This is a genomic window from Halarchaeum rubridurum, assembly GCF_014647115.1.
In the GTDB taxonomy this organism is placed as follows: Archaea; Halobacteriota; Halobacteria; order Halobacteriales; family Halobacteriaceae; genus Halarchaeum; species Halarchaeum rubridurum.
Genome location: NZ_BMOO01000005.1, coordinates 218,527 through 272,122, shown reverse-complemented (window position 1 = coordinate 272,122; position 53,596 = coordinate 218,527). Strand labels below are relative to the sequence as shown.

61 protein-coding genes (1 of these 61 cut by a window edge) are annotated in these 53,596 nt (G+C 69.9%); 27 read left to right on the top strand and 34 right to left on the bottom strand.

The genetic code is table 11. From position 1 onward, the window contains the following. Positions 1-210: the 5' portion of a hypothetical protein gene (locus tag IEX84_RS12210; RefSeq protein WP_188872859.1), read on the bottom strand. It extends 171 nt beyond the left edge of the window; 210 of the gene's 381 nt are visible here — the first part of the coding sequence; it begins with the start codon at positions 208-210; the stop codon falls past the left edge of the window. 228 nt (positions 211-438) lie between these two features. On the opposite strand from IEX84_RS12210, the gene IEX84_RS12205 reads away from it, so the two are divergent. The 6 genes from IEX84_RS12205 to IEX84_RS12180 all read left to right on the top strand — a co-directional run bounded on the left by IEX84_RS12205 (position 439) and on the right by IEX84_RS12180 (position 5,766). Next, positions 439-954 (top strand): transcription factor, encoded by a 516-nt coding sequence (locus IEX84_RS12205; protein ID WP_188872858.1) that lies wholly within the window; start codon positions 439-441, stop codon positions 952-954. Further along, positions 955-1,629, top strand: a complete 675-nt coding sequence (locus IEX84_RS12200; RefSeq protein ID WP_188872857.1) for a DUF2110 family protein — start codon at positions 955-957, stop codon at positions 1,627-1,629. 2 nt (positions 1,630-1,631) lie between these two features. Then, positions 1,632-2,372, top strand: a complete 741-nt coding sequence (locus IEX84_RS12195) for a DUF5803 family protein (protein WP_188872856.1) — start codon at positions 1,632-1,634, stop codon at positions 2,370-2,372. A gap of 102 nt (positions 2,373-2,474) precedes the next feature. After that, the gene (locus tag IEX84_RS12190) at positions 2,475-3,158 is read left to right on the top strand and encodes a competence/damage-inducible protein A (RefSeq protein ID WP_188872855.1); all 684 of its coding nucleotides are present in this window, start codon (positions 2,475-2,477) and stop codon (positions 3,156-3,158) included. A gap of 230 nt (positions 3,159-3,388) precedes the next feature. Next, positions 3,389-4,543: an ATP-NAD kinase family protein gene (locus tag IEX84_RS12185; RefSeq protein ID WP_188872854.1), complete on the top strand. Its 1,155-nt coding sequence runs from the start codon at positions 3,389-3,391 to the stop codon at positions 4,541-4,543. Between the two features lie 194 nt (positions 4,544-4,737). Next, the gene (locus IEX84_RS12180) at positions 4,738-5,766 is read left to right on the top strand and encodes a phosphate signaling complex PhoU family protein (protein ID WP_188872853.1); all 1,029 of its coding nucleotides are present in this window, start codon (positions 4,738-4,740) and stop codon (positions 5,764-5,766) included. 6 nt (positions 5,767-5,772) lie between these two features. Here the strand turns inward: IEX84_RS12180 and IEX84_RS12175 are convergent, their stop codons facing one another. Beyond that, complete coding sequence (locus IEX84_RS12175) at positions 5,773-7,113, bottom strand: LEA type 2 family protein (RefSeq protein ID WP_188872852.1); 1,341 nt, start codon at positions 7,111-7,113, stop codon at positions 5,773-5,775. 88 nt (positions 7,114-7,201) lie between these two features. Between IEX84_RS12175 and IEX84_RS12170 the strand changes: the two genes are divergently transcribed. The 4 genes from IEX84_RS12170 to IEX84_RS12155 are packed head-to-tail and all read left to right on the top strand — an operon-like array spanning position 7,202 to position 8,915. Further along, positions 7,202-7,369 (top strand): DUF7525 family protein, encoded by a 168-nt coding sequence (locus IEX84_RS12170; RefSeq protein WP_188872851.1) that lies wholly within the window; start codon positions 7,202-7,204, stop codon positions 7,367-7,369. A gap of 51 nt (positions 7,370-7,420) precedes the next feature. Next, positions 7,421-7,645, top strand: coding sequence for a DUF7123 family protein (locus IEX84_RS12165; protein ID WP_188872850.1), 225 nt, complete (start codon positions 7,421-7,423; stop codon positions 7,643-7,645). Positions 7,646-7,688: 43 nt separating this feature from the next. Beyond that, complete coding sequence (locus tag IEX84_RS12160; protein ID WP_188872849.1) at positions 7,689-8,099, top strand: SRPBCC family protein; 411 nt, start codon at positions 7,689-7,691, stop codon at positions 8,097-8,099. Positions 8,100-8,105: 6 nt separating this feature from the next. Next, positions 8,106-8,915 carry a nitrilase-related carbon-nitrogen hydrolase gene (locus IEX84_RS12155; protein WP_188872848.1) on the top strand — a complete coding sequence of 270 codons (810 nt, stop codon included), beginning with the start codon at positions 8,106-8,108 and terminating at the stop codon, positions 8,913-8,915. A 214-nt stretch (positions 8,916-9,129) separates the two neighbouring features. On the opposite strand, the gene IEX84_RS12150 is transcribed toward IEX84_RS12155, so the two are convergent. Both IEX84_RS12150 and IEX84_RS12145 read right to left on the bottom strand, forming a co-directional pair. Further along, on the bottom strand, positions 9,130-9,270 hold the full coding sequence (locus IEX84_RS12150) for a hypothetical protein (protein ID WP_188872847.1): 141 nt from the start codon (positions 9,268-9,270) through the stop codon (positions 9,130-9,132). Between the two features lie 76 nt (positions 9,271-9,346). Further along, positions 9,347-10,162 (bottom strand): RIO1 family regulatory kinase/ATPase domain-containing protein, encoded by an 816-nt coding sequence (locus IEX84_RS12145; RefSeq protein ID WP_188872846.1) that lies wholly within the window; start codon positions 10,160-10,162, stop codon positions 9,347-9,349. A gap of 120 nt (positions 10,163-10,282) precedes the next feature. Between IEX84_RS12145 and IEX84_RS12140 the strand changes: the two genes are divergently transcribed. Both IEX84_RS12140 and IEX84_RS12135 read left to right on the top strand, forming a co-directional pair. Further along, positions 10,283-10,474, top strand: a complete 192-nt coding sequence (locus IEX84_RS12140; protein ID WP_188872845.1) for a hypothetical protein — start codon at positions 10,283-10,285, stop codon at positions 10,472-10,474. 45 nt (positions 10,475-10,519) lie between these two features. After that, positions 10,520-10,702, top strand: a complete 183-nt coding sequence (locus IEX84_RS12135) for a hypothetical protein (RefSeq protein WP_188872844.1) — start codon at positions 10,520-10,522, stop codon at positions 10,700-10,702. 315 nt (positions 10,703-11,017) lie between these two features. Here IEX84_RS12135 and IEX84_RS12130 read toward each other — a convergent pair whose 3' ends face one another. From IEX84_RS12130 to IEX84_RS12115, 4 genes are all read right to left on the bottom strand, one after another. Beyond that, positions 11,018-12,277: a Glu/Leu/Phe/Val family dehydrogenase gene (locus tag IEX84_RS12130; RefSeq protein WP_188872843.1), complete on the bottom strand. Its 1,260-nt coding sequence runs from the start codon at positions 12,275-12,277 to the stop codon at positions 11,018-11,020. Positions 12,278-12,322: 45 nt separating this feature from the next. Beyond that, a complete protein-coding gene (locus IEX84_RS12125; protein WP_407647611.1) occupies positions 12,323-13,177 on the bottom strand; it encodes a class 1 fructose-bisphosphatase in 855 nt (284 codons plus the stop codon). 116 nt (positions 13,178-13,293) lie between these two features. Beyond that, the gene (locus IEX84_RS12120) at positions 13,294-15,828 is read right to left on the bottom strand and encodes a heavy metal translocating P-type ATPase (RefSeq protein WP_188872842.1); all 2,535 of its coding nucleotides are present in this window, start codon (positions 15,826-15,828) and stop codon (positions 13,294-13,296) included. Positions 15,829-15,837: 9 nt separating this feature from the next. Further along, positions 15,838-16,623 (bottom strand): sulfite exporter TauE/SafE family protein, encoded by a 786-nt coding sequence (locus IEX84_RS12115; protein ID WP_188872841.1) that lies wholly within the window; start codon positions 16,621-16,623, stop codon positions 15,838-15,840. 159 nt (positions 16,624-16,782) lie between these two features. Here IEX84_RS12115 and IEX84_RS12110 point away from each other — a divergent pair, with 159 nt between their 5' ends. From IEX84_RS12110 to IEX84_RS12095, 4 genes are all read left to right on the top strand, one after another. Continuing rightward, positions 16,783-17,367 carry an LOG family protein gene (locus tag IEX84_RS12110; protein ID WP_188872840.1) on the top strand — a complete coding sequence of 195 codons (585 nt, stop codon included), beginning with the start codon at positions 16,783-16,785 and terminating at the stop codon, positions 17,365-17,367. After that, entirely contained in the window at positions 17,364-17,516 is a 153-nt protein-coding gene (locus IEX84_RS12105; protein WP_188872839.1) for a hypothetical protein, read from the top strand. The genes IEX84_RS12110 and IEX84_RS12105 overlap by 4 nt, the downstream gene beginning before the upstream one ends. Beyond that, positions 17,516-17,800 (top strand): DUF7111 family protein, encoded by a 285-nt coding sequence (locus IEX84_RS12100; RefSeq protein ID WP_188872838.1) that lies wholly within the window; start codon positions 17,516-17,518, stop codon positions 17,798-17,800. Before IEX84_RS12105 ends, IEX84_RS12100 begins: the two co-directional genes overlap by 1 nt. Before the next feature lie 86 nt (positions 17,801-17,886). Continuing rightward, positions 17,887-18,492: a DUF420 domain-containing protein gene (locus tag IEX84_RS12095; protein WP_188872837.1), complete on the top strand. Its 606-nt coding sequence runs from the start codon at positions 17,887-17,889 to the stop codon at positions 18,490-18,492. Positions 18,493-18,495: 3 nt separating this feature from the next. On the opposite strand, the gene IEX84_RS12090 is transcribed toward IEX84_RS12095, so the two are convergent. The 4 genes from IEX84_RS12090 to cyoE form a co-directional block, all read right to left on the bottom strand. Continuing rightward, on the bottom strand, positions 18,496-19,260 hold the full coding sequence (locus IEX84_RS12090) for an ABC transporter permease (RefSeq protein ID WP_188872836.1): 765 nt from the start codon (positions 19,258-19,260) through the stop codon (positions 18,496-18,498). A gap of 226 nt (positions 19,261-19,486) precedes the next feature. Beyond that, complete coding sequence (locus IEX84_RS12085) at positions 19,487-20,407, bottom strand: ABC transporter ATP-binding protein (protein ID WP_188872835.1); 921 nt, start codon at positions 20,405-20,407, stop codon at positions 19,487-19,489. 59 nt (positions 20,408-20,466) lie between these two features. Next, the gene (locus tag IEX84_RS12080; protein WP_188872834.1) at positions 20,467-21,117 is read right to left on the bottom strand and encodes a DUF7546 family protein; all 651 of its coding nucleotides are present in this window, start codon (positions 21,115-21,117) and stop codon (positions 20,467-20,469) included. A 10-nt stretch (positions 21,118-21,127) separates the two neighbouring features. Further along, positions 21,128-22,486: a heme o synthase gene (gene cyoE, locus IEX84_RS12075; protein WP_229732369.1), complete on the bottom strand. Its 1,359-nt coding sequence runs from the start codon at positions 22,484-22,486 to the stop codon at positions 21,128-21,130. A 137-nt stretch (positions 22,487-22,623) separates the two neighbouring features. Here cyoE and coxB point away from each other — a divergent pair, with 137 nt between their 5' ends. The 6 genes from coxB (at position 22,624) to IEX84_RS12045 (ending at position 27,576) form a co-directional block, all read left to right on the top strand. Next, a complete protein-coding gene (coxB, locus tag IEX84_RS12070; protein WP_188872832.1) occupies positions 22,624-23,499 on the top strand; it encodes a cytochrome c oxidase subunit II in 876 nt (291 codons plus the stop codon). A gap of 119 nt (positions 23,500-23,618) precedes the next feature. Next, positions 23,619-24,485, top strand: a complete 867-nt coding sequence (locus IEX84_RS12065; RefSeq protein ID WP_188872831.1) for a cytochrome c oxidase subunit 3 — start codon at positions 23,619-23,621, stop codon at positions 24,483-24,485. Between the two features lie 55 nt (positions 24,486-24,540). Continuing rightward, entirely contained in the window at positions 24,541-24,897 is a 357-nt protein-coding gene (locus tag IEX84_RS12060) for a DUF7541 family protein (RefSeq protein WP_188872830.1), read from the top strand. A 46-nt stretch (positions 24,898-24,943) separates the two neighbouring features. Beyond that, the gene (locus IEX84_RS12055) at positions 24,944-25,192 is read left to right on the top strand and encodes a DUF6684 family protein (protein ID WP_188872829.1); all 249 of its coding nucleotides are present in this window, start codon (positions 24,944-24,946) and stop codon (positions 25,190-25,192) included. A 73-nt stretch (positions 25,193-25,265) separates the two neighbouring features. Then, positions 25,266-27,029: a cbb3-type cytochrome c oxidase subunit I gene (locus IEX84_RS12050; RefSeq protein WP_188872828.1), complete on the top strand. Its 1,764-nt coding sequence runs from the start codon at positions 25,266-25,268 to the stop codon at positions 27,027-27,029. Positions 27,030-27,279: 250 nt separating this feature from the next. Beyond that, positions 27,280-27,576 (top strand): DUF7520 family protein, encoded by a 297-nt coding sequence (locus IEX84_RS12045; protein ID WP_188872827.1) that lies wholly within the window; start codon positions 27,280-27,282, stop codon positions 27,574-27,576. A 6-nt stretch (positions 27,577-27,582) separates the two neighbouring features. Here IEX84_RS12045 and IEX84_RS12040 read toward each other — a convergent pair whose 3' ends face one another. From IEX84_RS12040 to IEX84_RS11950, 19 genes are all read right to left on the bottom strand, one after another. Beyond that, on the bottom strand, positions 27,583-28,245 hold the full coding sequence (locus IEX84_RS12040) for a haloacid dehalogenase type II (protein WP_188872826.1): 663 nt from the start codon (positions 28,243-28,245) through the stop codon (positions 27,583-27,585). A gap of 75 nt (positions 28,246-28,320) precedes the next feature. Beyond that, complete coding sequence (gene acs, locus IEX84_RS12035) at positions 28,321-30,324, bottom strand: acetate--CoA ligase (RefSeq protein ID WP_188872825.1); 2,004 nt, start codon at positions 30,322-30,324, stop codon at positions 28,321-28,323. A gap of 87 nt (positions 30,325-30,411) precedes the next feature. Beyond that, positions 30,412-31,443 (bottom strand): PAS domain-containing sensor histidine kinase, encoded by a 1,032-nt coding sequence (locus IEX84_RS12030; RefSeq protein WP_188872824.1) that lies wholly within the window; start codon positions 31,441-31,443, stop codon positions 30,412-30,414. Between the two features lie 43 nt (positions 31,444-31,486). Then, positions 31,487-32,293 (bottom strand): CBS domain-containing protein, encoded by an 807-nt coding sequence (locus IEX84_RS12025; protein ID WP_188872823.1) that lies wholly within the window; start codon positions 32,291-32,293, stop codon positions 31,487-31,489. Between the two features lie 164 nt (positions 32,294-32,457). Then, positions 32,458-33,912 carry a DHH family phosphoesterase gene (locus IEX84_RS12020; RefSeq protein ID WP_188872822.1) on the bottom strand — a complete coding sequence of 485 codons (1,455 nt, stop codon included), beginning with the start codon at positions 33,910-33,912 and terminating at the stop codon, positions 32,458-32,460. A gap of 49 nt (positions 33,913-33,961) precedes the next feature. Beyond that, positions 33,962-35,434, bottom strand: coding sequence for an NADH-quinone oxidoreductase subunit N (locus tag IEX84_RS12015; protein WP_188872821.1), 1,473 nt, complete (start codon positions 35,432-35,434; stop codon positions 33,962-33,964). Beyond that, positions 35,435-36,952, bottom strand: a complete 1,518-nt coding sequence (locus IEX84_RS12010; RefSeq protein ID WP_188872820.1) for a complex I subunit 4 family protein — start codon at positions 36,950-36,952, stop codon at positions 35,435-35,437. It lies immediately after the preceding gene. Between the two features lies 1 nt (position 36,953). Beyond that, positions 36,954-38,987, bottom strand: coding sequence for an NADH-quinone oxidoreductase subunit L (nuoL, locus tag IEX84_RS12005; protein WP_188872819.1), 2,034 nt, complete (start codon positions 38,985-38,987; stop codon positions 36,954-36,956). A gap of 1 nt (position 38,988) precedes the next feature. Beyond that, entirely contained in the window at positions 38,989-39,291 is a 303-nt protein-coding gene (nuoK, locus tag IEX84_RS12000) for an NADH-quinone oxidoreductase subunit NuoK (protein WP_188872818.1), read from the bottom strand. Continuing rightward, positions 39,291-39,587, bottom strand: coding sequence for a hypothetical protein (locus tag IEX84_RS11995; protein WP_188872817.1), 297 nt, complete (start codon positions 39,585-39,587; stop codon positions 39,291-39,293). Before IEX84_RS11995 ends, nuoK begins: the two co-directional genes overlap by 1 nt. Further along, positions 39,584-39,871 (bottom strand): NADH-quinone oxidoreductase subunit J, encoded by a 288-nt coding sequence (locus tag IEX84_RS11990; RefSeq protein WP_188872816.1) that lies wholly within the window; start codon positions 39,869-39,871, stop codon positions 39,584-39,586. Before IEX84_RS11990 ends, IEX84_RS11995 begins: the two co-directional genes overlap by 4 nt. Further along, positions 39,868-40,329 carry a NuoI/complex I 23 kDa subunit family protein gene (locus IEX84_RS11985; protein ID WP_188872815.1) on the bottom strand — a complete coding sequence of 154 codons (462 nt, stop codon included), beginning with the start codon at positions 40,327-40,329 and terminating at the stop codon, positions 39,868-39,870. The genes IEX84_RS11990 and IEX84_RS11985 overlap by 4 nt, the downstream gene beginning before the upstream one ends. Further along, positions 40,326-41,378 carry a complex I subunit 1/NuoH family protein gene (locus IEX84_RS11980; protein WP_188872814.1) on the bottom strand — a complete coding sequence of 351 codons (1,053 nt, stop codon included), beginning with the start codon at positions 41,376-41,378 and terminating at the stop codon, positions 40,326-40,328. Before IEX84_RS11980 ends, IEX84_RS11985 begins: the two co-directional genes overlap by 4 nt. Further along, on the bottom strand, positions 41,378-43,060 hold the full coding sequence (locus IEX84_RS11975; protein ID WP_188872813.1) for an NADH-quinone oxidoreductase subunit D: 1,683 nt from the start codon (positions 43,058-43,060) through the stop codon (positions 41,378-41,380). The genes IEX84_RS11980 and IEX84_RS11975 overlap by 1 nt, the downstream gene beginning before the upstream one ends. Then, positions 43,057-43,761 carry an NADH-quinone oxidoreductase subunit B gene (locus IEX84_RS11970; RefSeq protein ID WP_188872812.1) on the bottom strand — a complete coding sequence of 235 codons (705 nt, stop codon included), beginning with the start codon at positions 43,759-43,761 and terminating at the stop codon, positions 43,057-43,059. The genes IEX84_RS11975 and IEX84_RS11970 overlap by 4 nt, the downstream gene beginning before the upstream one ends. Further along, positions 43,758-44,153 carry an NADH-quinone oxidoreductase subunit A gene (locus IEX84_RS11965; protein WP_188872811.1) on the bottom strand — a complete coding sequence of 132 codons (396 nt, stop codon included), beginning with the start codon at positions 44,151-44,153 and terminating at the stop codon, positions 43,758-43,760. The genes IEX84_RS11970 and IEX84_RS11965 overlap by 4 nt, the downstream gene beginning before the upstream one ends. A gap of 86 nt (positions 44,154-44,239) precedes the next feature. Further along, positions 44,240-44,866 carry a 5-(carboxyamino)imidazole ribonucleotide mutase gene (purE, locus tag IEX84_RS11960; RefSeq protein ID WP_188872810.1) on the bottom strand — a complete coding sequence of 209 codons (627 nt, stop codon included), beginning with the start codon at positions 44,864-44,866 and terminating at the stop codon, positions 44,240-44,242. Between the two features lie 6 nt (positions 44,867-44,872). Continuing rightward, positions 44,873-45,997 (bottom strand): 5-(carboxyamino)imidazole ribonucleotide synthase, encoded by a 1,125-nt coding sequence (locus IEX84_RS11955; protein ID WP_188872809.1) that lies wholly within the window; start codon positions 45,995-45,997, stop codon positions 44,873-44,875. A gap of 88 nt (positions 45,998-46,085) precedes the next feature. Further along, complete coding sequence (locus tag IEX84_RS11950; protein ID WP_188872808.1) at positions 46,086-47,831, bottom strand: flippase activity-associated protein Agl23; 1,746 nt, start codon at positions 47,829-47,831, stop codon at positions 46,086-46,088. A gap of 125 nt (positions 47,832-47,956) precedes the next feature. On the opposite strand from IEX84_RS11950, the gene ribH reads away from it, so the two are divergent. The 3 genes from ribH to IEX84_RS11935 are packed head-to-tail and all read left to right on the top strand — an operon-like array spanning position 47,957 to position 49,924. Beyond that, complete coding sequence (ribH, locus tag IEX84_RS11945) at positions 47,957-48,367, top strand: 6,7-dimethyl-8-ribityllumazine synthase (protein WP_188872807.1); 411 nt, start codon at positions 47,957-47,959, stop codon at positions 48,365-48,367. A gap of 3 nt (positions 48,368-48,370) precedes the next feature. Beyond that, positions 48,371-49,513, top strand: coding sequence for a pyridoxal phosphate-dependent aminotransferase (locus IEX84_RS11940; RefSeq protein ID WP_188872806.1), 1,143 nt, complete (start codon positions 48,371-48,373; stop codon positions 49,511-49,513). Positions 49,514-49,567: 54 nt separating this feature from the next. Continuing rightward, positions 49,568-49,924, top strand: a complete 357-nt coding sequence (locus IEX84_RS11935) for a GIY-YIG nuclease family protein (protein ID WP_188872805.1) — start codon at positions 49,568-49,570, stop codon at positions 49,922-49,924. Positions 49,925-49,971: 47 nt separating this feature from the next. Here IEX84_RS11935 and IEX84_RS11930 read toward each other — a convergent pair whose 3' ends face one another. Continuing rightward, positions 49,972-50,625: an RAD55 family ATPase gene (locus IEX84_RS11930; protein WP_188872804.1), complete on the bottom strand. Its 654-nt coding sequence runs from the start codon at positions 50,623-50,625 to the stop codon at positions 49,972-49,974. Between the two features lie 101 nt (positions 50,626-50,726). Next, a complete protein-coding gene (locus tag IEX84_RS11925) occupies positions 50,727-52,385 on the bottom strand; it encodes a potassium channel family protein (RefSeq protein ID WP_188872803.1) in 1,659 nt (552 codons plus the stop codon). 88 nt (positions 52,386-52,473) lie between these two features. On the opposite strand from IEX84_RS11925, the gene IEX84_RS11920 reads away from it, so the two are divergent. Next, positions 52,474-52,710, top strand: coding sequence for a heavy-metal-associated domain-containing protein (locus IEX84_RS11920; RefSeq protein WP_188872802.1), 237 nt, complete (start codon positions 52,474-52,476; stop codon positions 52,708-52,710). A gap of 211 nt (positions 52,711-52,921) precedes the next feature. After that, positions 52,922-53,197 carry a MarR family transcriptional regulator gene (locus IEX84_RS11915; RefSeq protein WP_188872911.1) on the top strand — a complete coding sequence of 92 codons (276 nt, stop codon included), beginning with the start codon at positions 52,922-52,924 and terminating at the stop codon, positions 53,195-53,197. Here the strand turns inward: IEX84_RS11915 and IEX84_RS11910 are convergent. Further along, a complete protein-coding gene (locus IEX84_RS11910) occupies positions 53,194-53,556 on the bottom strand; it encodes a winged helix-turn-helix transcriptional regulator (protein WP_188872801.1) in 363 nt (120 codons plus the stop codon). The genes IEX84_RS11915 and IEX84_RS11910 overlap by 4 nt on opposite strands. Positions 53,557-53,596 lie beyond the last annotated feature (40 nt).

Here is a 53,596-nt window from a genome sequence, read left to right as displayed (position 1 = left end):
CCGCGCGCGCTCGGAGACGTCGGCCGCGGTGACGACGACCGCGACCGTCGGCACCGCGACCGCCACGACGGCGAGGACGGCGAAGTCGGCGAGCGAGCGGCCCGTGAGCGCGGTCAGCGCCGCGGCGACGACGAGCAGGGCGACGGTCTGCCGGAGGAAGCCGCGTTCCGCTGCGGCCTCGCGGAGCGCCTCGGGGTCGATGAGTGACACGCGAGCGCGTACGGATGGGTCCGACAAGAACGTTCGCGCTGGTCGCGGCTCGCCCCGCTCGACTCGCGGGTCGCTCCCCGTTCGCGCGTTCCGGTCGCGGTTCCGCACTACCGTTCGGAACCGCGTGACTCACGGCTCACTCCGTTCGCCGTTCGTGTGTTCCGGTGCCGCGAAGCGGCACCGTACCCGATGGTTATAAGGGTCGTTCGGCCCCGAGTCACACGTATCATGGCTTTCGAGGGGTTGTTGGAGGACCCAGTCGTACAGAAATACCTCCACGAGCTGGTCGGCCCGAAGGGGATGCCGGTGGCGGCCGCGCCGCCGGACGGCGAGGTGACGGACGAGGAGCTCGCGGAGCGCCTCGACCTCGAACTGAACGACGTCCGCCGGGCGCTGTTCATCCTCTACGAGAACGACCTGGCGACCTATCGCCGGGTGCGCGACGAGGACTCGGGGTGGCTCACCTACCTCTGGACGTTCCACTACGAGAACGTCCCGGCGAACCTCCGCGAGGAGATGGAGCGCCTCCGCGAGGCCTTAGAGGAGCGCCGCGAGTACGAGCGGGACAACGAGTTCTACCTCTGTGAGGTGGACTCCATCCGCTTCGAGTTCGACGAGGCGATGGACTTCGGCTTCGAGTGCCCCGAGTGTGGCTCGCCGCTGGAGGCGATGGGGAACGACGACATGGTCGAGTCCATCGACGAGCGCCTCGAAGCGCTCGAAACCGAACTGGGTATCGTCTGAATGGTCGTCCTCGCAACGAAGGTGTACGTCGAGGGGGGCGCGCGCGAGCGCGCGCTCGACTCCCTCGGCTCGCTCGTCGGGAACGCCCTCGGCGACCTCGACGTCTCCTTCGACGTCGGCCTGCGACACGACGGCTTCCCGTCCGTGACGCTCGACGGCGACGACGCGCCCGTCGCGCGGAACGTCCTCCGCGAGGAGTGGGGGGCGATCACGCCCGAGTTCGCGGACGGCGAGACGTACGTCGGCACCCTCGAGGGGTGGGACGAGGACGGCTTCGTCCTCGACGCCGGTGAGGAGGTCCGAATCCCCGCCGACGGCATCGGCCTCGGTCCCGGGACGCCCGAGCAGGTGCGCACGCGCTTCGGGCTCGTCCAGCACGTCCCCCTGCGGTTCGTCTACGACGCGGACACCGGCCACGAACTCGCGGACGCGGAGCGCGACCGACTCTACGACTGGACGCGCGCCGACTCTGGTCGGGTGAACGTGAACTCGGCGACGCGCGCGGAGGTCCGCGCGACCGTCAACCGCGCGGGCCACGCCCGCGACATCGTGACCGTCGAGCGCCTCGGGCTCCTGGAGCAGAGCATCGTCTGCGGCGAGGACACGGACGCGCCGGGACTGCTCGCCAGCATCGGCGAGTACGTCCCCGCGGAACTGCTGTGCGTGGTCCCCTGACGATGCGACGGCGCTGGCTCCTCCTGCTCGCGGCGGTCGGACTGCTCGCGGTGAGCGCCGGCTGTCTCGGCACGAGCACGGTCAGCGATCAGCAGCTGAATCAGAACGCGACGTATCAGTGGAACGCGACCGAGGCGCAGAACGTCTCGGCGGTCGTGAACGCGACCGGCGGGCAGTACACCGCCGTGCTGAACGTCACGGGGACGAACCGGAGCGCGATGCGTTTCTCCCAGACGAGTCAGTTCACGGGTGAGCGGCCCATTCCGATCCGCGCGATCCAGTTTCGCTACCCGAACGGGACGGTGGTGAACGCGACGGCCATCGAGGTCTCGCAGTCGCGCGACGCCGTGACGGTGACGCCGCCCGGCGAGCGCGGGCAGTTCGCGTACACCGCGCCGATGGGTGACCGCTCGCTCGACGTGCCGGTCGTCCTCCCGGGGCGTTCGCACGAGGTGCTCCTCCCCGCGGGGATGCGGGTCCGCGTCCCCGTCTTCGGGAGCGTCAGCCCCGGCGGCTACGAGCGAACGGTCGTCGACGACCGCGTGCACGTCCGCTGGGGGAGCGTCGACGCCGAGTCGCTCAGCCTCCAGTTCTTCTTGATGCGCGACGTCTACCTCTTCGCGGGTCTGCTCGCGCTCGGCGGCCTCGTCGCCATCGGCGGCATCGTCTACTACCGCCTCCAGATTCGCCGCCTCGAACGCGAGCGCGCGGAGAGCGGGCTCGACGTCCGCGACGAGAACTGAGTGAGAGACGCGGTCGACGGCCGAACGCCGACCGCGGGGCGACGCGGCCCGCCGACGCCCGCGACGGGCGCTTTTTTCAGGACGCGGCGCGCCGATGCGGGCATGGACGTGGCCGTGTTGACGGTCGGTGACGAGGTGCTCGCGGGCGAGACGACGAACACGAACGCGGCGTGGCTCGGCCGCCGCCTCACCGAGCGGGGCGCGACGGTGGCGCGGGTCGTCGTCGTGCCCGACGACCGCGACGCCATCGAGACCACGGTCCGCCTCCTCTCGACGGGCTACGACGCCGTGCTCGTCACGGGCGGTCTCGGGCCGACGCCGGACGACGTGACGATGGCCGCGGTCGCGGCGGCGTTCGACCGCGACCTGGTCGCGCACCCAGACGCGGTCGCGTACTTCGAGACGCACGACGGCTACGCGAACGCCGAGGCGGACGCGACGGTGCTGCCCGAGGGCGCGCGGTTCGTGGCGAACGACGCGGGCGTCGCGCCGGGGGCCGTGGTCGAGAACTGCTACGTGCTCCCGGGCGTGCCGAGCGAGATGAAGGCGGTATTCGAGCGCGTCGCGGCGGCGTTCACGGGCGCGGTCCCGGTCGTCAAGACGGTGTTCGTTGCCGAACCGGAGAGCGCGCTCGTCGACCGAATCGAGGGCGTCCGCGAGCGCTTCGACGTCACCGTCGGGAGCTACCCGGGTGACGGCGTGCGAGTGCGACTCAGGGGGACGGACGAGGGCGAGGTGAACGCGGCGGCGGCGTGGCTCCGCGAGCGCGTCGAGGGCGGCGAGTAGGGAGGGGAACGCGGGCGGTCAGCGGACCTCGTAGGCCCACCAGGCGGCGGCGAGGACGAGGCCGAGCACGAGGACGATCCAGCTCACCGCGCCAATCGGGAGCGCGGTCTCCGCGAGGGGTGCGAACATACGCGGTCGGTTCTGCGGGCGCGCCCTTAACGGTTTAGCATCGCGTCGCCGTCGGGGCCGTGGCGAACGGGCTTTACGCGGCGCGCGCGAAACGCAAGCGAATGCGAACCATCGGCGTCGTCGTCAACCCGATTGCGGGGATGGGCGGGCGCGTCGGCCTGAAGGGGACGGACGAGCGGGTCGCGGAGGCACGCGAGCGCGGTGCGGAACCGCGCGCACCCGAGCGGGCGAGCGCGGCGCTCCGCGCGCTCGCTGACGCCGCGGGAGTGACGGGTGACACGGACGCGACGAGCGACGCGCGACGGGCGGACGACGCGGGGACGGCGGACGACACCGAGGCGGGGAGAACGAACGGTATCGTCCTGCTCGCGTACGGCGGCGAGATGGGCGAGCGGGAGGCCCGCGAGGCCGGTTTCGAGCCGACGGTCGTCGGTCACCCGGCGGAGACGGAGACAACGGCCACGGACACCCGCGCGGCGGTGCGGGCGTTCGTGGAGCGCGGCGTCGACCTCGTCCTCTTCGTCGGCGGGGACGGCACCGCGACGGACGTCGCCACGACGCTCGACGAGGCGGGGAGCGACGCCCCGATGCTGGGCGTGCCCGCCGGCGTGAAGGTCTACTCCTCCGTGTTCGCGCGCACGCCGCGCGACGCGGGTCGAATCGCGGCGACGTTCGAGCGGACGGAGCGCCGCGAGGTGAACGACATCGACGAGGAGGCGTACCGCGCCGGCGAGGTCCGCGCGGAGCTGAAGGCGGTGGCGACCGTGCCGGTCGCGGAGGCGCTCCAGTCGGGCAAACAGCGCACCTCGGGGAGCGTCGACACCCTCGCCGCCGGGTTCGCCGCGGACGTCGAGGCGGGCGTGACGTACCTCTTCGGGCCCGGTGGGACGGTCGGAGCCATCGAGCGCGAACTCGGTATCGAGGGCTCCCCGCTCGGCGTGGACGTCTGGCGCGACGGCGAGGTGCTGGTGCGCGACGGGAGCGAGGCCGAACTCCTCGACGCGCTCGGGGAGCGCAACGTCGCCGTCGTCTCGCCCATCGGCGGACAGGGGTTCGTCCTCGGGCGGGGGAACCAACAGCTCAGCCCCGCGGTCGTGCGCCGGTGCGAACTCGCGGTCGTCGCCTCGCCGTCGAAGCTCGTGGCGACCGGCGTGCTCCACGTCGACACGGGCGAGGCCGACCTCGACGCCGAACTGCGCGGGTGGATGGAGGTCCGGACGGGCCGTCACACCCGCCAGCTCGTGAAGGTCGAATAACGTCCTTAAGGACGCGATTCGGTGGGCGGCGACGGCCACATCGGGGCCGAGAGCCCCGCTTCGTACACCAGGTTCGTGATCGTCTAGTCGTTCGCCGCTCCACTTCGCCGTCTCCGGTATTCGAGGGGGCGTTCCTTAGAGAATATAATGTGTCGAGCGCAAGATTAAGGTACTACTGTAGCTTCGGTTCGGGCATGGAGAGCCGGAAAGTGCAGCGACTCGGGCCGTCGACGCTGGCGATGACGCTCCCGGCGGAGTGGGCCCGGTCGCAGAACGTCGAGAAGGGGGACGAGGTCACGGTCCGCGAGAGCGGGAAGGGGACGCTGACGGTGACGCCGGCGTCGGCGAGCGACGACGAGAGCGAGGCGACGATACACGCCGAGACGTTCGACGCCGCGGCCGTCGAGCGCGCCATCGTCGGCCAGTACGTCCTCGGACGGCGCGTCATCCACGTCACCGACGAGGACACCCTCGACAGCGACCACATCAACGCCGTCTACAAGGCCGAAACGCAGCTGATGGGCCTCGGCGTCGTCGAGGAGACGCCCGAGCGCATCACCATCCGGTGTTCCGTCGACCCCGAGGACTTCACGCTCGACAACCTCCTCCAGCGTCTGGAGAACACGGGGAGCACGATGCGCGGCGAGGCCGTGAAGGCCCTCGCGCACGGGAACCCCGACCTCGCCGAGCGCGCGCTCAACCGCGAGCGACAGGCGAACAAGATATTCGTCCTCCTCCTTCGGCTCATCTTCACCGCCTACGAGAACCCGAACCTCGCGCGCGCCGTCGGCCTCGACGACGGCTTCTCGCTCATCGGCTACCGCTCGGTCGCCAAGAACCTCGAACTCACCGCGGACAACGCCGAGGACATCGCGGAAATCGTCCTCGAATCCGAGGGCCACACCCTCGACGTCGACAACGCGACGATGCGCCAGATTCGGGAGTTCACCGACGAGGTCGACGAGCTCACGCGCCTCGCCGTCGAGGCCGTCGTCGAGCGCGACTACGCCAAGCACGTCCAGTGCCGCGAGCGCTTCGCCCAGGTCGACGACCTCGAAACCGAGATGCTCGAAGCCCTCCCGGAGATGGAGAACCTCCGCCTGCTCCGCGTCCGGGACGTCCTCGTCAGCCTCCAGCAGATCGCCGAACTCGCCATGCGGAACGCCGAAATCGCCGCGAACCTCGCGCTCAACGAGCAGTCCGCGCACACGACCCTGGAGTAGCCCGGGTCAGCGCGACGCCCCGAGGACGAGCAAGCCGCCGGTCGTCGACGACGACGTCCCATCGGTGGTCGTATTTTCCGCCGTCGTGGTGCCGTCAGTCGTCGTCCTCGTATCATCCGTCGTCCCGTCCGTCGTGCCGTCACTCGTCGTGGTCATCCCGTCACTCGTCGTGGTCGTCCCGTCTGCCGTCGTCGTGTCATCACTCGCCCCGTCGCTCGCGGTCGTCTCACCGCTGAGAACGCCGTCGAGCGTCCCCCCGTCGTCGGTCGTCGTGTTCGACCCGTCCGAGACGAGGCCGTCGAGTGCGCTCCCGTCGTCGGACTCGTTCGACGACGCGTTCGCGGAGCCGTCCGAGCCCGCCCCACCGGCCGAGGCGTTCGCGCTCGCGCTCGCGTTCTTCGTCCCGAAGATGTCCGTCTCGACCGAGTCCCGGTAGGTGAGCGCGCGCAGCGGGACGCGCATCTCCCCCGCCCCGTCGACGGAGAGGCGCGCGTAGAAGTCGATGACGACCTCGGTCCGCTGGTTCCGCTGGAGGTGCGTCACCCACCACTCGTCGATACGGTCGGTGTCGATGACGGTCTCGGCGCGCACGGTCCGCGTCCCGCCGGGCGGGATGACGACGGTGTTCTCCGTCTCGCCGCTCCCCACCGCGACGTCGTTCATCGTCACGTCGTAACCGACCCCGCCGATGGCGACCGGGACGGATTTGGGGTTGTGGACGACGAACGACGTTTCGAGGGGCGTCGACTCGTTCGTCACGGTCCCCCAGTGCGCGCTGGTCTCCTCGACGACGAGGACCGGGTCGCTCACGAGCGGGAAGCCGGCGTTCACCGGCCGGTCCTCGGTGGAGTTGAACTGGTCGCTGATGTTCGTCGTCACCGTGCGGGTCACGGGGACGACGTGGACGGTGCGCCCGAGGGTGCCCGAGGTGACGTCCGCGGCCACGGAGACGGTCGTCTCCTCGCCGTTGCGGACGTGGCTCGTCCACCACGACGGGATGCGCTCGTTGCGGATATAGCTCGAAAATCGCAGGGTCGTGTTCCCGGTGCCGACCGCGACGCCGCGTTTCTCGCCGCGCGCCAGCCCGATGTCGTTCATCGAGACGGTGTAGTCGACGCTCACGCCGCCGAGGCGGACCGAGAGCGGGTTGGGGTTGTGGACCGTCAGCGAGGTGTCGACGGTCGTCGTCGTCTCGTTCACGTCACCGAAGCTGTTCTGCGTCGCGGCGACCGACGGCGCGCCGACCCACCCCAGGGCGACGGCCCCGCCGGTGACGCCGACGACGGCGACGAGCGCGACGAGGACGGAGCGGCGGCGCGTGCCGAACGCGAGCGCGCGGATGTCCATGCCCCGAGAGCGACCGCGACCGTCGAAAGCCTTGCGTCACGCGACGGGGACCGCAGGCGCTAAGTCCCGCGCGTCGATAGACCGACGTATGGCAGAAACTACCACTGACAAGGGGCTCGGCGTCGGGTTGGTCTGCGGTGCGGTCGCGACGGTCGGGGCGCTCGGCGTACTCACGGGCATGGCGGTCCCGGTCGGGTTCGCCGCCGCGGTCGCGTTCGGCGCGCTCTCCGTCGCGGCGTTCCACGCGTTCGCGTGAGGAGTCCCGGGACCGGAAACGGTTAAGCACGCGAGTCGTGTACACGGAACCATGACGGAGTACACCGAGGACGAGCGCCGCATCCTCGACTACCTCACCGAGAGCGTCGAGGGCGGCGAGCGGTACTTCCGGGCGAAGAGGATCGCCGGCAACCTCGGCCTCACCGCCAAACAGGTCGGGGCGCGCCTCCCCCGCCTCGCCGAGAAGTCCGACGACGTCGACATCGAGAAGTGGGGGCGCTCGAAGTCGACGACGTGGCGCGTCGAACCCGCCTGAGTCGAATCGGCGGTTTTTTGCTCGCGCTGGCCGACCACCGCGTATGACTGTGCGGGTCGAACGGACGTTCGAGTTGGACGTTCCCGCAGCGGACGTCTGGGAGTTCATCGCCGACCCGACGAAGCGCGCTTCGGCCATCAGCGTCGTCACCGGCTACGAGCGCCGCGGCGACGTCACCGTCTGGTTCGTCGAACTCCCCGTCGTCCGACGGACCATCGAGGTCGAGACGCGCGACGTCGACCGCCGCGAGGGCGAGTACGTCGAGTTCGTCGGGAAATCCTCCGTGCTGAACGTCACCGGCGAGCACGAACTGGAGGCGACCGACGGCGGCTGTCGGCTCCACAACACCTTCGTGGTCGAGGGGAAGTTCCCCGGCGTCGAGTCCTTCTTCAAACGCGAGCTCGACGACGAACTCGACAACCTCGAACGCGAACTCGCCTCCAAGGGGGCGTAGTCCACGATGCGTCTCGCGCTCGCCCAACTCGACCCAACCGCGGGCGACGTCGCGGCGAACGAACGCGCGGCACGCGACGCCGTCGCGGCCGCCGCCGACCGCGACGCCGACCTCGTCGCCCTCCCCGAGCTGTGGGACGTCGGCTACTTCGCCTTCGACGACTACCCGGCCGCCGCCCAGGGCCTCGACGGGTCGCGTCTCGACGCGCTCGCCGACGTCGCCGCCGAGCACGGAGTCGCCGTCCTCGCGGGGAGCGTCGTCGAGGACCTCGCCGCGAGCGCCGCCGCCGGGTTCGACACGCCCGCCGACGAGGGGTACGCGAACACGAGCGTCCTCCTCGACGCGTCGGGCGAGCGGCGGCTCGTCTACCGCAAACGCCACCTCTTCGGCTACGACTCGCGCGAAGCCGACCTGCTCGTGGCGGGCGAACGCCTCGATACCGCCGACGTCGGCGGCTTCACCGTCGCCGCGACGACGTGCTACGATCTTCGTTTCCCCGAACTCTACCGTGACCTCCTCGATGCGGGCGTCACGCTCGTCCTCGTCCCGTCCGCGTGGCCGTACCCGCGCGTCGAGCACTGGCGGACGCTCGCGCGGGCGCGCGCCGTCGAGAACCAGTGGTATCTCGGCGCGGTCAACGGCGTCGGCGCACAGGGCGACGCGCGACTGCTCGGGCGCTCCACCGTCTACGACCCGTGGGGGACGCCGATGGCGAGCGCCGGCGACGAGGCGACGCTCGTCGTCGCGGACGTCGAGCCCGAGCGCGTCCGGGAGGTCCGGGACTCGTTCCCCGCGCTCGACGACCGGCGGCGCTGACGGCCGTCGGTGGATACCTTTTTACGCGCGGAGGGAATAGTGGGAACTGCCGACGCGAGACGCTTTTCTCGTCGCGTGTTGGCACTAACGCCCGCACCTCGTCTCCACGCCGACCCCGAGTCGTCCGGAAGCCCGCGCCGGACGACCATCGGCCCCTACCGACCAGGTGGGGCCACCCCCATCGCCTCCCGCCTCTCACGTCACCCGAGAGCGTTCAGTCCGACCCCACGTCCGCGTCGATGAGCAGGTCCTGCAGCGCGCTCCGGAGCAAGAATCGCGTCCGGTCGTTCTCCGCGTGTTCCAAGGCGTCCTCGAGTTTCTCCTGTACCGTCGCGGACCGTTCGTCCCCCTCCATGGTCGTCGCGTTCCAAACCGGGACGGATAGGTGTGACGGAGGCTGCAGGAAACGCCGGCTCGCCGGGTGCCGTGGCTCATCCGTCCCGGTCGCTCGCAGCGCCCTCGAGTTCGCCGCGGAGCGCGGCGGCGTCGAAGTCGTGGTCGGGGCGGATGGCGACGAAGTCGAGGAACTCGCGGGCGGCGAGTAGCGCCGCGACGTCGAAGGCCTCGCGGGCCGCACCGACGGCGACTTCGGCACCCACGAGCGGTTCGAGGACGGCGAGCGCGCACGCGAGGTCGTACGCCTGCGCGGAGCGCTCGACGTCCGCGTCCTCGCGGACGCGCGTCGCGTCGATGAAGTAGAGGTCGCCGCGGTGGACGAGGACGTTCTCCGCGCGGAGGTCGCCGTGCGCGAGGCCGTGGTCGTGCATCGTCCGGAGCGCGGCGAACAGTTCGGGGGCGCGGGCCGCGATGGCCCGGGGCGGGAGGTCGTCGAGCGTCTCGAAGTCCGGAAGGTACTCCATGACGAGGACGCCGAGGTCGTCGACGGCGAACACCTCGATCGGTTCGGGGACGTTCAGACCGGCCTCGCGCATCCGCCGCGTCGCCACGAGTTCGTGCTCCGCCATCTCGACGGGGCCGTCGAAGGGCTCGAAGAAGCCCTCCGCGCCCGCCGAGAAGACCCCGAGGTTCCGCATCCCGGTGAACAGCGAGTGGACGAAGGCGTTCTGTGCGGAGACGATCTTGCAGAACCACCGGTCGTTCACGACGACGGGCGTGGAGAACCAGTTGTCCGCCTCCAGGAACTCGACGCGGACGCGCTCCTGGTCGTAGCGCTCGGCCATCTCGCGGGCGACCGCTTCGAGCGACGACCACGGGACGGTGCCGCGGACGAACCGCCGGAGGCTCATACCCACCGAAAGGCCGCCTCGACGTATAGTTCCTTTCGCACCGCGCCCGCGAGCCCGGCCCGGTGCGTCGTCGCCCCCGGATTTTTCCGTCGGGCGGACACAACTCACCGGCTAGACGCCATGTCCAGCGAGCGAGCCGACTCCGGAACCGAGGAGGGGTGGGGTTCGAACGCCATCGGCGAGGCGTTCGAGACGCTCGAAACGGAGATCGAGCGCGCCGAGGCGGACGCCTCGGGCGCGCGGGCCATTGCGCTCTCGCGCTCCCGCGACCTGCTCGAAAAGATCGAACGGACACTCAAGAAAACCGCGTGAGCGGCCACCGTCTTCTTCCGTGTGCCGAGTGACCGTCGAGACGTCATGTCGAACTCCAACGACGGCGCGAGCGACTACGCGAACGAGGCCATCGAGAAGACGACCGACGAACTCCGCAAGCACATCGACGAGGCCGAGCGCGACTCCGACGGCAAGAAGCGCGAGGCGCTTCAAAAGGCGCGCGAACACCTCGACAACTTCGAGCAGTCGCTGAAAAAGCGAACCTGAAACGGCACCGTCGAAATCGCGGCGCGATGCGATAGCGGTGTCGTCGCGGTCGGTCGCGGCGCGGTGTCGTCGCAGTCGGTCGCGGCACGGTACGACCCCTTCTCCACACGACGTCTTCGGGCGACTAGCGCCGCCCGGATGCATCAGCCGACGTTCGCGTGAGAGCACGCGAGCACGCCGGGGCGCACTCCGACGGAGTGGGGGGCAGGATTGGGATACGAAACGGGGTCGAGGGTCGCTGTAGGCGGCCCTCACGGGCCGGAGAAAACCGGCTGTTTTCCGGGCCCGGCGAGTTCGGCAGTCTCTCCCCGGCTTTCAGGGCCAGTTCCCGTTGCCGGTGTAGGCGTCGACGACGCGCCGGATGGCGACGACGTAGGCGGCGATGCGGAAACTCGGGAGGTCCAGCGTCTCCTTGGCTTCGACGAGGTCGTCGAAGGCGTCGACGATGACGGTTTCGAGTTCGTCGTTGACGCGGTCTTCGGACCAGTAGAAGCGCTGGCGGTTCTGCACCCACTCGAAGTAGGAGACGGTGACGCCGCCGGCGTTGGCGAGGATGTCGGGGACGACGGTGACGCCGCGTTCCTGGAGGACGTCGTCGGCGTCCGGGGTGAGCGGACCGTTCGCGGCCTCGACGACGGCGTCGGCCTGCACGTCCGCGGCGAGGTCACCGTCGACGGCGTTCTCGAGGGCGGCGGGGACGAGGAGGTCGACGTCGAGCGTGAGGAGCTCCTCGTTGGTGATGTTCTCGCTCCCCTCGTAGTCCGAGACGGTGCCGGTCTCGTTCTTGAACCCCTTGACCGCCTCGGGGTCGAGGCCATCGGGGTCGTGGATGCCGCCCGAGGAGTCGGAGACGGCGACGACGGTCGCGCCGAGGTCGTCGATGAGCGTCGCGGCGACGGAGCCGGCGTTTCCGAAGCCCTGCACGGCGACCGTCGCGCCCTCGACGTCCGTCCCGAGGTGGTCGAAGAGTTCGCGCGCGGCGAGCATGACGGAGCGGCCGGTGGCCTCGACGCGGCCCTCGCTCCCGCCGTTCTCGATGGCCTTCCCGGTGACGACGCCGGGCTCGGTGGTGTGTTCGAGCGTCTCGTAGGTGTTTTTGATCCAGTTCATCTCCCGCTGGCCGGTGTTGACGTCGGGCGCGGGGATGTCGCGGTCCTCGCCGACGAGCGGCCGGAGTTCCTCGGCGAACGAGCGCGTGAGGCGTTCGAGCTCGTCGGCGCTGTACTCGCTCGGGTCGACGACGATGCCGCCCTTCGCCCCGCCGTAGGGAATGTCGACGACGGCGCACTTGTAGACCATCCAGCCGGAGAGCGCCTTCACCTCGTCACGCGAGACGCCCGGATGGTAGCGAACGCCGCCCTTGTACGGGCCGCGGTCGCCGTTGAACTGCGAGCGATACGCGGTGAAGGTTTCGAGGCTCCCGTCGTCCATATCGACGGTGAGGTTCGCCTCCAGTACGCGCTCGGGGTGTTTGAGCCGCGTGATGACGTCGGCGTTGACGTCGGCGGGGAGAAAGGACGCCGCGTCGTCGATCTGCTCTTGGAGGTTCTCGAAGGGGTTCTCCTCGGAGTCCATACCGGGACGTGCACCCGGTGCCCGAATAAAGGTGCGGCCCGCGGGTCAGTCGAGCGCCCGCTCCGCGCGCTCGATGAGCGCGTCGTTCCCGAGGAAGACGGGCGTGCGCTCGTGGAGGGTCTCGGGTTCGGCGTCGAGGACGGAGCGGGTCCCGTTCGTGGACGCGCCGCCGGCGGCCTCGACGATGTACGCCATGGGGATGGCCTCGAACTGCGTGCGGAGCTTGCCCGCCGGTCGGTCGCGGAGACCGGGATAGGCGAAGACGCCGCCGTAGGTGAGCACCTGATTGACGTCGGCGACCATCGCGCCGCTGTAGCGGAGCTTCAGTTCGTCCTCGACGCGGCGCGCGTAGTCCGTGAAGTCGGCCGTCCAGTCGGGGACGCGGCCGCCGAAGCCGTAGACGGTCGGTTCGTCGGGGAGGTCGGCCGGCTCGCCGTCGCGTCGCCCGTCGGGCGTGATCGCGTATCGCGTCGCGCCGTCGTCGGTCGCGGCGACCATCGTCGTGAGTGGGCCGTAGAGGACGTACGCGGCGGCGACGAGGTCGCTCCCGGCCGCGGGGAGCGGGGCGTCGTAGACGCCGACGATGGTGCCGGTCGGGTTGTTCGCGCCGAGGTTCGAGGAGCCGTCGAGCGGGTCGACGCTGACGGAGAGGGGCCCCGTTCCGACGTCGCTGACGTCCTCGGCTTCCTCGCTGGCGTACTGGCCGACGGCGTCGAGCCCGCCGAGGTGTGCGCGCAGCAGCTCGTCGGCGTGGATGTCCGCGTGGAGTTGACGGTCACCGGTCGCGTTGTGGTCGTCGGTCTCGCCGGCGCGTCCCGCGAACCCCGCCCGTATCTCTGGCGCGGCCGCGGCGAGCGCGTCGAACACGTCCGCCACCGGCACCACGTCGGACATCGTCATCGCTTCACTGTGGCCGTTCTATCGACTTAACCCTTTCCGACGAGACGGTGATTTCACGCGGTACAGCGCCCGACGGGCAGAAACGAGAAACTACGACCCGAGTTAATTCGTTCCCGTCACTCGTCCAGCGCGTAGGAGCGCGCGGAGTTGGCGACGACGAGCAGGCTGGAGGCGGCCATGGCGAGCGCCGCGAGCAGCGGGTCGACGAGGCCGAGCGCGGCCAGGGGTAGCGTTATCGCGTTGTAGCCGAGCGCCCACCCGAAGTTCTGCCGGACGCGCGAGCGCGTCGTCGTCGCGATGCCGAAGAGCCGCCGGACGGAGCGCAGACCGCCCCGCGTGATGGTGGCGTCCGCAGCCTCCGTGGCGAGTTCGGTCCCGGAGGCGAAGGCGACGCCGAGGTCCGCGGCGGCGAGCGCGGGCGCGTCGTTCGTCCCGTCGCCCACCATCGCCACCGTCCCCTCAGCGCCGCGCAGGCGCTCGACGACGGCGGCCTTCGCCTGCGGGAGCACGCCCGCGAAGACGTCCGCGACGTCCGGGTGGGACTCGAACGCCGCCACGCGGGACTGGTCGTCGCCCGTCACGACGACGACCTCCCGGCCGTCGCGCGCGAGCGCCTCGACCGTCTCCGTCCAGTCCTCACGGGGGGTGTCGCGCGCCGCGAGGACGCCGCGCGCCCGGCCGTCCCAGCCGACGACGGTGGCGATTGCCCCGTCGCCCTGTGCGCCCGCGACGGCGCGCGAGACGGCGTCGGGCACGGTCCAGTCGTCGCCCGCGAACAGGTCGGGGTGACCGACGAGGACGCGCGCGCCGTCGACGGTCCCGACCGCCCCGCGGCGTCGCTCCTCGAAGTCCGCGACGCGGAGCGCGGGCGATTCGTCGGTCGCGGCGCTCGCGTCACCGTCGGCGTCCGGCGACTCCCCGACGACGCTCGGGCGTCCGCCGTCGCTCGCCGCGCCGTTCTCGTCACCCGCCGCGTCGTCGGCCCCGCGCCCGCCGGCCGCGAGCGCGCCGCGTTCCGCCGCGTGGCCGACGACGGCGTCCGCGACCGGGTGGTTGGCCTCGCGCTCGATGGCGGCCGCGTAGCGCAGGACGTCGCGTTCGGCGGCGTCGTCGACCGCGGCGTCCGTGACGCGCATCTTCCCCTCGGTGAGCGTCCCCGTTTTGTCGAAGGCGACGACGTCGACGTCCGCGAGCGACGCCACGGCGTCCGTGTTCGTCACGAGCACGCCGTCGTCGGCGGCGCGACTCACGCCCGCGGCGACGGCGACCGGCGTGGCGAGGCCGAACGAGCACGGACAGGAGACGACGAGCACGGAGACGCCGACCGTGAGCGCCTCGCGGACGGGCGCGCCCGTGAGGAGCCAGCCGGCGGCGACGAGGAGCGCGAGCGCGAGGACGAACGGCACGAAGAGCGCCGCGATGGTGTCCGCGAGGCGCTGTGTGCCCCCGGAGCCCGACTGGACGTTCCAGAGCTGCCCGAGCAGGCGGTCGTACGTGCTCGCGGCGCGCTCGCCGACGCGGACGACGAGGCGGCCGTCCGTGGCGACCGAGCCGCCGATGACCGAGTCGCCCGGCCCCTTCGCCTCCGGGACGGACTCGCCCGTGACGAGCGCCTCGTCGAGCGCGGCCTCGCCCTCAACGATCGTCCCGTCGAGCGGGACGCGCTCGCCGCGCTTCACGACGACCTCGTCACCGGGTTCGAGGTCGTCGACGTCCACCTCGTGTGTGCCCGCGGCGTCGCGGACGAGCGCCGTCGTGACGCGGCCGAAGTCGAGGTCCCCGATGGAGCCGAGCGCGCGGCGCTTCACGCGGCGCTGCACGAAGTCGCCGAGCGTCACGACGGCGACGATGGCGACCGCGACGTCGAAGTAGATGACGACGCCGCCCGTCCCGACGACGTACATCGAGTACGCGTACGAGGCGAGCGCGCCGCCCGCTATCAGCACGTCCATGCTCGGCGTCCCGGCGCGCAAACTGACGTACGCCGAGCGGATGATCGGGTAGCCGACGAAGAAGACGACGAACGTCGAGAGCAGCGGGATGGGGACGAAGACCATCACGTGCGTCGCCGGCTCGTAGAGGAACGACTCGGGGTATATCCCGAGGTAGGTCGGGTAGACGAAGAGGACGTATATCATCATCACCGCCATCGCGCCGAGGACGCCGAGGACGGTGCGCAGTTCGTCGCGGCCGAAGCGCTCCTCCTCTGCGGCGGCCGTCCCGACCTCCGGGACGCTCGCCCGGTAGCCGAGGCGGCTCACCGACTCCGCGAGCGTCCCCTCGTCCGTCACCGAGTCGTCGTAGGTGACCTTCAGCATCTCCGTCGTGTAGCTCGCCTCGGCGTCGTAGACGCCGTCGCCGTCCCGTGCAGTCGTCTCCAAGAACGCCTCGCAGGCCGTGCAGTGCATCCCGTCGACGGCGAGGAACGCCGTCGCGGCGTCCTCGGGGACGTCGTTCTCCGAGCCGTCCCCGTCGCGCGCGGCGTCGAGGTCGTCCGCGGACACGCTCTCCGGGTCCGCGTCGCCGAGCGTTCGGTACACCTCACGGCAACCCCGACAGCAGAACGTCTCGTCGGCGTCGTCGTCCGCCGTCACGGGGTCGCCGCGGATCGGGAGGTCGCAGAGGGTGCAGGTGTCGGTCGTGTCGGTCATGGTATCGTGTTACGGCGTCGCCGCGTAGTGCGGAACGTGGACGTGCGGGACGGGGACCCCGAGCAGGCCGAGGCCGGCGAGCAGCGGGAGGAGCCCGAGGAGGACGAACGCGCCGCCGAGGACGCGGTGGGCGGCGGCGCGCCGCGCCGCGGGGACGGAGCCGAGGACGGTCCCGTAGAGGAACAGCGTCGGGACGGTCCCGACGCCGAGCGCCGCGAGGTTCAGCGCGCCCGCGACGGGGCGGCCCTGCCCGAGCGCGTAGACGAACGCCGGGTAGAGGAGCGGACAGGGGAGGAAGGCGTGGATGGCGCCGAGGAGCGCGATCTTCGGCCCCGTGGCGTAGTCGTCGACGCGCGCGCTCGCGTAGCCGGCCACGCGCGAGAAGAGCGCGCCGGAGCCAAGCGACACCGGCGAGAGCCCGCGGAGCCGGTCGGTGCCGAGGACGCGTGTCAGGCCGACGGCGATCACGACGCAGCCGACGACGACGCCGACGACGCCGCGGAGGAGGTCGCCCGCGCCCGCACCGCCGAGGGCCGCGCCGGCACCCGCGTAGACGGTCGCGCCGACGAGGCCGAGCAGGCCGCCGACGAGCGCGTAGCTCGCCGTCCGCCCCGCGTTGAAGAGGGCGTGCTGGCGGAGCTCGAACCACGACGGGCCGCGCCCGCGGTCGTCCGCGGGCATCCGCTCGGCGTACGTCGTGACGAGCGGGCCGCACATCCCGAGGCAGTGCGCGCCGCCGAGCAACCCCACGAGCGCGAAGAGCGCGAGTTCGGTCGGCGCGACGAGCGGGGGCATCTGTTCGCCTCGACCTACGGCGTTCGCGCCTAAACCCTCACCGGGTTCGGCGTCGTCCGTGCGGTTCGCCCCGCCGCCCGCGACTCCCCGCTGCCCGCGACACCGTGCGACCCGCGCGAGCCCGATGGGCTTTACACGGCCGGCGACGGACGGGCGGACATGGACGCACTCTGTGTTTACTGCGGTTCGAGCCCGGGCGAACGGCCGGCGTACCGCGCCGCCGCCGAGGCGCTGGGGCGCGAGCTCGCCACGCGCGACGTGACGCTCGTCTACGGCGGCGGCCGCGTCGGCCTGATGGGCGCGGTGGCGGACGCGACGCTCGCCGCCGGCGGCGAGGCCCACGGCGTCATCCCCGAGTCCCTCGAAGCGAAGGAGATCGCCCACGAGGGCCTCACGGACCTCGACGTCGTCGACTCGATGCACGCCCGGAAGGCCCGGATGGCCGAGCTCGCGGACGGCTTCGTCGCGCTCCCCGGCGGCTTCGGCACCCTGGAGGAGATAGTCGAGGTGCTCACGTGGGCGCAACTCGGCTTCCACGAGAAGCCCTGCGGCTTCCTGAACGTCGCGGGCTACTACGACGACCTCGCCGCGTTCTTCAACGGTCAGGTGGCCGAAGGGTTCGTCGAGGCGAAACACCGCGAGATGGTGACGTTCGCGGACGACGTCGAGGCGCTCTTCGAGGCCTACGAGACCTACGAGGCTCCCTCGGTGAAGTCCGTGCTCTCCGAGGCCGAGGAGACGTGACGGACGCGACGGACGCGACGGGCGCGGCGGATGCGACGGGCGCGACGAACGTGGCCTCGGTGCGGTCGTCGCTCGCGGACGCGGCCGAGGGCGCATGCGCGGGCGGCGAGCCGACAGCCTCACCTATCGGGCGCGAGAAGGCGCGGTAATGACCGACACGGACGCCGACACCGCCGAGGCGGACGGCATCACGGCGCGCTACCGCGAGACGGCGGAGGAGCGCGTGCTGGAGTTCGAGCGGGACGGCCGGAGCGCCTGCGTGGCGCAGAACCGCGAGGGGTACGCGATGTTGAAGGTCCGCCCGAGCGCCGACGGCGACGAACTCGAACGGTACTACGGCTTCGACATGGCGCTCGACCACGCCGCCGAACTCCTCGACTGCGACCCGAACGACCTCCCCGTCCCCGAGCGCGCCGCCGACATGGGGATGTAGCGCGGCGGGCGAGACGGAGCGCGGGGCGTGCCCGATGGTCCGGCGCGAAGCGTACAGGATAAGGCGCGCGCGCCGAAATCGGACGTATGAACGTACGCGGCGCGGTCCGTACCCACCCGCGGTGGGTGACGGCCGTCGTCTCCGTCGTCGGCTACGCGCTCGTCATCGGGACGTTCGCCGGCGTCGTGCCGATATTCCCCGAGATAAGCCGGGGGACGGTGTTGCTCTTCTCCGACCTCATCGCCGTCATCAACACCTGCGCGCTCACCGCGCTCCTCGTCGGCTACTACTGCATCCGCCGGGGGAAGGTCCGCGCGCACCGGGCGGCGATGCTGACGGCGTTCGCGCTCATCATGGCCTTCCTCGTCCTCTACCTCTGGAAGGTCGGCGGGGGCTTCGAGAAGCGGATCGTCATCGAGCAGGGCCAGTTCCTCTGGCAGTACGCCGACGTCGTCCACGTCGTCTACCTCGCCATGCTGGCCGTCCACATTCTCCTGAGCGTCGTCTCCGTTCCCGTCGTCCTCCACGCGGTCGTGCTCGGGCTCACCTTCGACACGGACGAACTCCCGGAGACGTCGCACCCGACCGTGGGGAAGGTCGCCGTCGTCGCGTGGACGCTCAGCCTCGGCCTCGGCGTCGTCACCTACTGGATGCTGAACCACGTCTACTCGTGGGTGCCGATGGCGCGCTGAGCGTCAGCGCTCCGTCCACGGGATCAGCCACGCGCCCAGCGCGAACGCGACGACCGCGAGGACGCAGAGCACGGCGTAGTCCGCGCCCACGGACCCCGGCCACCCGGCGTGGTTCCCCGGGTAGGTCGCCGCGCGCACGCCGTACGCGAAGTAGCTGAGCGGCGAGAGGTCCGTCACCGGTCGGAACCACGCGGGGAGCGACGCGGGGCTCAGGAACGTGTTCGAGAGGAAGAGCAGCGGGAGCGCGACGCCGTTCGACGCCGTGATCGCGCCGTCCTGGCTGTCCGCGAGCGCGCCGAGGACCGCGCCGATCCCGCAGAACAGCACCGAACCGGTGAGGACGAACGGGACGAGCCACGGGGAGAGGCGGAACTGCGCGCCCGTCGCGGCGAGGAGCGCGAGCAGGGCGGCACACGCGAGCGCGATGAGCGCGGTGTTGACGGCGGTCTGGGCGACCAGCCACTCCCAGCGGCGCATCGGCGACGCCGCGAGCTTCTCGAAGCGGTTGCCCTCGCGGAAACGCGCCACCTCGCTCCCGACGCGCGAGAGCGGCGTGAAGAGGACGACGACCGCGAGGTACGCGGGCACGTAGTAGCCCGGCGGCTGACTGAACAGCCCCGTCCCGCCACCGCCCGTGCGGACGAGGCCCGCGAAGATGACGATGAGCAGGATGGGGAAGAAGAACGTGAAGAAGACGGCGACGCGTCGCCGGACGAACGACTTGTAGGCCGCGCGTGCCTCGGCGACGACCCGCGAGGAGCGACTCACGCGAGCCACCCCCAGCGAGTGCGGGCCGGTCGGGCCGCAGATTCGACGCTACTCACGCGAGCCATTCCCGGCGAGTGTGAGCCAGTCGAGTCGGGAGACTCGACACGACTCACGCACATCCCTCCGGTCGCGCGTTCGCTTCCGCGGCGCTCTACGGTTGCCGCGCCACTCACGCGAGCCACCCCCGGCGAGTGTGAGCCAGTGGAGTCGGGAGACTCGACGCTGCTCACGCCACCACCTCCACGTCGTCGGTCTCGGCGGCACTCGGGTCCTCGGCGAGCCGGAGATAGACGTCCTCCAGGTCGGGCTCCGTCCACGAGAGCGCGTCGAACGGGACGCCGTTCGCGTCGAGTTCCGCCGCGACGTCGCCGATGGCCTCGGGAGGGACGCCCACGACGCGCAGCTCGTCGCCCGCGCGCGTCACCTCGTAGCCGAGGTCGGGGAGCGAAGCGGCGTCGGCGTCCGTCTCGACCGCGAGGTACTGTTCGCCGCCGTAGTCGGCGATGAGGTCGGCCGGCGTCCCGGTGGCGACGAGCGCGCCGTCCGCGAGGAGGCCGACGCGGTCCGCGAGGCGCTCCGCCTCCGCCATGTAGTGCGTCGTGAGGAAGACCGTGGTGCCCGCGTCGGCGAGGTCCTCGAAGACGTCCCAAAGCGCGCGCCGACCCGCGGGGTCAATGCCCGTCGTCGGTTCGTCGACGAAGAGGACGTCCGGGTCGTTGGCGAGCGACGCCGCGACGCAGGTGCGACGCTGCTCGCCGCCGCTCAGGTCGCCGTACCAGGTGTCGACCGCGGGGTCCATCCCCACCGTCCGCAGGAGGTCGGCGGGGTCGCGCGCGTCGTCGTAGAGCCCCGCGTAGTACGCGACGAGCTCGCGCGCCGTGAGCCGGTCCGGCGGATCGAAGTCCTGCGGGAGCAACCCGAGGCGCTCCTTCGCGGCGTCCGCGGGCGGGTCGCCGAGCAGCTCGACGCGCCCGCCGTCGGGCGTCCGCGTGCCCGTGAGACAGCGGGTGAGCGTCGTCTTTCCGGCACCGTTCGGCCCGATCAGCGCGAACACCTCGCCCGCCTCGACGGCGAGCGAGACGCCGTCGAGCGCGACGGTGTCGCCGTACCTCTCGTGGACGTCCTCCGCGACGACGACCGGAGCCATCACTACCCGAGTGTGGGTGCGACTGGGCGGTAAGGCTATCGCTCTCGCTCCCGGCTCCGCTAGCGCGTCGGCCGCCACGTCAGCGCGAGCACGGAGACGACGAAGACGGCCGTCGAGACGCCGTACGCTCGCGTCATGGCGAGCGACGAGAGGGCCGAGGCGCTCCCGAAGAGGCCGGTGGCGAGCGTGGCGAGCACCGGCCACGTACAGGAGACACAGGAGACGAGCCCCACGACGCCGGAGAGGGCGGACGCGGAGGCGTCCCGGACGGTGACGGCGACGAGATAGGCGAGCGCGGCGTACCCGACGACCTTGAACGGCATGAGGACGACCGTGAACGCGCTCGCGCTGTAGACGGGCGCGGGCCCCCAGCCGGGCGGGAGCCAGTGCATCGAGAACCCGAGACCCGCGCCCGAGAGGTGGTAGAGCCCGCCGGCGTAGCCGACGAGGGCGAAGTACGCGACGCCGACGGCCGCCGCGGCCCACCGGACGCGCCGGGACGTCGACGTCGGCCGGACGCGCAGGACCGCCCAGAGCGCGACGTTCACCCACACCCACGGGTAGACGTAGGTCAGGGGGTCAGTCGGGACGTTCGGCGAGAGGAGGACGTACGCAAGCGTCACCAGAACCTCGGCGTTCACCACCGCGCCCCAGCGCAGGAGGGTCGCGGCGTCGAGCGTCGGGACGTGGCGTTCGATTGTCGGGTGCATCGGTCTCGACTCAGAGCACGAGCGCGTCGACGAGGACGGCGACGAGCGTCGCGCCGAGGAAGGCGTTCGAGGCGTGGAAGGAACGCATCGCGGCCGCCCGGTCGCGCTCCTCGTGGAGGCGGACGACCATCCAGAGGAAGACGCCGCCGAGGGCGACGACCGTCGCGGCGTACAGCCAGCCGAGGTCCGTCACGGCCGCGAGGGCGGCCGCGCCGACGAGCGTCGCGCCGAGCCACCCGACGATGTGTTTGCGCGTGACCGCCGCGCCCCGGACAACCGGCATCATCGGGAAGCCGCCGCGCTCGTAGTCGTCGCGGTAGGCGAGCGCGAGGTTGTAGAAGTGCGCGGGCGTCCAGAGGAAGATGACGCCGGCGAGCGCGAGCGCCGGGAGGCCGATGGAGCCCGTGACGGCCGCCCAGCCGATGAGCGCGGGGAGCGCGCCCGCCGCGCCGCCGATGACGGTGTTCTGGACGGTGTTCGGCTTCAGGACGAGCGTGTAGACGACGGAGTAAAAGACGATGGCGGTCAGCCCGAGGAACGCGGTGAGGGGCCCGAGTTGGAAGAAGACCGCGAGCGAGGCGAGCGCGAGGAACGCCCCGAACGCGAGCGCGTTGCGCTTCGGAATCGCGTCGTTCGCGAGTGGCCGGTCCGCGGTACGGTTCATCTTCCGGTCGACGTCGCGCTCCAGGACGTGGTTGAACGTCCCGCTCGCGCCGATGGAGAGCACGCCGCCGAGGAGGGTGAGGACGACCGTTCGGGCGGTGAGCGCGGGGCCGGCCGCGAGCGCCATCCCGGCGGAGGCGACGAGGCAGAGCAACCACATCAGCCGCGGCTTCATCATCCGGAAGTACGCGCTCGCGAGCGCCCGCCACCCGAGGTCGTCGGGCGACGAGGCGGCCGCCGCAGGCGCGGGGTCGTCACCGTCCTTCGGGTCGCCGTCCCACTCTGCCGAGGGTTTGTCTGCCGTCCGCGCCTCGAGCGCCCACGCGAGCGCGACGACGAGCGCGGAGAAGATGGTGACGCCGAGCCCGAGGTGGACCGCGGGGACGTACGCGAGGGAGTCCGTCGCGGCGAGCGCGCCGACGGCCACCTGGAGCGGGTAGCAGACGAGCGCGACGCCGATGGCGGCGATGACGCGGGCGTCGGCGTCCTGGACGTACGCGAGCGCGACCGTGCCCACGAGAAGAAGCCCGACGAGGGCCGCGAGGACGCGGTGAGCCCAGACGACCTCCAGCGGGAAGGAGGTGAGGGCGAACCACCGGCCGTCGCAGGCCGGCCAGGTGGTGCAGGCCGCGGCGGCGTCCGTCAGCGCCGTCGTCGCGCCGACGACGAGGAGCGCGTAGACGCCGAGGATGGCGACGACGAGCACGTGGGAGAGACGGGGACGTATCGGTCGCACGATGACTCTGTCGAGAGTTGGGTCGCGGCGTACTTATCCCCCCCGACTCCCGCCCAGGACCCGAGTCGGTAGTTACTTGTCCGGCACTTCCCAACCATCGGGTAGCAATGTCCCGGAAGCGGCTCTCGTCCGTCCTGGCGATGGGGCTGATGGGGCTGGTGCCGTTCGTCGTCGCCGCACAACCGGCAGCCGCGGCGTCGTCCGTGACGAGCCAGTACATCGACAACGTCAGCAACCTGCTGCTGGCCGTTGCACTCCCCATCACGATCATCGTCGAGGGGGTCCTCTTCTACGCCATCTGGAAGTTCCGGAAGGCCGACGAAGCCAAGCCCACTCAGGAGAACCGTCGCCTCGAAATCACGTGGACCGCCGCGACCGCGGTCGTCCTGCTGTTCGTCGGCCTCGTCGCCTACGGGGCGATGGGGTCGCCGTACGTCCTCCCCTCCCAGGAGGACTCCCAGCAGATGATGGAACAACCCGACACGACCGTCGTCCACGTCGACTCCTACCAGTGGTCGTGGCAGTTCCACTATCAGCACGACGGGACGAACTTCACGTCCGACAAGCTCGTCCTCCCCGCCGAGAAACAGGTGGTGTTGCGGATAACGTCACGCGACGTCCTCCACGCCGTCCACATCCCCGCGCTCGGCCTGAAGAAGGACGCCTTCCCCGCCCGCACGACGTACATCGCCACGGAGATCAACGAGGACTCCGTCCGCGAGGAACCGTACGTGCTCTACTGTGCGGAGTTCTGTGGGGCCGGCCACTCCAGCATGCTCGCCGACGTCGTCGTGAAGAACCAGACGGCGTACGAGCAGTGGGCGAGCGAGCAGGCCCAGCAGGCCCGAGAGGAGGCGAGCGAATCGAGCGGTAGCCAGTCGTCGAGCGACTCGAACACGACGAACACCACGGCGACGAACGAGACCGCGATGAACGCCACCGCGGCCAACGAGACTGCGGCGCTCGCGGCGCCGTCGGCCTGATACCGGCGTCTCACCCCCGTTCTCTCCCGTTCTCCACCGCTCCGTAGCCGCTCGTGTCGACGGGACGCGTGGAGTCAGTTGGGAGGTTTTTTATCGTATCCCGCGTTACCCGCCAGTATATGGCTACGGAGGAAAGCGAAGACCACGGACACTTCCTGCCCGCCGTCCGCGACTGGCCGCGCGGCTACGGCGAGGCGAGTTGGTGGCCGTTCGTTACGGCCATCGGGCTCTTGGTCGTCTACACCGGCGCATCGCTGTACGTGATCGGTCGCGGCACCGACCTCGTCTCGTCGAGCATCGGCCTCGGCGCGTTCGCCGCGGGTTGGGCCGTCACGGTCCTCGGGATGTTCGGCTGGATCTATCAGGCGTTCATCGTCGACTTCTGGGATCGGGGTTCGCACAACGGCGGCTCGTCGCTCCGCCTCGGGATGCTGCTCTTCCTCGGGACGGACATCGCCACGTTCGGCGCCGGGTTCGCGTACTACTTCTTCATCCGCGCCGGCGGCTGGCACACCGAGTACCTCCCCGAGAGCGGTATCCTCACGAGCGTCCTCGTCATCAACACCGTCCTGCTCGTCGTCTCCAGTTTCACCATCCACTGGGCCGAGGGGCAACTCCAGAAGGGGAACCACCAGGGCTTCATCCAGGGCCTCCTCGTCACCTTCCTCCTCGGGGTCGTCTTCATCGGCGGGCAGATATACGAGTACTACGAGTTCATCGTCCACGAGGGCTTCACCCTCACGTCCGGGGTCTTCGCCAGCGCCTTCTTCGGGCTGACCGGCATCCACGGACTCCACGTGTCCTTCGGCGTGCTCCTGCTCGGTATCCTCCTCGTTCGCGGGCTGCGCGGGCAGTACGACGCCGACCGGCACGTCTCCGTCACGACCGTCTCGTGGTACTGGCACTTCGTCGACGCCATCTGGCTGTTCCTCGTCGCCGTCGTCTACATCGGCTCCGTCTTCGGGACGGAGTTCAGTCCCTTCTGAGACGCGGCGACCACGGAGCGATACGCTTCTTACGTCCGCGTCCCAACGCGTCGGTATGGAAGAGCAACCGGGCCTGAGCGAACAGTACACTCGCGCGAGCCCGTGGCCGGTGTTCGTCGCGCTCGGACTCGTCCTCACCGAGTTCGGCGTGTTCCTCGGCAACTACCTCCTCCCCGTCGGGGTCGGCGGCGTCCTCCTCTTGGAGACGAGCGTCGTCGGAATCCTCCGCGAATCCGGCTACGTCGACTCGCTGTGGCCGGCGTCGCTCGGAGTCGGGCTGCTCGTCGGCGGGGTCGGCGTCGCGCTTCTCACCGTCGGGCGGTTCAACCGCGGGGTCGCACTCGCCGGCGCGGGCGGAATTGCGGTCCTCGCCGCCGTCGGCTTCTTCTGCTACGAGCGGGGGTACCTCTGAGGGAAACCCTCAACATATATTTGCTCGGGGACCGCACGCTCACGCAATGAAGGCCAAATCCAGCGTGTTCGAGAAGGAGGTCCTCCTCGACATCGCGGTGAACATCATCCCGCTCGCCGTGATCGTCGTCTTCGCGGCCGTCTTCCTCGTCGCCAATCCGTGGGCGAACGACTCGACGTTCAGTCGGGTCCTCCAGTACGCACTGCTCGTCCTCCCGTTCGTCGGGCTCGCGGTCCTGACGTACGTCGCCGCGCGCCGGATCGAGGTCGAGGAGGACGTCGAGGTCGGCCCGTAGCCGGCCGGCGATTCGCCGTCGCGCGACGGCCGAACCCGTACCTTTCTTTACCGTGGGTCCCCCACTGCCGAACATGGCAGTCTCCCCCGAACTCGTATTCTCGGTGCTGATGGGGCTGCTGCTCCTGGTCGTGGCGGGGTGGCTGACCCGCCTCGAAGACTGGCAGGCGTACACGCCTGTCGGCGGGGGCGGCTACGGCGAAAGCACCGGGCACGGGCACGAAGAGAAACCGGCTGGACTGACTCGGTGGCTCACCACCGTCGACCACAAGGACCTCGGCATCCTCTACTCGCTGTTCGGCATCGTCGCGTTCGCCTGGGGCGGCATCACGGCGATGCTCATGCGCGTTGAGCTCACGACGCCGGGGATGGACTTCCTCGCCTCGTTCGGCGGGGTCGGGCTCTACAACGCCCTGTTGACCACGCACGGCATCACGATGCTGTTCCTGTTCGCGGCCCCGCTCATCTTCGGGTTCGCGAACTACATGGTGCCGTTACTCGTCGACGCCGACGACATGGCGTTCCCGCGGATCAACGCCATCGCGTTCTGGATTCTCCCGTTCGCGACCATCCTGATGTGGGCGGGCTTCTTCCTCCCGCTCGTCGGGATCGACATCCAGGCCGCGAAGACGAGTTGGACGCTCTACACGCCGCTCTCCAGCACGATGCAGGGGACGGGCGTCGACGTCTTCCTCCTCGGGTTCCACCTCTCGGGCTTCTCGACGACGATGGGTGCGATCAACTTCATCGCGACCATCGTCGCCGAGCGCGACAGCGTGAGCGTCCCGTGGAGCAAGCTCGACATCTTCAGCTGGACGATCCTCACGCAGGGCGGGCTCATCCTGTTCGCCTTCCCGATCCTGACCGCGGCGGTCACGATGCTGCTGCTCGACCGGAACTTCGGGACGATGTTCTTCGCCGGTGAGGGCGGTGGGGCGATGCTCTGGCAACACCTCTTCTGGTTCTTCGGCCACCCCGAGGTGTACATCCTCGTCCTCCCGCCGATGGGGCTCGTCAGCCTCATCCTCCCGAAGTTCGCGGGCCGGAAGCTCTTCGGGTTCAAGTTCGTCGTCTACTCGACGCTCGCCATCGGCATCCTCTCCTTTGGCGTGTGGGCGCACCACATGTTCACGACGGGGATGAACCCGCGGCTCACCGCTTCGTTCATGGCGATCTCGTTGGCAATCGGGATACCATCCGCGGTGAAGGTGTTCAACTGGATCACGACGCTGTGGAACGGGAAGCTCCGGATGACCGCACCGATGCTGTTCTCGGTCGGCTTCGTCCAGAACTTCATCATCGGCGGCGTCACCGGCGTCTTCCTCGCCGCCGTCCCGTTCGACCTCGTGATGCAGGACACGTACTACGTCGTCGGGCACTTCCACTTCATCGTCTTCGGCGCGATTGGCTTCGCGCTCTTCGCGGCGATGTACTACTGGTTCCCGATCATGACGGGTCGGATGTACGACCGGCGCCTCGCGCTCTGGCACTTCTGGCTCTCCATCATCGGTGGGAACATCACGTTCATCGCCATGTTGATCCTCGGCTACGGCGGGATGCCGCGCCGGTACGCGACGTACCTGCCGCAGTTCATGACGTGGCACGCCGTGGCGACCGTCGGCGCGTTCATCATGACGTTCGGCGTGGTCGCCTTCATCTGGAACATCTGGCAGTCCGCGCAGTACGGCAAGCGCGTCGACTCCGGCGACCCGTGGAACCTCAAGCAGTCCGATCAGTTCACGAACGAGTGGCAGTGGTACGAAGGGAAGCGACAGACGATGCTCGCCGACGGCGGCGAGGAGGACGCTGACGACGCGGAGTCGAACGCGGCCGACTGACGGACGCGCTCCGTTCGCTCTCGACTCGTACCGTTTCGCGCTTCGACTTCTGGTTTCGACGGTCGTTCTACGCGCCGTATTCCGGTACTCGACGACGCGGGGTGCTACGTGATGACGACGAGGAACGTCGCGACCATCATCGCGGCGGCGACGCCGTACAGCGTGAGCAGCAGTTTCTCCTTCTCTTCCATGGGGGGACGAACGGTCGGCGACGGCAAAGGCTAATCGCCTCCGGGACCGACACGTCGGTATGCGCACGCTCGCGTTCACCGCCGGCCGTCGCGTCGTCTACCTCATGTACGTCGTCGCGGTGGCGGTTTCGGCGCTCTTCGGGTACGTCCTCGGCTACGTCGTGCGGCCGAACGTCCTCGACGGCACGGTCGGTTCGCTCGGGCCGGTCACGTTCGCGCTGACGCCGCTGAACCTCGCGGTCTACGGCGCGGTGATGGTCGGGCTGTCGCTCGGCGTCCTGCTGGCGCTCGTCTCGTACGTCTCGCGATACGACGACGCGACGCCCGCGGACGTCGAACCGAACGAGGAGGGATAGGAGTCGTTAGAGCGCGTCGGCGAGCGCGGCGAGGTCCTCGACGATGACGTCGGCGTCGCCGCCGACGCGCTCTTCGGGATCGTTGTCGCGATTCACCCACGCGGTCGCCATCCCGGTGGCGCTCGCGCCCGCGACGTCCCAGCCGTTCGAGGAGACGAGCCGACACGCGGAGAGCGGCCTGTCGAGTTCGTCCGCGACGTGCTCGTACACCGCGGGGTCGGGCTTGAGCGCGCCGACGTCGTCCGCGCTGACGAGCGCGTCCACCCGCGCGTCGATTCCCGTGTTCGCGGCCAGTCGGTCGAGCATCGCCGGCGTCCCGTTCGAGAAGACGACGGCGTCGCGGTCGGCGGTGAGCGCGTCGAGCGCGTCGAGGACCTCGGGATACGGGTCGAGGGCGTCGTAGGCGTCGATGAGCGTGTCCGTCGCGCCGGCGTCGAGGCCGTAGTAGTCGAGGGCGTAGTCGAGTGCCTCGCGCGTCACGACGTCGAAGGGCTCGTAGCGGTCCATCGCCCCGCGGTGGTAGGCGTACTCGATCTGCTTGGTGCGCCAGAGCGCGTCGACGTCCGCGGCGAGACCACCGGGAACGTCGAGCTCGCGCTCGATTGCGTCCGCGACGCTGGAGACGTCACAGAGCGTGCCATACATGTCGAAGCAGAGCGCCTCGGGCATACCCGAAGCGGTGGAGCGGGCGGCCCCTAAACGGTGTGGCCCGGGCGAGTCGGGCCGGGGACCGCGTTCGTCGCGTCAGTCGTCGGACTTCGAGCGGATGTCGTCGACGACCTCGGGGTTCTGGAGCGTGGAGGTGTCGCCGAGCTCCTCGTCGTTGGCGATGTCTTCGAGGAGGCGACGCATTATCTTCCCGGAGCGGGTCTTCGGGAGCTCGGGCGTGAAGACGACGTCCTCGGGGCGCGCGATGGGACCGATGGCGTCCTCGACGCCCTCGACGATGGCGGCGCGCATCTCGTCGTCGCCCTCGTACCCCTCCTCGAGGATGACGTAGGCGTAGACGGCTTCGCCCTTGAGGTCGTGGTCGCCGCCGACAACGGCGGCCTCGGCGACGCCGTCGACGCCGACGATGGCGGACTCGATCTCCATGGTGCCGAGGCGATGGCCGGAGACGTTGATGACGTCGTCGACGCGGCCGAGCACGGTGATGTAGTCGTCCTCGTCGACCTTCGCGCCGTCTTCGGGGAAGTAGACCCAGTCCGCGGGGTCGTCGGAGTCGGTATCGGAGTACTCCGCCCAGTACTCATCGATGAAGCGCTCGTCGTTGTTGTAGAGCGTGCGCAACATCCCGGGCCACGGCTTCTGGACGGTGAGATAGCCGGCGCGACCCTGCTCGACCTCCTCGCCGTTCGTATCGACTATCTGGACGTCGAGGCCGGGGAGCGCGGGTCCGGCGCTCCCGGGCTTCATGTCGTTGACGCCGGGGAGCGTCGTGACCATGTGACCGCCGGTCTCCGTCTGCCACCAGGTGTCCACGATGGGACACTCCTCGTTCCCGATGTGCTTGTAGTACCACTTCCACGCGCGGGGGTTGATGGGTTCGCCGACGGTGCCGAGCAGGCGCAGACTGGAGAGGTCGTGACGGTCGGGGTACTCCGCGCCCCACTTCATGAAGGAGCGGATGGCCGTCGGTGCGGTGTAGAGCTGGTCGGCCCCGTACTCCTCGATTATCTCCCAGAGGCGCTCGCGCGTCGGGTAGTCGGGCGTCCCCTCGTACATCATCGAGGTGGTGCCGAGGGCGAGCGGGCCGTAGACGATGTAGGAGTGGCCGGTTATCCACCCGATGTCGGCGGCACAGAAGTAGGTGTCCTCGGGCTTGACGTCGAGGACGGCCTGCGAGGTCCACGCCGTCCACGCGAGGTAGCCGCCCGTCGTGTGTTTGACGCCCTTCGGCTGGCCGGTGGTACCGGAGGTGTACATGAGGAAGAGCATGTCCTCGGCGTCACGCTCCACCGGCGCGACCGTCGCACCCGCGTGGTCGGCGAGCAGGTCGTCGTAGTCGTGCTGGTCGGCACCGAGGCCGTGACCGAAGTCGTCGCCGTTCGGGCCGAGGCGGTCGACGACCACCGTCTCGACGTCGTGCCCGACGTCCGCGAGCCCCGCGTTCGTCTTGTCGAGGTGGTCGAGGGGGTCGCCGCGCCGATAGTAGCCGTCACAGGTGACGAGATACTCGGAGTCGGCGGCGTTCATGCGCGTGGCGAGCGCCTCGGCGGAGAAGCCCGCGAAGACGACGGAGTGGGGCGCGCCGATCCGCGCACAGGCGAGCATGACGATGGGGAGCTCGGGAATCATCGGCATATAGAGAGTGACGACGTCGTCCTCGCCGACGCCGAGCTCGCGGAGGGCGGCGGCGGCCTCGTTGACCTCGTCGTGGAGCTCCTCGTAGGTGATCGTTCGGTCGTCCTCCTCGACGGGCTCGCCGACCCATTCGAGGGCGGCCTCGTCGGCGCGCTCCGGGAGGTGTCGATCAACGCAGTTGTACGAGGCGTTCAGCGACCCACCGGTGAACCACTCGTAGAACGGCGGGTTCGAGTCGTCCAGGACCTCGTCGTACCCCTCGTCCCACGAGAGGAGGTCCGCAGCACTCTCCCAGCACTCGGGCCAGTTCTCCTCGAACTCCTCGTAGATTCCCGCGTCCGTGACGTTCGCCTGCGACACGAACGACTCCGGCGGCTCGAAGACCCCCTGGTCGGCAAGTCGTGCTTCGAGCTCCACGTCGTCCGCGGAATCCTCGTCAGCCATAGTCGTCCGTAGGATGAACTAAATCGAGTATAAATCTTGCCAAAGGATAGTGATGGTTGGGTGTTCGACCCGCCCGTCCTACCCCGGTCACCGCCCCGCGGCGACACCCGACACGTCGAAACGCGCGCCGCCCGACGAGGCGTCCGTCGCGGACACCGACCAGCCGTGGACGGCCGCGGCCTCCCGGACGATCGTGAGTCCGAGCCCGCTCGCGTGACCGGCGCTCGTCGAGACGTCCGGTCGAAACACGGCCTCCCGATCACCCGTCGGGATGCCCGGACCGTCGTCGGCGACGTAGAAGCCGTCGGTCGTGGCACCGACGACGACGCGCGAACCGCCGTGGTCCGCCGCGTTCCGCAGGAGGTTCTCCAACACGTGGCGCAACAGCGGTCGGTTCGCGGCGATGGTCGCCTCCGACTCGACGGCGAAGTCGAGGTCGGCGTCGACGTGCGCCCACGCGCCCCTGGCGGCGTCTCCGACCGAGACCGGCTCCGTCTCCGGGTCGAAGTCGTCGCGCGCGAACAACAGCGCGTCCGTCAGTATCTCGTCCATGTGGTCGAGCGCACTCTCGATGCCCTCGACGTGGTCGGTGACGGCCGCGCCGTCGCCCGCCTGGGCGGCGAGCAGCTCCGCCCGACCCTTGGCGATACCGAGCGGGTTCTTCAGGTCGTGACTGAGGATGCGCGCGACCGCCTCGAGGCGCTCGGAGCGGTCCGCGGCCTCCAACTCCGCGAGCTTGCGCTCCGTGATGTTCAGGTGCATCACGAGGACGTACGTCTCGCCACCGGAGTCGTACGTGAGCGCACGCATCAGGAACCAGCGCCGCTCGTCCGGGCCGTGACAGGGGTACTCGTAGGCGAATCGCTCTCGACTCCCCGACATCACGTCACGGATGCCCGCGGCCGCGGCCGTCGCGTCCTCGGACGCCGAGCGCTCGCAGACCGCGAGATAGTTCGTCCCGACCATCCCCGGGTCGCCGTCGAACCCGTTCTCGCGCGCGAACGACGACCACTCGTCGTTCGTGTAGACGATTTCTCCGTCGTCGTCGAGGAGCGCGAGCTGACTCGGCAGCGCACCGAGGGCGTCCCGGCCGAGCGTCCCCGTCTCCGACCCACTCATCACCCTACACCAACGCTGCGGACAGTTAAAGGCTCGTCTCGCCTTACTGGAAGCGCTCGGTCGTCTCCACGAGGGGGTGGCGCGCGTAGTCGACGATGTCGACGTCCTCGACCGACTCCAAGCCCTCCTCTTTGGCCGTGCGGGCCATCCCGAGGTCGACACGCGTCCCGAGGACGATGACGTACGCGTCCATCGTCTCGACGTCCATCGTGTGGGCGGCCATCGCGCGATGGTGGCCGTCCGCGAGGAGGAGGTCGCCACCGTTGTCGATGACGACGAGCGGCTCCGTGAGACCGTGTTCTATCTCGTACCGTCGTCCCTCCAGCTCGTCGGCGTACACCTTCCCCTGCGTCGGCACGAGGTCCGCAATCGCCACCTCGCGGCGCTCCTCCGTCGCCTCGACGTCGTGAATCGCCTCCAGCGTCCGCAGGAGTTTCCCGACCTTCTCCGGCGTCGCCCGCTCTATCTGCGAGCGAATCACGTCCGCGTTCGAGATGATGCCGACGAGCGTTCCCGCGTCGTCCACCACGGGGAGCTTCTGGATACCCGAGCGGAGGATGACGCGCGCGGCGTCGTTGACGTCCATCTCCGGGTGCGCGACGAGCAGGTCGTCCGACATCACGCGGAACATCGGCGTGACGTCGTCCGCGAGGAGGAGGTCGCGCGCCGTGACGAACCCCTCGACCTTCCGTCCCTGCGTCACCGGGAATCCGTTGTGGCCGTCGCTCTCCACGATGCGCTTCGACACCTCGGCGACGGTGTCCTCGGGCGCGACGGTGGCGACGTCCCGCGTCATGTAGTCCCGGACCCGCGGTTTCCCGCCGGCATCGACGTCGAGCGGTTCGTCCATCGTGTCGAGTCGATGCGGCCGACGGACAAAAACGCGTTGCCACACCGCGCGGGACGGACCGACCCCGTCTCCGTCGCGCACACCACCCCGCCGTCCCACCGACCGTCCCCGCCGCTGTCGCTCCGCCCCGCCCCGTCTACGCGACCGGGCCACCCGCGCTGGCGTTACTCGGCCGTCGCGTCGCCCACCGGCGCGATTTCGTCGGTGTTCGCCTCGCCGCGCACCGCCTCGAAGAACCGCGGCGTGATCGCGCCTTCGAGGACGGACGCCAGCGTCTCGCCCTCGTCCTCCTGGACGGCGGCGAAGACGCCGAGCGGGAGTTGTGCCCCCGCCATGTCGGTGTGTCCGCCCGCGCTCCCGACACCGTCGAACGCGACGCGGAGCGCCTCGCCGAGGTCGACGTCGTTGCCACGCCCGCGCGCCGAGGCGTATATCGTCCCGTCCATGAAGCCGTAGACGAAGGTGACCGTCACCCCCTGGATGGCGAGCAAGCGGTCCGCGGCCTGCGCGATGGCGTCCCGGTCGGAGATAGCGCCGACGCAGGAGGCGAGCACGTCGCCCTCGACCTCTCGGTTCCGGATGCCGCGCGCGACCACCTCGAAGGTGTCCGCACTGATGGAGGGGCTCTCGATACGTTCGAGGACGTCGATGGCCGCGTGCGGGAGGAGGTCCGCCGCCGCCCCGAAGTCCTGCTGGGTGATCTCGCGCTTGAAGTCCTTCGTGTCGATGCGGATGCCATAGAGGAGCGCGGTCGCCAACGCCTCCGCGTACTCGACGCCGAACCAATCGAGGTACTGCGTCATTATCGTGCTCGTCGCGCCGACGTCCTCGCGGATGTCCGCGAACGGCACCGATACCTCTCCCTTCGCCGGGTGGTGATCGATGACGACGTCCACCGGCGTCTCGGGGTCGAGTTGGTCGTTGACGCCGGGCGCGGAGTGATCGACGAGCGCGACCGCGTCGAAGTCGTACTCCGCCTCCGGGTCGAGGCGCGTGAGTTCGAGTTCGAGGAGGTTGACGAACGCCCGGTTCTCCTGGTGGCTGATGTCGCCGAAGTAGCAGGGTTCCGCGTCGACCCCGAGCGCCTCGGCTATCCGGCAGAGCGCGATGGCGGCCGCTATCGCGTCCGGGTCGGGGTTGTCGTGGGCGAGCACCGTCAGCGTCCCCTCGACGGATTCGAGGGTCTCCCGGAGGTGGCGCGCGCGGGCGTCCGTCCCGCGCTCGACGCCCGCCTCGACGTGGTCGACGACGGCCGCACCCGCCGAGCACACGCGGTCCGCGGCCGCCGCCAGTCGCGCGCGGTGGTCGGCGGTCGCGCCCGTCCCGGTGTACGCGACGAGGTAGGCGTCGGGGAGCGCCGTCGCCGCCGCCTCCGCCGCGCGGGCGTTTATCGCGGCGTCGTCGCTGGCGACGAACACGACGTCCGGGCCGTCGCCGTGCGCGAGGAGCGCGCCGGGGTCGGTGACGTCCGCGGTCTCCGCGGCGACCTTCTCGTTGCGCAGCGATTCGATGCGGCTCTCGTCGGGGTCGAGGACGAGCAGATCGCCGGGGCGCTCGCGGATCGCTTCCAGGACGGTGTGCGCGACCGTCCCGCTGCCGAGCACCAGACGGGATACCATCTGCCCTAACTCTGTGCCGACGGGCAGTAAAGCCTGCCGTCTCCGCCGGTTACGCGCTCACGAGCGCCCGTGCCGCCGCGTCGGCCCACGAGAAGACGACATCGGGGGCGACGAGGAGCGCGACGGTGACGACGGCGGCGACGACGACGGCGGCGTAGATGCCGGTCGGGCGCTCGCGGGCGACGCCCGTCTCGTCGGGGGCGTCCACCCAGACGGCCTTGACGAGCCGGCTGTAGTAGAACAGCGAGAGCGCGCTGTTGACGACCCCGACGGCGGCGAGCCACCAGAGGCCGGACTGGACGGCACCGAGGAAGAGGGCGTACTTCGTCCAGAAGCCGCCACCGACCGGGAGGCCGGCGAGGCTGAAGAGGAGGACGGCGAGGACCGCCGAGGCGACCGGCGCGGAGCGCGCGAGGCCGGCGTAGTCCTCGAAGGTCCGTCCGACGCCCCAGCGCTCGGCGAGCGCGACGACGAGGAACGCCCCGGTGTTCGTGAAGCCGTAGACGAAGAGGTGCGAGAAGCTCGCCCCGACGACCGCGACGTCGCTCGACGTCGGACCGGAGAGCGCGGCGAGGCCGATGAGCGCGTACCCCGCGTGTCCGATGCTGGAGTACGCGAGCATCCGCTTGACGTTCGTCTGCGTCGCCGCCGCGACGTTGCCGAGCGTCATCGTGACGACGGCGAGCACGGCGAAGACGAGCGTCCACGGGATGCCGAGCGCCTCGAAGGCGGCGAGCGGGAAGGCGAGCAGGAAGACGCGGAAGGCGAGGACGAAGCCGGCGGCCTTCGAGGCCGACGAGAGGAACGCGCTGACCGGTGCGGGCGCGCCCTCGTAGGCCTCGGGGGCCCAGAAGTGGAAGGGCACGCTCGCGGTCTTGAACGCGAAGCCGCCGATGAGCATGACGACGCCCGCGCCGAGCACGGTGACGTGGGCGTTCCCCGCGACCGCGTCGGCGAGCGCCGCGAAGCCGAAGACGCCCGTCGCGGCGTAGACGAGACTGATGCCGTAGACGAGGATGGCGGAGGAGAGCGCGCCGACGACGAAGTACTTCAGGCCGGCCTCCGCGCTCCCGGCGTCGCGCTTGAGGTACGCGACGAGCGCGTACGCCGGGAGACTGACGAGTTCGAGCGCGAGGAACGCCGTGACGAGCGAGTTCGCGGCCGCCATAACGCTCATGCCCGCGGTGGCGAGCAGGACGAGCGCGTAGTAGGCCGACTGGTGGGGTTCCTCGCGCACGTAGTCGTAGCTCGCGACCGCGACGAGCGCGGCGACGCAGCCGAAGACGGCCGTGAAGAACGACGTCGAGGCGTCGACGGCGAGCGCGCCGTCGAAGAGCGTCGTCCGCCCCGCGCCGCCGGCGTAGAGCCACGCGGCGGCCCCGGCGCTCGTTACGCCCGCGAGCGCCGTGAGACCGGCGAGCAGGCCGTTCTTCCGCGACGTCGGCGTGAACGCGTCGACGACGAGGACGAGCAGTGCGGCGAGACCGAGGACGTACTGCGGGGTGAGTGCGGGAAGCGCCATTTAGAGACCACCTCCGATGAGCGCGACGAACGCCCCGACGGCGTCCTGAATCGTCCCCATCAGCGCCCCGGGGGCGACCCCGAGGTAGATCGAGAGGAGGACGAGGACGACCGCGGGCGCGAGGTCGCGACGCGAGCGCGCCGTGACCGCCGTCGGCGCCTCGAACGGGCCCATGAGGACGCCCTGGAGGAGCCGCAGCAGGTAGCCGGCGACGACGACGATCCCGAACATGGCGACCGCGGTGACGAGTCGCGCGTGCGGGTAGGGCGCGGCGAACGAGCCCGTGAAGACGAAGAACTCGCCGGCGAAGCCGGACATGAGCGGGAGGCCCATGTAGCCGAACGCGCCGGCGACGAGCACCGCCGCCGTCACCGGGAGCCGGTCGGCGAGCCCGCTCAGCTTGTTGATCATGCGCGTGCCCGTCGCGTCCTCGACGGAGCCGACGGCGAGGAAGAGCACGCTGACGAGCAGGCCGTGGCTCACCATCTGGAAGGTCGCGCCGGCGAGCCCGTAGTTCGTCGCCGCGACGCTCCCGAGGAGCACGAAGCCCATCGACGGGATCGACGTGTAGGCGACGAGGCGCTTCGCGTCGCGCTGTGCGAGCGCCGCGAGCGAGCCGTAGAGGACGGTAATCGCGGCGAGGACGGCGAGCGGGAGCGCCCACTGTCGAATCAGGTCAGGGAACATCGTGACGTTGAACCGCAACAGCGAGTACGTCCCCATCTTCGTGACGACGCCCGCGAGCAGCACGGTGACGGGCGTCGGGGCCTCCGTGTACGCGTCCGGGAGCCACGTGTGGAACGGGACGAACGCGCTCTTGACGGCGAAGCCGAAGAAGAGCGCGAGGAACGCGACCCCGGTGAGCGCGCCCGCGGAGAGCCCGAACGCTCCCGTGACCGCGCCCGACCGGACGGCCTCGGCGACGGCCGCGAGGCCGAAGCTCTCGACGGGCGTCGCCACGACGAGCATGACGAAGCCGACGAACAGCACGAGGCTCGCCACGTTCGTGTAGACGAAGAACTTGATGGCGGCGTAGCGACGCCGCGGCCCGCCGTAGACGGCGACGAGCAGGTACATCGGCACGAGGACGAACTCCCAGAAGACGAACCAGAGGAAGAAGTCCAGCGCCGAGAAGACGCCGAGCAGGCTCGCCTCCGTGAACAGCAAGAGCGCGTAGAACAGCGACCGCCGCTCGTCGATACGCCCGCGAGCCGCGACGACGGCGACCGTCGTCAGGACGGCGGTGAGCACGACGAGCGGGAGGCTGATGCCGTCGAGGCCGACGTGCCAGTCGATGGCGTAGCCACCGATGTCGACCCACGGCACGACCGTCTCGAAGGCGGGCGTCCCGCCGAGCAGCGCGTTGCCCGTCCCGTCGAACGCGGTGTACGCGTACAGGCTCCCGACGAGCGGGAGGAGGCTCAACACGGCCGCGAGGCGACCGGCGTACCGTGCCGGTGCGAGGAGCACGGCGAACGCGGCGACGAACGTGACGGCGAGTAGGGCTTCTACGAGCATGTCAGAACCACCCCCCGAGGAGGAGGACGATGAGGAGCAAGACGACGAGCCCGAGGACGAGCTGGGTCGTGTACGTCGTCACGACGCCGGTCTGGACGCGCCGGAGCCGGTCTGACGCGACGAGACTCGTCGAGGAGACGCCGTTCACGACGCCGTCCACGACGCTCGCGTCGAAGACGTCCACGGCGTCGGCGAGCGGTTCGACGACGCCCGTGGCGAGCCACGTCTGGAACTCGTCTTGGTAGTAGTTGTTGTACAGGAGCGTCTTCGTCGGCCCGAGGACGTCCGTCTTCTCGGACGGCTCGGGGACGTTGTACCACGTCCACGCGAGCGCGACGCCCGCGAGCGCGACGACGAGCGAGACGACCGCGGAGACGGTGGGGCTGACCGCGACGGTGTGGAACCCCGCGACGTCGACGACGAGCTCGTGGTAGTGTTCGGCCGTCGGGCCCGCGAGACCGGGGAGCGGGCCGTTCAGCCAGCGTTCGAGGAACAACAGGTGTTCGCCGACGACGCCCTTCAGCGGGTCGACGTTGACGAGGCCGACGACCGCGGCGAGCACGCCGAGGATCGCCACCGGGACGCGCATGTTCGCCGACGCGGGACCGGCGTCGCGCGCCGTCTCGGAGCGGGGTTCGCCGTGGAAGGTGAGGAACACCATCCGGAAGGTGTAGAACCCCGTGAACGCGACGGCGACGAGCCCCATGAGGTACGCGAGCAGCACGAGGGGCTGGCCGCCGAGGCCGACGGTGAGTGCGTGGTGGAGCACGGCGTCCTTCGACCAGAAGCCCGCGAACGGCACGATGCCGGCGAGCGCGAGCGAGCCGGAGAGGAACGCCCAGTAAACCGTGGGCATCCGCTCTTTGAGCCCGCCCATCTTCCACATGTCCTCGTCGTGGTGCATGGCGATGATGACCGCACCCGCGCCGAGGAAGAGGAGCGCTTTGAACGTCGCGTGCGTCAGCAGGTGGAAGACGCCGGCGACGTACCCGCCGGAACCGAGGCCGAGCATGATGTATCCGTACTGGCTGATGGTGGAGTACGCGAGCACCTGCTTGATCTCGCGCTTGACGAGCGCCATCGTCGCGGCGAACAGCGCCGTGAACCCACCGACGAGCGCGATGACGGTGAGCACCGTCGGCGTGAGCGCGTAGAAGCCGTAGAGGCGCGCGACGAGGTAGACGCCCGCCGCGACCATCGTCGCGGCGTGGATGAGCGCGGAGACGGGCGTCGGACCCTCCATGGCGTCCGGGAGCCACGTCTGGAGGGGGAACTGCGCGGACTTCCCGATCACGCCGCCGAGTATCAGGAGGCCGAGGGTCGTGAACCACGTCGCGGGGTCGACGCCGAACGTGTTCACGCTCGCCTCGCCTTCGAGCGCGGCGTGCGCGAGCGCGGGGAAGGACGCGTCGCCGGCGAACGCGGCCGTGCCGAACGTCCCGAGGACGCCGACGAGACCGACGAGCAGGAAGTAGTCACCGAAGCGGGTGACGAGGAACGCCTTCTTCGCGGCGCTCGCGGGGCCGGGCTCGCGGAACCAGTGGCCGATGAGCCACCACGAGCAGAAGCCGACGAGCTCGAAGAAGACGAAGGCCTGCAGGAGGTTCGACGCGAGCGCGAACGCGAGCATGCTCGCCGTGAACAGCCCGAGGCCCGCGTAGTACCGGGGGAGGCCGCCCTCGCCCTCGTCGTTCATGTAGCCGAGGCTGAAGACGTGGACAAGCAGCGAGACGCCGCTGACGATGACGACCATCAGCGCGGAGAGCGGGTCGACGAGGACGCCGAACGTGAGCGCGAACGAGTCGTTCGCGGCCGGCACCCACGTCCAGACCCGCGAGAGGGTCGCCCCGCCGGCGCCCACCGTGAGGAACGCCCAGACGGAGAGCGCGAGCGAGACCGCGGTCGCGGCGATGCCGGCGAGCGCGCCGCCCTTCGGGAGGGCCGCCGGCTTGTAGTGGCCGACGAGGAGCGCGACGAGGAACGCCGCGAACGGCACGAGCGGGATCGCGGTGACGGCTGTGGTTACGTCCGCCATCTTACCACCTCATACTCGTCGGGTTCGTGATGTCGATGTCTTTGAAGTTCCGGTACGCGACGAGGACGATCCCGACGCCGACGGCGACCTCGGCGGCCGCGAGCGCCATCGTGAACAGGCTGAACACCTGCCCGCTGATCGTCCCGTAGTGCGCGCTCGACGCGACGAAGACGACGTTCGCGGCGTTGAGCATGAGCTCGACGCTCATGAGGTAGACGAGCGCGTTCCGGCGCGCGAGGACGCCGAAGACGCCGATGCAGAACATCGCCGCCGAGAACAGCAGGTAGTACTGGAGGGGGACCATCAGCGCTCACCTCCGTCCTTGCGCGCGAGCGTGATCGCCGCGACGACGGCCGCGACGAGCACGACGTCGACGATTTCGAAGGCCGCGAGGAAGCCGTTCGAGAGGAGCGGCGTCTCCCCGGCGAGACCGATGAGCGCGTAGCCGATTCCCTCGGTGATGGAGACGTCCGCGGGGAACCACGCGGCGCTCCCGAAGTCCGCGACGAGGAACGCGCCGGCGAGCACGACGAAGAGGACGAGCGCGCCCGCACCGCGGGCGAGGTTCGCGTCGGTCGCCAGCTCGGGTCGGGTCGTCATAGCGCCACCTCCTCGCCGTCGTCGCTCTCGTCGCCCGCGTCGTCCGTGAGCATGACGGCGAACGCGAGCAGGACGAGCACGCCACCGACGTAGACGAGCACCTGCATCGCGGCGACGAACTCCGCGCGGAGCATCACGTAGTGGACCGCGACGCTCAACAGCGCGCCGCCCAGCGAGAGCGCGGCGTGCCACGCGTGCTTCGAGAGGACGACGCCGGCGCTGAAGCCGAGCGTCACGAGCGCGAACGCGGCGAACGCCGCGAGTTCGAGCGTGCTGGCGCTCACTGGTAGTCGACCTCCCCTTCGCCCTCACCGACCCACGCGCTGCGGTCCGGTTCGCGCGACGCGAGCGGGTCGATGTCCTTGTACCACGGGACGTTCCCGAGCTGTTCTTTGTTGTAGACGAGGTCGTGTTTCGTGTCGCCCGTGAACTCGAAGTTCTCCGTGAGGAGGATGGCGTCCACGGGACAGACCTCCTCGCAGAGCCGGCAGTAGATGCACTGCGCGACGTGGAGGTTGTACTGTTCGCCCTGCCGTTTGTCGTCGGTGACGATCTGGATGGTGTCGTTCGGACACACCTTCTCGCACTGGCGACACCAGATACAGCGCTCCTGGCTGAACTTGTGGATGCCGCGGAACCGCGGGGAGACGTCGGGGGCCTCCTCGGGGTACTCGACGGTGAACGTCTTGCCGTCCAGTGCGTGCTTCATCGTCGTCGCCATCGACTTGAGGAGTCCAATCATGCTATCACTCCCACGATGATGGCCGTGAGCACCAGGTTCGCGAAGGAGAGGACGAGGAGTCCTTTCCAGCCGATCTCGAGCATCTGGTCGATGCGGACGCGCGGGACGGCCGCGCGACACCACTGCGTGAAGAGGAAGACCGCCCAAATCTTCACGCCGAACCAGACGATGCCGAGCCACGCCGGGCCGGGCCCGGCGGGGCCGCCGAGGAACAGCGTCGTGAGTACCGCGGCGCTGAGGAAGATGTGGAGGAACTCGCCGAGGAAGAAGAGGACGAAGTAGATGCTGGAGTACTCGGTGATGTAGCCGCCGACGATTTCGGTCGGCGCCTCACCGATGTCGAAGGGATTCCGGCCGACCTCCGCGAGGCTCGCCACGAGGAAGAGCGCGAGCGCGAAGGGGTTGAGGAAGCCGTACCACGCCGGGATGGCGATGGGTCCGAGCGAGACGAGCGTCCCCTGCTGTGCGGCGACGATGTCGCTCAGGCGCAGCGACCCGGCGAGCAACACGACCGATGCGGCCGTGATGACGAGCGGAATCTCGTAGGCGATGCTCTCGGCGACCGAGCGCATCGAGCCGAGCAGCGAGTACTTGTTGCCGGAGGCGTAGCCGCCGACGACCATGCCGACGCTGGCGATGCTGGAGACGGCGAAAACGTAGGCGAGGCCGATTTCGGGGTCGGCGAGTTGGAGGCCGCTCCCCATCGGAATGACGGCGAAGCCGAGCAGCGCCGACAGCGGGAGTATCGCGGGCGCGACGTCGAACGCGGGCCGGTCCGCGCCGTCGGGGACGATGAGCTCCTTCGACATCAGGCGGACGGAGTCGGCGGCGATGGTGAAGATTCCCGCCGGGCCGTTTCGGTTGATGGCGATCCGGTCGGTGAACATCGCGGTGATCTTCCGTTTCGCCCACGGGCCGGCGAGCGCGGACGTCGTCAGCATGACGGTGACGACGACCCCGGAGACGACAGCGGCGAGGACGACCTGGAGCCAGAGCGGCGGCGTCGCGTAGCCGAGCCACTCGGCGACCGCGACCGGCGTCGTCGCCATCAGCGGTCCACCTCGCCGAGGATGATGTCGAGGCTCCCGAGCGTGGCGACGAGGTCCGGGATGTACTCACCGCGCGACATCTCGGGGAGCGCCTGGAGGTTCGAAAAGCAGGGGCTCCGAATCTTGAAGCGCGCGGGCTTGTCCGTCCCGTCCGAGCGGATGTAGATGCCGAGTTCGCCCTTCGCGCCCTCGACGGCACGGTACACTTCGGCGTCGGGCTCGGGGTTCAGCGTGCGCGGGACGTTCGCCTGAATCTCGCGCTCGTCCTCCGGCCACTCCTCCAGGAGGTCGACGCACTGTTGGATGATGCGTGCGGACTGCTCGACCTCGCGCATCCGGACGAGTAGGCGGGAGTAGTTGTCCCCGCCGTCGTCCGTGATGACGTCCCAGTCGAGGTTCTCGTAGTAGCCGTACGGGTCGTCGCGCCGGAGGTCGTAGTCGATTCCGGAGGCGCGCGCGACCGGGCCGGTGACGCCGTACTGCTTCGCGGTCTCGGCGTCGATTTCGCCCGTGCCGACCGTCCGGAGCTGGAAGAGCTCGTTCTCCGTGATGAGGTCGTGGTACTCGTCGACGCGGTTCGGGAGGTCGTCGAGGAACTCCCGGACGGTCGCGAAGAACTCCTCGCGGGGCTCGGGGAGGTCCCAGACGACACCCCCCAGCCGGAGGTAGTTGAACATCATCCGCTGACCCGTGAGGTCCTCAAGGATGTTCTGAACGACTTCGCGGTCCCGCATCGCGTACATGAAGATGGCGGTGAAGTCGCCGTAGATGTCGAGGCAGAACGTCCCGAGCGCCAGCAGGTGCGCGGCGATACGACAGAGTTCGGCGCTCATCGTGCGGACGACCTGCGCGTACTCGGGGACCTCGATGTCGTTCAAGTCCTCGGCGACGCGCGCGTACGCCCACTCGTTGAGGATGCCGGCGGAGCCGTAGTCCCAGCGGTCGGGGTACGGCATTATCTGGTGGCGATAGGTCCCGCTCTGAGCCATCTGCTCCTCGCAGCGATGCAGGTAGCCGATGTCGGGTTCGACGTCGAGGACCGTCTCGCCGTCGAGGACGGTTTCGAGGTGGAGGACGCCGTGCGTCGCCGGGTGGTGGGGGCCGATGTTGACGAGCATCGTGTCGGACTCCCGGTGGTCGTCGGCGAGCGGGTTGACGTTCTCCTCGAACTCGACTATCTGGGGTTTGTCCTGGTTGTAGTCGCGCCCGAGCGGGTGGCCCTGCCAGGTCTCCGGGAGGAGGATGCGCCGGAGGTCGGGGTGGTCATCGTAGTCGATTCCCACCAAATCATAGGCCTCGCGCTCGTGCCAGTCCGCCGTGCGGAAGACGGGTTCTGCGCTCTCGCTGACGGGGTTATCGCGCGACGTCGGCACGACGACGCTCACCTCCTGGGTCGGGTCGTCGTACTTCTTCAGGTGGTAGATCGACTCGAAGCGGTCGTGGTACTCCTGTGCGGTGACGTTCGAGAGGTGGTCGAAGCCCGCCTCCGTCCGCAGGGTCGAGAGGGCGTCCTGCACGCGGTCGGCGCGGACGACGAACGCCTCGGCGTTGAGGTGTCTCTCGCGGCGCACGACCGCGTCGCCGAGCAGCGCTTCGAGCGCGTCGTAGTCGACGACGCCGGCGGGGTCGGCCGGGTCGGGTTCCTCGACGGCCTCCTCGTCCGGTTCTTCGGTCTGGCTCATGGCGAATCGGCCCAGTTGTAGCGCATGACGAGGGTCTCCTCGTCGATGTCGTCGGCGAGCTTCTCGACGAGTTCGTCCTTCTCGAGGTCGCCGAACTGTTCGAGTTCGTACGGCTTCACCGTCACCGGCGAGGTCTCGCCGTTCTTCACGCGCTCCTGGAGCTTGGCGATGCCGTAGACGAGCGCCTCGGGGCGGGGCGGACAGCCCGGGATGTGGATGTCGACCGGGATGACCTCCTCTGCGCCCTTCACGACGTTGTACCCCTGCTGGAAGGGGCCGCCGGAGGTCGAACAGGAGCCCATGTTCACGACGAACTTCGGCTCGGGCATCTGGTCGTAGACGCGCTTCATCCGCGGGGCGAACTTGGAGACGATGGTCCCGGGGACGATCATCACGTCCGCCTGCCGGGGCGAGGCGCGGGGGACGCCGGAGCCGAATCGGTCGAGGTCGTGTTTGACCGCGTACGTGTGCATCATCTCGATGCTACAGCACGCGATTCCGAACTGGAGCATGAACATGGAGGAGCCCCGGACCCAGTCCATGAACGCGTCGAACTTCGTGAGGACGAACGGCGTGGAGCCGAAGGCCTCACGGAGGGTCGAGTTGAACCGCGAGTCGACCTCGGACATGCGGTCCTCGCGGGTCTTCGTCTGCGGTGCGGTCGTGTCGATGATGTCGTCGCGGGGGTGGTCGCTACTCATGTGTTGAACTCCGTGTTTGCGCTCGACACCCAGCGGATGACGCCGGTGCGCCAAGCCCAACCGAGCCCGACTACGAGGACGGCGATGAAGACCAACATCGGGGCGAGCGCCGACCCGAGGCCGGCGGCGCCGACGGCGTCCTGATAGACGACGGTCCACGGGAAGATCAGGACGGTCTCGATGTCGAAGACGACGAAGAGGAGCGCGACCATGTAGTACTGGATGTTGAAGTTGAGCCGCGTTCCGCCCGTCGGGACCTCACCGCTCTCGTAGACGGTTTCCTTCCCTTTCTCCGGCACGCTCGGCCGCAGCAGCCTCGACGCACTCACCATCACGGCGGGTATCGAGGCGGCGACGACGGCGAACACGCCGACGGCGATCCATTCGTTCATCGTTCCGTATCACGCCGGACTTCACCCCCCACGCGTATAAGCGTTGATTCTTTGCGATATGGTCGAAACCCAAGAAAACGGGGCTTTCAGCCGCTCTCCTCGAATCCCGCGGTGCCGAGTTCGTGGAGGCGACGCGAGACGTTCGCCACCCCCTCGCGGCGCTCGTCGTGGAGGGCGACGAGACGCTCGCGCAGCCCGTCGTGTCCGCGCGCCAACGTTTGGGCGGCGGAGAGCGCGGCGTTGTAGGACTTCCCGGCGTCGACGGCCGTGAGGGGCGCGCCGGTCGGCATCCCGATGACGGAGTCGACGGACTTCTCCTGCACGGGGACGCCGATGACCGGCACGGGGAACGCGATTGAGGCCGTCATGTTCGGGAGGTCCGCGGACTTCCCGCCCGCGCCAGCGATTATCACGTCCAGTCCGCGCGCCTCGGCCGTCTCCGCGTACGCGTACATCAGGTCGGGCGTCCGGTGCGCGGAGACGACGTACGACTCGAACGTGAAGCGTTCCGCGGGCGGGTCGTCGTAGTCCGTCACCTCCGCGAACCCGAGGTCGGTGAGCGCCTCCGACGCGCCGCGCATCGTCGGGAGGTCGGAGTCGCTCCCCATCACGATGCCGACGTCGGGCGTCCGCTCGCGCTCGCGTTCGGCCTCCGCGCGGAACTCGGCGCACAGTTCGTCCACCGCGTCCGTCTCGTCGCTGTCAGTCGTCACGTGCACTCACTCGAAGTCGAGGGCGTTACGCGCTTCGTTCGCGCGCTCGCTCGCCTCGCCGACGTCGTCACCGAGCGCGGTGACGTGGCCCATCTTCCGCAGCGGGCGCACGTCGCGTTTGCCGTACCAGTGGAGCGCCGCGGTCGGGACGGCGAGCGCTTCCGGGACGCCCGCGAGGTCCGCGGGTTTCGTCTCCGCGACGTCCCCGAGGACGTTCACCATCGCCGTCGGCCCGCGCAGGGAGGGGTCGCCGAGCGGGAGGCCGAGCACCGCGCGGACGTGCTGCTCGAACTGCGAGGTGACCGCGCCCTCGATGGTGTAGTGCCCGGAGTTGTGCGGGCGCGGGGCGATCTCGTTCACGAGCACCTCGCCGTCGACCTCGAAGAGCTCGACGCCGTAGACGCCGCGCCCGCGGAGGACGTCGAGCACGTCCGAGACGACCGCGCGCGCCTCGGCGACCACGTCGTCGCTCGCCGCGGGCGGAACGCGCGTCTCCCGGAGAATCTCGTCCTCGTGGGCGTTCTCGACGACGGGGAACTGCGTCTCCTCGCTCGCGCCCTTCGCGCCGATGGCGGAGAGTTCGCGCTCGAAGTCGAGGAGCTCCTCGGCGACCAGCCCCTCCAGGTCGTCGAAGTACTCCGCGGCGTCCGCGACCGTCTCGGTGACGTGGTTCCCGCGACCGTCGTAGCCGCCGTGTCGGGCCTTCAGCATCAGCGGCGCGCCGAGGTCGTCGAAGGCCGCCTCCAGGTCCGCGGCGTCGTCCACGCGGCGGTACGCGGGGACGGGGACGCCCGCCTCGTCGAGGGCCTCCTTCTCCGCGAGTTTGTCCTCGGTCGTCCGCAGCGTCCACGGCTTCGGGTGAACCGGGACGTCGACGTCCGCGAGCAGGTCGGCGTCCGCGAGTTCGATCTCGAAGGTGAGCGCGTCCGCGCGCTCGACGAGTTCGGCGAACGCCTCGGGGTCGTCGAAGGCCCCCTCGACGTGGTCGGCGGCGGGCGTCGCCGCGGGGCAGTCCGGCGTCGGGTCGAGGACGACCACGTCGACGCCGAGCGGCGAGGCGGCCTCGGCGAGCATCCGGCCGAGTTGGCCGCCGCCGACGACGCCGAGCGTGGTTCCGGGTGGCGTCTGCATACCCGAGGGGTGTGGACGGGAGTGCATAAGCGTTGTCGAAGCCCGCCTCTAAGTGTTCACGAACGTGCTATCGTCGCGGCGGCGCGCGCTACCGGCCCGCGACCGCCGCGCTCGACGTCGAGGGCGGCACGGGCGAGCGAAGGGCCGCAGCGTCGTCCCCGCCCCCGCTCGCCGTGTCGTTGCGCACGAAGAACACGGTCGGCGTGTCGGTCGCGGTGAGCCGGTACGTGGCCGCGTGGTACCCCTCCAGCTTCGGCGCGACGGCGTCGTAGTTCCGCGCGCGCGTGACGACCACGGGCGCGGTCGTGTCGTCCAGCGTCCCCTCGCTCGTCGTGCTCGCCGTCTTTGCGCCCATCGCCTCGAAGTACCACGGGAGCGGGAGTCGCCACGTCCAGTGGCCGGGCTCGGCGAACGACTCGTCGGGTGCCGCGGAGGGTTCCGACTCCGCGTAGAAGTGACTCCCGTAGTAGAGGACGTCCGGCCCCGAGGCGTTCGCGTTCGCCGCGACGGCGGCGTCGATTTCGGCGAGCGTGTCGCCCATCTCGGCGTTCGGCTGGCCGTACTGGACGAGCGGGCCGGGCTGTTGGGGGTGGACGAACGCCGCCGCGACGCCCGTGGAGAGGCTCCACCCGAGGAGGGCAACGACGAGGAGGACCGAGACGGCGGCCTCGGCGTCGACGCCGCGCGCCCACCGCCCGACGTCGGTGCCCGTCGGCCACGAGAGCCCGCGGACGAGCAGACCCGCGCCGACGGCCGCGGGGACGGCGAGCGGGACGACGACGTGGACCATCGCCCACGGCGCGGTGATGTCGGAGACGGCGGGGTAGATGACGAGCGACGCGCCGCCCCAGTAGCCCGCGAAGGCGACGAGCGGCCGCGGGCCGTCGCCCGTGTAGCGGTCGTGGAGGAAGCCGACGACGGCGAGACCGCAGAGGACGAGCGCGCCGCCGGCGAGCGTCCCGAGGTCGTGGACGAAGAAGTGGACGTAGCTGTGCGGGTGGCCGCCGACCCAGGTGTCGGCGAACTTCCCGACGGAGCCGAGCGTCGCCCGCGCGAGGACGTCCGGGAGGAGCGCGGGGGTCGTGAGCGCGCGGCCGAACTCGGGGCGCGGCGCGTAGAAGACGACGACGACGGCGAGGAAGACGACGACGGCCGCGCCGAGGTCGCGCGCCCACGCTCGGAGGCCGCGGCCGACCGCGATACCGCGCTCGGCGAGGGCGGCGACGGCGCTCCGGTCGCGGACGCGTGCGCGGACGAGCACCCAGTCGAGCAGGAGGCCGAGCGCGCCGACCCAGCAGGCGACGTAGACGAGGGCGTTCTCCTTCGTCGTGAAGGCGAGGCCGAGCGAGAGCGCGCCCGCGTAGAGGTGACGGCGTCGGCCGGTGTCGACGGCCCGGACGACGAGGGCGAACGCGGCGAACGCGAACGCGGCGACGAGGACGTCGTTGCGCATGAACCGCGAGTAGTAGAGGAGGAGGGGGTTCGCGGCGAACGCGACGGCGAGCGCGACGGTCTCCGTTCCGGAGAGGCGCTCGCGGAGGAGCCACGCGGTCAGGGGGAGGAGGCCGCCGACGAGCGCGACGACGGCGCGCATCGTCAGGTCGCTCGCGCCGAACGCCCCGAAGACGACGCGGTTGACGTGGAAGAGGAACGGGCCGTGGACGATGGGGTGGTAGGTGTACGCGCCGGTCTCGGCGTACCGGAGCACCCAGTAGCCGACGCGCCCCTCGTCCCAGTGGGCGACGCGCGCGCCGAGCGAGACGAAGCGGGCGACGAGCGCGACGGCCGTCACGGCGAGGACGGCGACGGCGACGCGGCGATCCGAGTCGGACATCTGTCCGAAGCCTCGTGACGGGCCGGGGTAACTGTTTCTGAACGGCGACCCCGTTGGCGGCGCGCGACCGGGGGCGCGCACGCGAGAACGGTAGCGTTTTGCCGGCCCGGGTGGACGGTTCGCACATGGTGTCCCTGGGACTGGTCGTCGCCGAGTTCAACCGCAGCGTCACCGAGGGCATGGAGGAGGCAGCGCGCGACGCCGCCGCCGACGCGGGCGCGACGGTCGCCGAGACCGTCCACGTGCCGGGCGCGTACGACGCGCCGCTCGTCGCCGACCGCCTCGCTCGCCGCTCCGACGTCGACGCCGTCGCGGTGCTCGGCGCCATCGTGACCGGCGACACCGACCACGACGAGGTTATCGGGCACGCCATCGCCTCGAAGCTCAGCGACGTGAGCCTCGAACGCGACGTGCCCGTCACTCTCGGCGTCTCGGGCCCGGGGATGTCCGGTGCGGAGGCCAGAGAGCGGATCGAGAAGGGCGCGGAGGCCGTCGAGAGCGCCCTCGCACTCGCGGACACACTGGAGGACCTCTAACTCATGGAATTCGCAGACCGCATCACGCGTGTCGAACCGAGCGCGACGCTCGCGGTGAGCAACCTCGCGAAGGAACTCGAAGCCGAGGGCGAAGACGTCGTCGACCTCTCCGTCGGCGAACCCGACTTCGACACCCCCGAGAACATCGTCGAGGCGAGCGAGACGTCGCTCGAACGCGGCGACACGGGGTACGCCCCGTCGAACGGCGTCCCCGAACTCCGCGAGGCCATCGCGGCCAAACTGCAGGGCGACGGCCTCGACTACGAGGCGGGCAACGTCATCGTCACGCCCGGCGCGAAGCAGGCGCTCTTCGAGACCTTCCAGACCGTGGTGGACGAGGGCGACGAGGTCGTCCTCCTCGACCCCGCGTGGGTCTCCTACGAGGCGATGGCGAAGATGGCGGGCGGCGACCTGACGCGCGTCGACCTCGCCGAACACGACTTCCAGCTCGAACCCGCGCTCGACGACCTCGCCGACGCGGTGAGCGACGAGACGACGCTCCTCGTCGTCAACTCCCCGAACAACCCGACGGGGGCCGTCTACAGCCGCGCGGCGATGGAGGGCGTGCGTGACCTCGCCGTCGAGCACGACATCACCGTCATCTCCGACGAAATCTACCAGCACATCAACTACGGCGCGGAGCACGTCAGCCTCGCCGGTCTGGAGAGGATGTACGAGCGCACCGTCACCATCAACGGCTTCTCGAAGGCCTACTCGATGACCGGATGGCGACTCGGCTACCTCGCCGCCCCCGACGACATCGTCGCGGAGGCGGGGAAGATACAGTCGCACTCCGTCTCCTCCGCGACGCACTTCGTCCAGTACGGTGGCGTCGAGGCCCTGGAGAACACCGAGACCGCCGTCGAGGAGATGGTCGAGGCGTTCAGCGAGCGCCGCGAGTTCCTCCTCGACCTCCTCGCCGAACACGGCGTCGAGCCCGCGACGCCCGAGGGCGCGTTCTACATGATGCTCCCCGTCGACGACGACGACCAGTCGTGGTGCACGAACGCCCTCGAAGACGCGCACGTCGCCACCGTCCCCGGCTCCGCGTTCGGCGCGCCCGGCTACGCCCGCGTCTCCTACGCGAACAGCAAGCAGCGCCTCGCCGAGGCCGTCGAGCGCCTCGACGCCGAGGGCTACCTCTAAGCGCGACGTCGCCGACGCGACCCTTTTTTGCCGACGCGGCGGTCACGACGGGACGTGAACCCCGGCACGTACACGCTGCTCCTCTCCCTACCGACGCCCGCGACGGTCACTTTCGGCGCGGCCGGCGAGCGACGTCTCGACTCCGGGTGGTACGCCTACACGGGCTCGGCGTTCGGCCCCGGCGGCCTCTCGCGCGTCGAGCGCCACCGCCGCGTCGCCGCGGGCGAACACGACGTTCGGCACTGGCACGTCGACTATCTCACCGGCCACCCGGGGACCGATCTCGACGCGGGCGAGCCGGTCCCGGGGCTCGGGGCGTCGGACTGCGACTGCGAGACGCACGTCACGTACGCGCGAGAACGCGGGACGCTGGCGAGCGTGGCGACGGAGCGACACGGGACGGTGCGGTGAGCGGGGCGCTCACCGGCCGTCGCCGCGTGCGGCCCGAGGCCGAATCGTCAGTCGAGCGCGACCCAATCCGTGGGGGCGTCGGTGACGCCACGGACGCGGGCTTCGCGGCCGCCGCCGTCCGCGAGGCGTATCTCCACCATCCCGTCGAAGAGCTGGCTGATGGTGTTGACCTCCTGTTGGTCGTGGCTGTCGGGGTCGATGGCGAAGAGACCGAGCCAGTCGCGACTCTGAATCTGGCTGGTAAAGACGTGGAGGAAGCGAAAGAGCCGCTGGAGGTCGACGTACATGAGAAGCGGGGAGAGCGAGTCGAAACCGACTCGAACGCGCCCGAGGTCGGCCTCCTCGGCCTCGCGGGCGATTTCGGAGAACTCGATTCCGATACCGGTGAGGTCGCCGGGCGAGGAGACGCCGTGGACGCGGGCACCCTCTACCTCCGTGGCGTCACCGACGCAGTCGATGATGCGGAGGAAGTCGTGACCGTCGCTCGGTCGGACGTCCTGGTAGGCGTCGACGACGTCGGCGGCGGGGTTCCGCGAGGTGACGACGACGGAGCCCTCCCCCTCGCTCTCACCGCGCGCGAGGAGCTTCAGCAGGAGCTGTCGCTTGCCCGACATCGCCGGACCGCTGACGAGCAGGTTCGTGCCGGGCTCGACTTCCGTGAGCAGCTCCGGCGGGAGGGCGCCGTCGATCTTATATGGCATGTCTGCTGGGTGTACCGACATCTCCTCTCGGTGCCGTCCTTGGGTCGTCTATGCCCAGCCAACATAAGTATGTGCGGGATAGCGGCCGAAAGGTGACCGGATCACCCATCGGCGGCGGCTCCGGGACTCCCGATGGAGCCGACGAACTCGTTGAACGAGGCGACGTCCTCGTCGGTGCCGGCGACGACGAGACGGTCGTCGGCCCGAAACTCGAAGTCGGGTGGGAGGTCGGTGCGGACGTCGCCGTCGCGCTCGACGGCGATGACCGTACAGCCGGTCCGGTCGCGGACGTCCGCGCCGGCGAGGGTGCGCCCCGCGAGCGCCGGCGCGGTCGTGTTGACGATGGTGACGCCGGTGTCGAGGCTCATGACGTTCTCGCCGAGGACGGTGTCGGCGAGCATCCGGCCGCTGACGGTGGCGAGCGCCATGACGTAGTCCGCGCCGGCGGCGTACACCTTCGAGGCGGCGTCGGCTTCGTCGACGCGGGCGACGATGTCGAGGTCGGGCTCCGCCTCGCGCGCGACGAGCGTGGCGAAGACGGTGTCCGCGTCCGCGCCGAGCGCGAGGACGAGCGCGGCCGCCTCGTCCACGCCGGCCTCGTCGAGGGCACTCGGGTCCGAGACGTCCCCGACGACGTCGACCGCGCGCTCGTCGGCGACGTCGACGACGGTGTTCTCGACGCCGCGGCTGTCGAGGACGTTCTTGACGGTCGAGCCGACCTCGCCGTGGCCGGCGACGACGACGGGGCCGTGGGCCTGCGAGCGGTGTTCGGCTATCGTCTCGCCTTTGAGCGATTCGAGGTCCGACTCCGCGCCGGCGACGAGCAGAATCGTGTCGCGGCCGATGGGGCGTTCTGGGTCGGGCGCGCCGACGAACTCGCCCTCGAACCACGCGCCGACGACGTGCGCGCCCGCTCGTTCGCGGATGTCGCTCTCGGCGATGGTCGCGCCGTCGAGGTCGCTCCCGGCTTGAATCGGCATCTCGGCGACGACGAAGTCCTCCCCGATGGTGACGGTCTCGCCGAGGTCGGTGCTGACGGTCGCGGTCACCTTGTCGGCGAGCGAGCGCCCGAGGATGTCGTGCGGGCTGAGGACGTCGTCCGCGCCGGCGTATTCGAGGTACGTCGCGACGTCGGGGTCCTCGGCGAAGCTGACGATGCGAACGTCGTCGTCGCGGGCCCGTGCGGAAAGCGCCATCATCGCGTTCGCCTCGTCGGTGTCGTCGAGGACGACGCTGCGCGCGGCGGTGACGTTGGCGGCGTCGAACCCCGCGGCCGTCTCGGGGTCGGCGAAGACGACGGAGCGGCCGGCCTCGTGGTGACGGCGGGCGGCCTCCCGGTCGTCGACGAGCAGGACGTAGGGAACGCCGGCCGCGACGAGTTCGTCGACGAGCGTCTCGCCGCGCGCCGAGAAACCGGCGATGACGACGTGGTCGGTGCGGTCGCTCGACGTCGGTGGGTCGACTTCGAGGCGGCGTTCGACCCACGGCGCGGCGAACAGCGGGAGCGTGAGGACGAGGAGCACGAGGCCGGTGAGCTGCATCACCATCACGAGGACGTTCATCGGCGCGGTCGCCCACGGCGCGTCCTCGCCGTACCCCGTCGAGGTGAACGACTGGACCGTCACGCCGAGGGCGCGAACGAACGTGACCGGTCGTCCTTCGAGGTGCGCCATCCCCCACTGGTAGACGAGGGCGTAGGCGACGGTGACCGTCACGAGCAGGGCGACGTAGCCTGCGGCCCGTCGCTGTTGGGCGTTCATCCGGGCCGGGATAGCGGCGGCAGTCGTATAATTCCGTGCCCTCGTCGCGGCCCACAACGCCCTAAGGGCTGCCGGTCGAAGCGGGGGTATGGTCACGAAACTTCGCGTTCGCGGAATGGGCTGTGACGGCTGTGTGGACATCGTCTCCGGCGCGCTCTCCGAGGCGTCGGGCGCGGGCGACGTCGACGTCGACCTGGCGTCCGGCGAGGCGACCGTCGAGGGCGACGTCGACTCGGACGAGCTCGTCGGGAAGGTCGAGCGCGCCGGCTACGAGGCCGAGGTCGCGGGGTCCGAGCCGGTGTCCGACGACGACGACGAGGAGTAGCGCACGGCGCGACGCGTCGCGACCGACCGCCGTTTTTCCGTGTCGTCACGCCCGCTCAGCGGCGGCCATCCGCGCCGTTCGGAGCGGAACGCGGGCGGGGAACGAACCGCGCCGTGGCCGGCGGGGCGCGCCACCCAGTTACCTATAGGTAACCCCCTCACGCAGCCGTTACCGAGGTACTATAGTGGTGGCGCACCTCCCATCGAACACGATGAACGAAGAGACGGTCCAAGACCTCCCGCCGAGTGCGAAGCTCGTCCTGAAGGTACTCGAGTACAACGGTGGGCTGACCCAGAAGGAGATCGTCGAGAAGTCCCGGCTCTCCCAGCGGACCGTCCGGGACGCGCTCGAACGCCTGCAGGAGAGCGGCGTCGTTCAGAAGGACATCTACATCCCGGACGCCCGACAGAACCTCTATCAACTCGACGTCGAGACGGACTCGGAGGCGGAGACGGCGGACGACCAGAGCGCCGCGCTGCTCGATTAAGGCGTCGGTTCGGTTCCGGCTTCTAAGTGCTCGTCGCCCCACTCGGCGAGCGCCAGCACGACCGTTTCGAGCGACTCGCCCGTCTCCGTGAGCGAGTAGCGCACCCGAATCGGCTTCTCCTCGATGACCTCCCGGTCGAGTAGCCCCTTCGCCTCGAGGTCGTCGAGGCTCTCCGAGAGCACCTTACTGGAGATGCCGTCGACCTCGTCCTGTAGCTCGTTGAACCCGGCCGGCCCGTTGACGAGCAGGCGGTGGATGATGACGGGGTGCCACTTCTTGCCGATGAGCGTCGCGGTGGCGGTGATGGGACACCAGTCGTCCCCGGGGCACTGGATTTCGAGCCGCTCGGTCTTGCTCACACGTACGGTGGAGACCTCGAGCGGAAAAAAGGTTACCTCC

What these genes read in the sequence shown, in the direction of transcription:
- IEX84_RS12205 (WP_188872858.1), top strand. Translation starts at nt 439, where the DNA reads ATGGCTTTCGAGGGGTTGTTGGAGGACCCAGTCGTACAGAAATACCTC.
- IEX84_RS12200 (WP_188872857.1), top strand. Translation starts at nt 955, where the DNA reads ATGGTCGTCCTCGCAACGAAGGTGTACGTCGAGGGGGGCGCGCGCGAG.
- IEX84_RS12195 (WP_188872856.1), top strand. Translation starts at nt 1,632, where the DNA reads ATGCGACGGCGCTGGCTCCTCCTGCTCGCGGCGGTCGGACTGCTCGCG.
- IEX84_RS12190 (WP_188872855.1), top strand. Translation starts at nt 2,475, where the DNA reads ATGGACGTGGCCGTGTTGACGGTCGGTGACGAGGTGCTCGCGGGCGAG.
- IEX84_RS12185 (WP_188872854.1), top strand. Translation starts at nt 3,389, where the DNA reads ATGCGAACCATCGGCGTCGTCGTCAACCCGATTGCGGGGATGGGCGGG.
- IEX84_RS12180 (WP_188872853.1), top strand. Translation starts at nt 4,738, where the DNA reads ATGGAGAGCCGGAAAGTGCAGCGACTCGGGCCGTCGACGCTGGCGATG.
- IEX84_RS12175 (WP_188872852.1), bottom strand. Translation starts at nt 7,113, where the DNA reads ATGGACATCCGCGCGCTCGCGTTCGGCACGCGCCGCCGCTCCGTCCTC.
- IEX84_RS12170 (WP_188872851.1), top strand. Translation starts at nt 7,202, where the DNA reads ATGGCAGAAACTACCACTGACAAGGGGCTCGGCGTCGGGTTGGTCTGC.
- IEX84_RS12165 (WP_188872850.1), top strand. Translation starts at nt 7,421, where the DNA reads ATGACGGAGTACACCGAGGACGAGCGCCGCATCCTCGACTACCTCACC.
- IEX84_RS12160 (WP_188872849.1), top strand. Translation starts at nt 7,689, where the DNA reads ATGACTGTGCGGGTCGAACGGACGTTCGAGTTGGACGTTCCCGCAGCG.
- IEX84_RS12155 (WP_188872848.1), top strand. Translation starts at nt 8,106, where the DNA reads ATGCGTCTCGCGCTCGCCCAACTCGACCCAACCGCGGGCGACGTCGCG.
- IEX84_RS12150 (WP_188872847.1), bottom strand. Translation starts at nt 9,270, where the DNA reads ATGGAGGGGGACGAACGGTCCGCGACGGTACAGGAGAAACTCGAGGAC.
- IEX84_RS12145 (WP_188872846.1), bottom strand. Translation starts at nt 10,162, where the DNA reads ATGAGCCTCCGGCGGTTCGTCCGCGGCACCGTCCCGTGGTCGTCGCTC.
- IEX84_RS12140 (WP_188872845.1), top strand. Translation starts at nt 10,283, where the DNA reads ATGTCCAGCGAGCGAGCCGACTCCGGAACCGAGGAGGGGTGGGGTTCG.
- IEX84_RS12135 (WP_188872844.1), top strand. Translation starts at nt 10,520, where the DNA reads ATGTCGAACTCCAACGACGGCGCGAGCGACTACGCGAACGAGGCCATC.
- IEX84_RS12130 (WP_188872843.1), bottom strand. Translation starts at nt 12,277, where the DNA reads ATGGACTCCGAGGAGAACCCCTTCGAGAACCTCCAAGAGCAGATCGAC.
- IEX84_RS12125 (WP_407647611.1), bottom strand. Translation starts at nt 13,177, where the DNA reads ATGACGATGTCCGACGTGGTGCCGGTGGCGGACGTGTTCGACGCGCTC.
- IEX84_RS12120 (WP_188872842.1), bottom strand. Translation starts at nt 15,828, where the DNA reads ATGACCGACACGACCGACACCTGCACCCTCTGCGACCTCCCGATCCGC.
- IEX84_RS12115 (WP_188872841.1), bottom strand. Translation starts at nt 16,623, where the DNA reads ATGCCCCCGCTCGTCGCGCCGACCGAACTCGCGCTCTTCGCGCTCGTG.
- IEX84_RS12110 (WP_188872840.1), top strand. Translation starts at nt 16,783, where the DNA reads ATGGACGCACTCTGTGTTTACTGCGGTTCGAGCCCGGGCGAACGGCCG.
- IEX84_RS12100 (WP_188872838.1), top strand. Translation starts at nt 17,516, where the DNA reads ATGACCGACACGGACGCCGACACCGCCGAGGCGGACGGCATCACGGCG.
- IEX84_RS12095 (WP_188872837.1), top strand. Translation starts at nt 17,887, where the DNA reads ATGAACGTACGCGGCGCGGTCCGTACCCACCCGCGGTGGGTGACGGCC.
- IEX84_RS12085 (WP_188872835.1), bottom strand. Translation starts at nt 20,407, where the DNA reads ATGGCTCCGGTCGTCGTCGCGGAGGACGTCCACGAGAGGTACGGCGAC.
- IEX84_RS12080 (WP_188872834.1), bottom strand. Translation starts at nt 21,117, where the DNA reads ATGCACCCGACAATCGAACGCCACGTCCCGACGCTCGACGCCGCGACC.
- coxB (WP_188872832.1), top strand. Translation starts at nt 22,624, where the DNA reads ATGTCCCGGAAGCGGCTCTCGTCCGTCCTGGCGATGGGGCTGATGGGG.
- IEX84_RS12065 (WP_188872831.1), top strand. Translation starts at nt 23,619, where the DNA reads ATGGCTACGGAGGAAAGCGAAGACCACGGACACTTCCTGCCCGCCGTC.
- IEX84_RS12060 (WP_188872830.1), top strand. Translation starts at nt 24,541, where the DNA reads ATGGAAGAGCAACCGGGCCTGAGCGAACAGTACACTCGCGCGAGCCCG.
- IEX84_RS12055 (WP_188872829.1), top strand. Translation starts at nt 24,944, where the DNA reads ATGAAGGCCAAATCCAGCGTGTTCGAGAAGGAGGTCCTCCTCGACATC.
- IEX84_RS12050 (WP_188872828.1), top strand. Translation starts at nt 25,266, where the DNA reads ATGGCAGTCTCCCCCGAACTCGTATTCTCGGTGCTGATGGGGCTGCTG.
- IEX84_RS12045 (WP_188872827.1), top strand. Translation starts at nt 27,280, where the DNA reads ATGCGCACGCTCGCGTTCACCGCCGGCCGTCGCGTCGTCTACCTCATG.
- IEX84_RS12040 (WP_188872826.1), bottom strand. Translation starts at nt 28,245, where the DNA reads ATGCCCGAGGCGCTCTGCTTCGACATGTATGGCACGCTCTGTGACGTC.
- acs (WP_188872825.1), bottom strand. Translation starts at nt 30,324, where the DNA reads ATGGCTGACGAGGATTCCGCGGACGACGTGGAGCTCGAAGCACGACTT.
- IEX84_RS12030 (WP_188872824.1), bottom strand. Translation starts at nt 31,443, where the DNA reads ATGAGTGGGTCGGAGACGGGGACGCTCGGCCGGGACGCCCTCGGTGCG.
- IEX84_RS12025 (WP_188872823.1), bottom strand. Translation starts at nt 32,293, where the DNA reads ATGGACGAACCGCTCGACGTCGATGCCGGCGGGAAACCGCGGGTCCGG.
- IEX84_RS12020 (WP_188872822.1), bottom strand. Translation starts at nt 33,912, where the DNA reads ATGGTATCCCGTCTGGTGCTCGGCAGCGGGACGGTCGCGCACACCGTC.
- IEX84_RS12015 (WP_188872821.1), bottom strand. Translation starts at nt 35,434, where the DNA reads ATGGCGCTTCCCGCACTCACCCCGCAGTACGTCCTCGGTCTCGCCGCA.
- IEX84_RS12010 (WP_188872820.1), bottom strand. Translation starts at nt 36,952, where the DNA reads ATGCTCGTAGAAGCCCTACTCGCCGTCACGTTCGTCGCCGCGTTCGCC.
- nuoL (WP_188872819.1), bottom strand. Translation starts at nt 38,987, where the DNA reads ATGGCGGACGTAACCACAGCCGTCACCGCGATCCCGCTCGTGCCGTTC.
- nuoK (WP_188872818.1), bottom strand. Translation starts at nt 39,291, where the DNA reads ATGGTCCCCCTCCAGTACTACCTGCTGTTCTCGGCGGCGATGTTCTGC.
- IEX84_RS11995 (WP_188872817.1), bottom strand. Translation starts at nt 39,587, where the DNA reads ATGACGACCCGACCCGAGCTGGCGACCGACGCGAACCTCGCCCGCGGT.
- IEX84_RS11985 (WP_188872815.1), bottom strand. Translation starts at nt 40,329, where the DNA reads ATGATTGGACTCCTCAAGTCGATGGCGACGACGATGAAGCACGCACTG.
- IEX84_RS11980 (WP_188872814.1), bottom strand. Translation starts at nt 41,378, where the DNA reads ATGGCGACGACGCCGGTCGCGGTCGCCGAGTGGCTCGGCTACGCGACG.
- IEX84_RS11975 (WP_188872813.1), bottom strand. Translation starts at nt 43,060, where the DNA reads ATGAGCCAGACCGAAGAACCGGACGAGGAGGCCGTCGAGGAACCCGAC.
- IEX84_RS11970 (WP_188872812.1), bottom strand. Translation starts at nt 43,761, where the DNA reads ATGAGTAGCGACCACCCCCGCGACGACATCATCGACACGACCGCACCG.
- IEX84_RS11965 (WP_188872811.1), bottom strand. Translation starts at nt 44,153, where the DNA reads ATGAACGAATGGATCGCCGTCGGCGTGTTCGCCGTCGTCGCCGCCTCG.
- IEX84_RS11955 (WP_188872809.1), bottom strand. Translation starts at nt 45,997, where the DNA reads ATGCAGACGCCACCCGGAACCACGCTCGGCGTCGTCGGCGGCGGCCAA.
- IEX84_RS11950 (WP_188872808.1), bottom strand. Translation starts at nt 47,831, where the DNA reads ATGTCCGACTCGGATCGCCGCGTCGCCGTCGCCGTCCTCGCCGTGACG.
- ribH (WP_188872807.1), top strand. Translation starts at nt 47,957, where the DNA reads ATGGTGTCCCTGGGACTGGTCGTCGCCGAGTTCAACCGCAGCGTCACC.
- IEX84_RS11940 (WP_188872806.1), top strand. Translation starts at nt 48,371, where the DNA reads ATGGAATTCGCAGACCGCATCACGCGTGTCGAACCGAGCGCGACGCTC.
- IEX84_RS11930 (WP_188872804.1), bottom strand. Translation starts at nt 50,625, where the DNA reads ATGCCATATAAGATCGACGGCGCCCTCCCGCCGGAGCTGCTCACGGAA.
- IEX84_RS11925 (WP_188872803.1), bottom strand. Translation starts at nt 52,385, where the DNA reads ATGAACGCCCAACAGCGACGGGCCGCAGGCTACGTCGCCCTGCTCGTG.
- IEX84_RS11920 (WP_188872802.1), top strand. Translation starts at nt 52,474, where the DNA reads ATGGTCACGAAACTTCGCGTTCGCGGAATGGGCTGTGACGGCTGTGTG.
- IEX84_RS11915 (WP_188872911.1), top strand. Translation starts at nt 52,922, where the DNA reads ATGAACGAAGAGACGGTCCAAGACCTCCCGCCGAGTGCGAAGCTCGTC.